Annotated in this window: 41 protein-coding genes and 3 tRNA genes (2 of these 44 only partly in view); 17 read left to right on the top strand and 27 right to left on the bottom strand. The window is 38.1% G+C overall.

Annotated features, from left to right (window positions below):
* Positions 1-1,871: the 5' portion of an EAL domain-containing protein gene (locus HRT55_RS07910; protein WP_291620196.1), read on the bottom strand. The gene continues 346 nt to the left of window position 1, outside the view; the window shows 1,871 of its 2,217 coding nt (coding positions 1-1,871); it begins with the start codon at positions 1,869-1,871; its stop codon lies off the left edge, out of view.
* A 77-nt stretch (positions 1,872-1,948) separates the two neighbouring features.
* On the bottom strand, positions 1,949-2,845 hold the full coding sequence (locus HRT55_RS07905; protein ID WP_291620194.1) for a LysR family transcriptional regulator ArgP: 897 nt from the start codon (positions 2,843-2,845) through the stop codon (positions 1,949-1,951).
* 137 nt (positions 2,846-2,982) lie between these two features.
* Here HRT55_RS07905 and HRT55_RS07900 point away from each other — a divergent pair, with 137 nt between their 5' ends.
* Entirely contained in the window at positions 2,983-3,603 is a 621-nt protein-coding gene (locus HRT55_RS07900; protein ID WP_291616462.1) for a LysE/ArgO family amino acid transporter, read from the top strand.
* A 450-nt stretch (positions 3,604-4,053) separates the two neighbouring features.
* On the opposite strand, the gene HRT55_RS07895 is transcribed toward HRT55_RS07900, so the two are convergent.
* Positions 4,054-5,631 (bottom strand): hypothetical protein, encoded by a 1,578-nt coding sequence (locus HRT55_RS07895; RefSeq protein ID WP_287204477.1) that lies wholly within the window; start codon positions 5,629-5,631, stop codon positions 4,054-4,056.
* A 165-nt stretch (positions 5,632-5,796) separates the two neighbouring features.
* On the opposite strand from HRT55_RS07895, the gene HRT55_RS20960 reads away from it, so the two are divergent.
* From HRT55_RS20960 to mobF, 5 genes are all read left to right on the top strand, one after another.
* On the top strand, positions 5,797-5,985 hold the full coding sequence (locus HRT55_RS20960) for a helix-turn-helix domain-containing protein (protein WP_353805749.1): 189 nt from the start codon (positions 5,797-5,799) through the stop codon (positions 5,983-5,985).
* 18 nt (positions 5,986-6,003) lie between these two features.
* Positions 6,004-6,501, top strand: coding sequence for a hypothetical protein (locus tag HRT55_RS07890; protein WP_287204476.1), 498 nt, complete (start codon positions 6,004-6,006; stop codon positions 6,499-6,501).
* A gap of 161 nt (positions 6,502-6,662) precedes the next feature.
* Positions 6,663-6,944, top strand: coding sequence for a hypothetical protein (locus HRT55_RS07885; protein ID WP_287204475.1), 282 nt, complete (start codon positions 6,663-6,665; stop codon positions 6,942-6,944).
* Positions 6,944-8,701: a type IV secretion system DNA-binding domain-containing protein gene (locus HRT55_RS07880; RefSeq protein WP_287204474.1), complete on the top strand. Its 1,758-nt coding sequence runs from the start codon at positions 6,944-6,946 to the stop codon at positions 8,699-8,701. Before HRT55_RS07885 ends, HRT55_RS07880 begins: the two co-directional genes overlap by 1 nt.
* Positions 8,676-11,228: a MobF family relaxase gene (gene mobF / locus HRT55_RS07875; RefSeq protein ID WP_287204473.1), complete on the top strand. Its 2,553-nt coding sequence runs from the start codon at positions 8,676-8,678 to the stop codon at positions 11,226-11,228. The genes HRT55_RS07880 and mobF overlap by 26 nt, the downstream gene beginning before the upstream one ends.
* Before the next feature lie 56 nt (positions 11,229-11,284).
* On the opposite strand, the gene HRT55_RS07870 is transcribed toward mobF, so the two are convergent.
* The 5 genes from HRT55_RS07870 to HRT55_RS07850 form a co-directional block, all read right to left on the bottom strand.
* Complete coding sequence (locus tag HRT55_RS07870) at positions 11,285-12,208, bottom strand: hypothetical protein (RefSeq protein WP_287204472.1); 924 nt, start codon at positions 12,206-12,208, stop codon at positions 11,285-11,287.
* 9 nt (positions 12,209-12,217) lie between these two features.
* Positions 12,218-14,056, bottom strand: a complete 1,839-nt coding sequence (locus HRT55_RS07865) for a hypothetical protein (protein WP_287204471.1) — start codon at positions 14,054-14,056, stop codon at positions 12,218-12,220.
* On the bottom strand, positions 14,040-15,083 hold the full coding sequence (locus HRT55_RS07860) for a hypothetical protein (RefSeq protein WP_287204470.1): 1,044 nt from the start codon (positions 15,081-15,083) through the stop codon (positions 14,040-14,042). The genes HRT55_RS07865 and HRT55_RS07860 overlap by 17 nt, the downstream gene beginning before the upstream one ends.
* Before the next feature lie 10 nt (positions 15,084-15,093).
* Entirely contained in the window at positions 15,094-16,143 is a 1,050-nt protein-coding gene (locus tag HRT55_RS07855) for a DNA cytosine methyltransferase (RefSeq protein WP_287204469.1), read from the bottom strand.
* A gap of 261 nt (positions 16,144-16,404) precedes the next feature.
* Entirely contained in the window at positions 16,405-17,673 is a 1,269-nt protein-coding gene (locus tag HRT55_RS07850; RefSeq protein ID WP_287204468.1) for a site-specific integrase, read from the bottom strand.
* A gap of 260 nt (positions 17,674-17,933) precedes the next feature.
* Between HRT55_RS07850 and mutS the strand changes: the two genes are divergently transcribed.
* Entirely contained in the window at positions 17,934-20,558 is a 2,625-nt protein-coding gene (gene mutS, locus HRT55_RS07845; RefSeq protein ID WP_291620186.1) for a DNA mismatch repair protein MutS, read from the top strand.
* A 254-nt stretch (positions 20,559-20,812) separates the two neighbouring features.
* Here the strand turns inward: mutS and HRT55_RS07840 are convergent.
* The 6 genes from HRT55_RS07840 to HRT55_RS07815 all read right to left on the bottom strand — a co-directional run bounded on the left by HRT55_RS07840 (position 20,813) and on the right by HRT55_RS07815 (position 25,477).
* Positions 20,813-20,888, bottom strand: a tRNA-Phe gene (locus tag HRT55_RS07840).
* Between the two features lie 251 nt (positions 20,889-21,139).
* Positions 21,140-21,319, bottom strand: a complete 180-nt coding sequence (locus HRT55_RS07835; protein ID WP_291620184.1) for a hypothetical protein — start codon at positions 21,317-21,319, stop codon at positions 21,140-21,142.
* Positions 21,303-21,623 (bottom strand): DUF1289 domain-containing protein, encoded by a 321-nt coding sequence (locus HRT55_RS07830; protein ID WP_291620182.1) that lies wholly within the window; start codon positions 21,621-21,623, stop codon positions 21,303-21,305. Before HRT55_RS07830 ends, HRT55_RS07835 begins: the two co-directional genes overlap by 17 nt.
* 134 nt (positions 21,624-21,757) lie before the next feature.
* Complete coding sequence (locus HRT55_RS07825; protein WP_291620180.1) at positions 21,758-23,329, bottom strand: SulP family inorganic anion transporter; 1,572 nt, start codon at positions 23,327-23,329, stop codon at positions 21,758-21,760.
* 269 nt (positions 23,330-23,598) lie between these two features.
* Entirely contained in the window at positions 23,599-24,267 is a 669-nt protein-coding gene (locus HRT55_RS07820; RefSeq protein WP_291620178.1) for a GntR family transcriptional regulator, read from the bottom strand.
* A 160-nt stretch (positions 24,268-24,427) separates the two neighbouring features.
* Positions 24,428-25,477: a trypsin-like peptidase domain-containing protein gene (locus tag HRT55_RS07815; RefSeq protein ID WP_291620176.1), complete on the bottom strand. Its 1,050-nt coding sequence runs from the start codon at positions 25,475-25,477 to the stop codon at positions 24,428-24,430.
* Positions 25,478-25,617: 140 nt separating this feature from the next.
* On the opposite strand from HRT55_RS07815, the gene HRT55_RS07810 reads away from it, so the two are divergent.
* Positions 25,618-25,995 (top strand): hypothetical protein, encoded by a 378-nt coding sequence (locus HRT55_RS07810; RefSeq protein ID WP_291620174.1) that lies wholly within the window; start codon positions 25,618-25,620, stop codon positions 25,993-25,995.
* Positions 25,996-26,018: 23 nt separating this feature from the next.
* On the opposite strand, the gene trmB is transcribed toward HRT55_RS07810, so the two are convergent.
* A complete protein-coding gene (trmB, locus tag HRT55_RS07805; protein WP_291620172.1) occupies positions 26,019-26,744 on the bottom strand; it encodes a tRNA (guanosine(46)-N7)-methyltransferase TrmB in 726 nt (241 codons plus the stop codon).
* A 206-nt stretch (positions 26,745-26,950) separates the two neighbouring features.
* A complete protein-coding gene (locus HRT55_RS07800; protein WP_291620170.1) occupies positions 26,951-27,289 on the bottom strand; it encodes a YggL family protein in 339 nt (112 codons plus the stop codon).
* 138 nt (positions 27,290-27,427) lie between these two features.
* Here HRT55_RS07800 and mutY point away from each other — a divergent pair, with 138 nt between their 5' ends.
* The 4 genes from mutY (at position 27,428) to HRT55_RS07780 (ending at position 29,342) form a co-directional block, all read left to right on the top strand.
* The gene (gene mutY / locus HRT55_RS07795; RefSeq protein ID WP_291620168.1) at positions 27,428-28,513 is read left to right on the top strand and encodes an A/G-specific adenine glycosylase; all 1,086 of its coding nucleotides are present in this window, start codon (positions 27,428-27,430) and stop codon (positions 28,511-28,513) included.
* Between the two features lie 80 nt (positions 28,514-28,593).
* On the top strand, positions 28,594-28,866 hold the full coding sequence (locus tag HRT55_RS07790; protein ID WP_291620166.1) for an oxidative damage protection protein: 273 nt from the start codon (positions 28,594-28,596) through the stop codon (positions 28,864-28,866).
* Positions 28,867-29,080: 214 nt separating this feature from the next.
* Positions 29,081-29,156, top strand: a tRNA-Phe gene (locus HRT55_RS07785).
* Positions 29,157-29,266: 110 nt separating this feature from the next.
* A tRNA-Thr gene (locus tag HRT55_RS07780) sits at positions 29,267-29,342 on the top strand.
* Positions 29,343-29,702: 360 nt separating this feature from the next.
* Here the strand turns inward: HRT55_RS07780 and HRT55_RS07775 are convergent.
* Together HRT55_RS07775 and prsT are read right to left on the bottom strand one after the other, a co-directional pair.
* Positions 29,703-30,374: a hypothetical protein gene (locus HRT55_RS07775; protein WP_291620165.1), complete on the bottom strand. Its 672-nt coding sequence runs from the start codon at positions 30,372-30,374 to the stop codon at positions 29,703-29,705.
* 126 nt (positions 30,375-30,500) lie between these two features.
* On the bottom strand, positions 30,501-33,326 hold the full coding sequence (gene prsT, locus HRT55_RS07770; protein ID WP_291620163.1) for an XrtA/PEP-CTERM system TPR-repeat protein PrsT: 2,826 nt from the start codon (positions 33,324-33,326) through the stop codon (positions 30,501-30,503).
* 646 nt (positions 33,327-33,972) lie between these two features.
* Between prsT and HRT55_RS07765 the strand changes: the two genes are divergently transcribed.
* A complete protein-coding gene (locus HRT55_RS07765) occupies positions 33,973-34,380 on the top strand; it encodes a PAS domain-containing protein (RefSeq protein WP_291620161.1) in 408 nt (135 codons plus the stop codon).
* A complete protein-coding gene (locus HRT55_RS07760) occupies positions 34,350-35,780 on the top strand; it encodes an ATP-binding protein (protein WP_291620158.1) in 1,431 nt (476 codons plus the stop codon). The genes HRT55_RS07765 and HRT55_RS07760 overlap by 31 nt, the downstream gene beginning before the upstream one ends.
* A gap of 121 nt (positions 35,781-35,901) precedes the next feature.
* Here HRT55_RS07760 and HRT55_RS07755 read toward each other — a convergent pair whose 3' ends face one another.
* Both HRT55_RS07755 and HRT55_RS07750 read right to left on the bottom strand, forming a co-directional pair.
* The gene (locus HRT55_RS07755) at positions 35,902-36,960 is read right to left on the bottom strand and encodes a DUF2955 domain-containing protein (protein WP_291620156.1); all 1,059 of its coding nucleotides are present in this window, start codon (positions 36,958-36,960) and stop codon (positions 35,902-35,904) included.
* Positions 36,950-38,068 (bottom strand): HlyD family secretion protein, encoded by a 1,119-nt coding sequence (locus HRT55_RS07750; protein ID WP_291620154.1) that lies wholly within the window; start codon positions 38,066-38,068, stop codon positions 36,950-36,952. The genes HRT55_RS07755 and HRT55_RS07750 overlap by 11 nt, the downstream gene beginning before the upstream one ends.
* A gap of 313 nt (positions 38,069-38,381) precedes the next feature.
* Here HRT55_RS07750 and HRT55_RS07745 point away from each other — a divergent pair, with 313 nt between their 5' ends.
* Positions 38,382-40,547, top strand: coding sequence for a cation:dicarboxylase symporter family transporter (locus HRT55_RS07745; RefSeq protein ID WP_291620152.1), 2,166 nt, complete (start codon positions 38,382-38,384; stop codon positions 40,545-40,547).
* Between the two features lie 508 nt (positions 40,548-41,055).
* Here the strand turns inward: HRT55_RS07745 and HRT55_RS07740 are convergent.
* A complete protein-coding gene (locus HRT55_RS07740; RefSeq protein WP_291620151.1) occupies positions 41,056-41,922 on the bottom strand; it encodes an N-formylglutamate amidohydrolase in 867 nt (288 codons plus the stop codon).
* 519 nt (positions 41,923-42,441) lie between these two features.
* Between HRT55_RS07740 and HRT55_RS07735 the strand changes: the two genes are divergently transcribed.
* Complete coding sequence (locus HRT55_RS07735; protein WP_291620149.1) at positions 42,442-43,167, top strand: YebC/PmpR family DNA-binding transcriptional regulator; 726 nt, start codon at positions 42,442-42,444, stop codon at positions 43,165-43,167.
* Between the two features lie 332 nt (positions 43,168-43,499).
* Here the strand turns inward: HRT55_RS07735 and HRT55_RS07730 are convergent, their stop codons facing one another.
* Positions 43,500-44,657: a metallophosphoesterase gene (locus HRT55_RS07730; RefSeq protein WP_291620147.1), complete on the bottom strand. Its 1,158-nt coding sequence runs from the start codon at positions 44,655-44,657 to the stop codon at positions 43,500-43,502.
* A gap of 147 nt (positions 44,658-44,804) precedes the next feature.
* Positions 44,805-47,855, bottom strand: coding sequence for a TonB-dependent siderophore receptor (locus tag HRT55_RS07725; RefSeq protein ID WP_291620463.1), 3,051 nt, complete (start codon positions 47,853-47,855; stop codon positions 44,805-44,807).
* A 571-nt stretch (positions 47,856-48,426) separates the two neighbouring features.
* Between HRT55_RS07725 and HRT55_RS07720 the strand changes: the two genes are divergently transcribed.
* On the top strand, positions 48,427-50,631 hold the full coding sequence (locus HRT55_RS07720) for a winged helix-turn-helix domain-containing protein (RefSeq protein ID WP_291620145.1): 2,205 nt from the start codon (positions 48,427-48,429) through the stop codon (positions 50,629-50,631).
* A 229-nt stretch (positions 50,632-50,860) separates the two neighbouring features.
* On the opposite strand, the gene parC is transcribed toward HRT55_RS07720, so the two are convergent.
* The 4 genes from parC to arsJ all read right to left on the bottom strand — a co-directional run.
* Positions 50,861-53,167, bottom strand: coding sequence for a DNA topoisomerase IV subunit A (gene parC, locus HRT55_RS07715; RefSeq protein ID WP_291620143.1), 2,307 nt, complete (start codon positions 53,165-53,167; stop codon positions 50,861-50,863).
* Positions 53,168-53,263: 96 nt separating this feature from the next.
* Positions 53,264-54,565, bottom strand: a complete 1,302-nt coding sequence (locus HRT55_RS07710) for a GGDEF domain-containing protein (RefSeq protein ID WP_291620142.1) — start codon at positions 54,563-54,565, stop codon at positions 53,264-53,266.
* The gene (locus tag HRT55_RS07705; RefSeq protein ID WP_291620140.1) at positions 54,565-56,472 is read right to left on the bottom strand and encodes a tetratricopeptide repeat-containing diguanylate cyclase; all 1,908 of its coding nucleotides are present in this window, start codon (positions 56,470-56,472) and stop codon (positions 54,565-54,567) included. The genes HRT55_RS07710 and HRT55_RS07705 overlap by 1 nt, the downstream gene beginning before the upstream one ends.
* Positions 56,473-56,567: 95 nt before the next feature.
* Positions 56,568-57,671: the 3' portion of an organoarsenical effux MFS transporter ArsJ gene (gene arsJ, locus HRT55_RS07700; protein WP_291620138.1), read on the bottom strand. It continues 135 nt past the right edge of the window; only the last 1,104 of its 1,239 coding nucleotides appear in the window; its start codon lies beyond the right edge, outside the window; the stop codon is at positions 56,568-56,570.

Genomic DNA, 57,671 nt, shown 5'->3' with positions numbered 1-57,671 from the left:
TGGCTTATTGCCGAGGTTTCAGTTATTTCAAAGCAAATTCGCTCTGCTGGAATCTGGTACTGTTCAAATAGGTTAATGACATGATCGTATATATCGCGATCGGCTATGGTCACACCCGATAAGTTAATGCTGTAACTGCTGGTGTCCTCAGGAGATGAAGCGAGCATTTTAAACGTATGCTCAATGACCCAGTGGTCTACTTGTCTAATTAAGCCATATTTCTCCGCAGCAGGAATGAAATGAATCGGCGGTACTAACGCTCCTTGCGAGTTTCTCATTCGTATTAGTACTTCATAATGAGAGTTCTGTTGTTGGCTAAGAGATTTAATGGCTTGACGATATAAAAGTAAGCGATTGTCTTTGAGTGCTTCAGCGACATCATGCACAGCTTCCATTTCTTTTGCGTGTAAAACCAATTGCTCATCATCACTTTGATAAACTTGTACCCTATTACCGCCTTTCTCTTTGGCTAAGTTAACCGCCTGCCCCAAGGATGAGTACACTTGTTGTGCATCAAAAATAGAATGATCTAAGGTGATGACACCAATACTCGCGGTAATACCGGTATCTTGTTGATAGTCGACAATACGTATCTTTTGTATGAGTAGGCGAATTTGATGGGCAAAGCTTTTTGCCTCACTAAATAATAACTCAGGTAACAGTATGGCAAACTCATCATTGCCTAAGCGGCTAATAATGGCATTCTCAGGAAGAAACTCTCTTAGACTTATCGATATTTGATGTAAGAATTTATCGCCAACGGCATAACTAACACTATTATTTATGACTTGAAATTTATCCAAGTCAATATGCATCACCACGCCGGATTTATTCATTGCTATGGTATTAGCATTAATTGAGTTATGGGTAAGTATACGATTAGCTTCAATATGCTCAAATAACTGCCGATCAAAGTTAACTCGATTGGCTAAGCCCGTTAATTGATCATAATTATCCACATAGGCAAGCGCTTGTTCAACTTGTAACTGCTTACGTAAACTGTGTTTTTGTTGGCGGAAAAAAGCATAAATAAATAAAGTTAGCAGCAACCAAATAAGTACGGCTTTAATCAAACCCTGCCGATATAAATTACTACTATATCGTGGCGATAAACGTATTGCTAATTGCCAGCGAGTATTTGGAATGGCTTTCACAAAGTTAAAAGACGTTAACTCACCACCAGAAATTAATTCGCTGTATTTACTATCATCCATTTCAGTGGTTAATTCTATCTCTCCAGGGGAGTCGGCGCGCATTAAAAAAAGTTGCTGATGGGGTAATTGATATTTTTTTAGGATATTAATTAAAATATTAGGATTAAAGGCAACGAAGAAAAAAGCCCCTTCACCCGAATTAGTCGCCAATGGCTGTAACAAGTCAAAATGAATGCTACTTTTACTGCGATGTAAAAAGAGCTTTTTTTGCACGCCATCGGCTATTGTTGTCGCTATTTCACTTTCACAGTCGGGTAAAAAGTTTCCTGTTATATGCTTCAAACTCCCTTGACCTTTATTGTCTATTAAAGCAAATAAACGTGTGTTATCAATATCATTTCGCAGCGAGTTTAAAACTTTCATATATTCTTGCTGTGAAGCTTGTCCAGATTTTTCCTCTAATTGCTCTATGGCATTAAGCTGCTTTTGCTGGAAGAGATCAATTTCTAAACGCAGTTGCGTGAAGTACTCTTGATAATCAGAAAGGATACGGTCTGTTACTGAGTCCATCAATGACTCTTGGTAGCTTTGATGGATCTTACTGGCAGAGAAGCTCTGTGATACCAACAAGAGTAAGATCAAAAAACTGGTTAAAATAACAACACGCTTAGACGTACTTAATGCTTTGTTCTCTTGCTGTGTGTATGACTTCTTCAATCAGTTCTCAAAATTAACACCTAGTACCAATTAATATAAACAGTCGCATTATTTTACGCAAGGACTATAAAGTACCGTTAGTATGCTAATTTTTCCCGAGCAATCTTAACTATTTGCTCGGAGATATTTTTATTAACACCTTTAACCAGCACCCAGCTATGCCAATATAAAGTCTCAACTAACTCTTTATCTGGGCATAAACTGATTAATTGCCCCGTACTTAACTCTTGTTCAATTTGTAATTTGGGTAACAAGCAATAAGCAACACCTTGCTTCACTAACGCAACAAAGGCCTCCGAAGAGCGCACGCTATGACAATAATACTCACTAGCAGCTAAATTAAAATGCTTAGCAATATAGCGAACATGCATATCATCCTTATGGTCATAACTTATCGCTGGCGCCATTTTTAACGATTTTTGGTTAACGCCATCAGGAAAGTACTCTTCGGCAAAGCCCTTACTGGCCACCAAGCAATACTCCATTTCACCAAGTTTGAAAGAGCGGTACCCTTTTAGCGGCTGCTCAATAACACTTACCGCACCAATGGCTTGCCCACTGCGTAACTTATCTAAAGTACGCTCTTCATGTTCAATAATTAAATTCAATTCAACTAAGTGATTTTTAAGTACTGGCGTAATGGCCTCAATAAACCAAGTAGCGATACTGTCAGCATTTACCGCTAAAGATACTTTCATCGGTTTTATCGGTTTATCAGGATACAATATCGGTACAAGTTCATCTTCAAGTTGCTTAACTTTTTTAAAGTGGCTTAGTATTTTTTCGCCAGCCAGTGTCGCAACAATGGGTTGATTACGAATAAGTACCGGCTGCCCTATGTGTTCTTCTAGCGCCTTTATCCGCTGAGAAATAGCCGATTGAGAAATAAACAGTTTTTGCGCTGCTAATTCAAAGCTTTGTTGCTCAATCACCTCAGCCAATGCCGCAAGGTGTTTATAATCAAAGTTTGCCATGAGATCCTCTTCTTAACCCACAACCCCAGTCATAAGTTTTACTAATGATAGTTGATTATTATTAATTATAATTAAACTGAAAATTAGTGCAAACTAGCGTTTATTAACTACCCCTGACTATTTTACTGAGTACCATTATGAGCTTATTAGTTTTAGCCAAAGGCTTTACCCTAACATTAAGTATGATCATGCCCATAGGCACACAAAATTCTATGCTGATTAACCAAGGCATTAGTCGAAACCATCACAAAATGACTGCGGCTCTTTTTGTACTTTACGATACGATATTAATTAGTTTAGGTGTGCTTGGCGGTAGTATTTTACTTTCACACAATGCGACTTTATTCAACATACTTACTTGGGGTGGCATCATATTCCTAACTGTTTATGGCTTAATGTCAATGAAATCTGCATTCAGCCAAAATAGTAGTTCTGCTGATACTGTTTTGAAAAAGAAATCAGCCAAAATTGTTTTCTTAACAACCTTGGCGGTTACTTTTTTAAACCCACACGCTTATATTGATACTGTTATGGTCATTGGTAGTGTTGGTGGTCAATACTCAGATGAAGTAAAAGTATATTTTCTTATTGGCTGCATATTGGGTTCATTAACGTGGTTTAGCTGTTTAGCACTTGGCGCAGCTAAACTTTCCAAACAGTTAAGCAGACCAAAAGTTAAAAAGACCATAGATATCATTATTGCCTTAGTTATGTGGTTAGTCGCTTGGTCACTGTTTAATAGCTGGATGGCGAGTTAATTACCTTAACTGAACATAATAGCTGACAATAATTGTTAAAAAGTTAAGCAATGCTAATAGCCCTTATGGCATAATCGAGCGGTAATACCAATCGGTATAAATACCCTGTAATAACATAAGAGTTTTAGCATTTCATGACCACTGCCATAAAAGATCTTTCATCACACACCCCTATGATGCGCCAGTGTTGATCTCAATTAAATAAACGCTTTTAAAGGCGAAGGGAAAAACACCTACACCAAAACCTACACTTATTTTTGCAATTGAACATTTAGTTAGTTAACTATCGCTATTTCAAAGCTAGCTAACGGTAGTTTTAGTAATGCTCATGAATACCTTAAACGGGCGAAAGCAGCCCTTGAAAGGGCTGTTTAGTACCTAGAGTTAACGTTCGTTATCCTTTTAAAAATGGCAACACCTGCATAATAAAGTTCCTAGAATAGTCAGTAGTTACTTGTTGTAGGCAGGATGATAGAATATTTTCCCCGAATATATGACGGGTATTTCTTCACCAAATTCTTTTACATTTTTTTCAGCAATCTTTTTATCTGCCTCTGTTTTATTTTTTGCTAAAACAGATACAAAAATAGGCTGTTCCCCTGATTCATTGCAGTACACATCAAATAGAAAAATATCTTCCTTCCTAACTTTAGGGGGAATACTTTCAAAATGAGTATCTAGTTCATTAAAATCATCAGGGAACGTTACTTTCCCTAACTCATATTCCAATACTATGAAGTCCGTGATCGAGTCAACAACAGTGATTTCACTTTGTTCTCTATAATGCTTTAAAAATGGGAGTATTATATCTTCTGAGCCGAAAAACACTTCCTCATCATCGTTATTTTTGATAATAAGTTTGTACCTAAAATCTACGGAAGTTAATAAGTGCTCATTTCGAGGCCTTAATTTTAGGTCCTTAACTTGTTGACTAACTCCCTGATCAGGAGGTAAATATGGAATATAATAAACCGTTGGCTCTTGGGGTTTTCCTAAACCTTCATACTTATCATTGATAAGCTCTTTCAGCTGAGGAGACATAAAAAAGCCAAGTGTTTTTGGTTTATCTTCCCTAATATCAAGATTCAAAAGTTGATGTTCATGCTTAAAGTTGATATCAATTATTGTGGAAACATGAAGAAAAGTATTAATAAATATAAAATATTTAAAATGCCCCTCATCGAAATTTTTTACCGATTTCTTGTGAAATTGTTCAGCTTCTTCTTGTGTTGTGTTTCCTGGGTTATTGGATATCAGAAGAGCTGCAGAGTTTGTATTAACAATACACAATAGGTATTCATTGACATGAACAGATGCTAATTTTAACGTATCGTGCTCAGGATTTTCTCCTGTAATAACGTAGCAAATGTCTTGTTGAAGGTTTACACCACTCTTATTTATATATAACCCTGTATATGCTCCTCCTACCCCATCAGCCATTGTATTAAAATGAGAGCTAAACCCCTGTAATGTTGCTAACACCTTTATAAAAAAAACTTCGTCGTTTTCTGGTAAACCTACATGTTCTAACCAAAAGTTTGTTGATGTAAAGTGAATATCATTTACAGCTTGGACTAGCACGGGCAATGGAGTTCCTATTATAGTTAAACCATTCTCCTCTTTTAGAAATTGCGTTCTTTTGTTCTTTAAAGTGAATAATTGAGGCTCTCCATCAAAGTACGATATAAGAATTTCGATGGAGGGTTTCGAGGAGAAATCTTGATAGTTATTCACAGCGTGAGTCAGAGCTGTTTGAATATCTAGACCTAGCTCTAGACGCATAGTAATTTCATTGATGAGTTGTATTCCAAAGACTGAGTTCCCTGCTAGTGCAAACCCGACCCCCTTATCTGAAAGAACTTTGTAAGCACCTTCAAATATATACTCACCTTGCTTTAAATTTCCCTGAGGTTCTTTAAAAGAACTTTCAGACCCTGCATGGTTAGCACTTACATCATAGGAAGTTACTGCACTATCACCAATGATAAAAGAAGATATTGGTGTTTTCCACCCTATACAAAAAGTCATTTTAACCTATTACCTCAATCCACTTAAAAAGTGTCACTATAAATTCATAACACCTTATAAACAACAACTTACGCTTAGAAAAACAATTAATTGAAAATAAACGAAATAAAAGAAAATAATGCACTAGTATATATAGCCTCAAATAACTAGCAGAAAGGATTTTGCATGTATTTCGAAGATGATTTCGTCACCCAAGACCAGCTTTCGAAGAAGCTGAACATCAGTAAAGTAACGATTTGGCGTATGTTGAAGCAAGGAAACTTGCCTAAAATGGTAACTATAAATTCGCGTTCAAAACGCTGGATCCGAGCGGATATAAACGATTATTTGCAATCATTAACAAACACTAACTAACCTACGAGGATTTTTATCATGGATGATAAAAGCTCAGCAACACCTGAATATCAGTCGGATGAATTTAACGCGATCAATGCCTTAGTTTTCAGAACTGTACGAGAAGCTCAACAGCTTCAAACCAACATCACATTTGACACATTGATGAAACAGCCTGCGATTTGCGAGCTAATGGATTACATTGAGCGACAAATAAAGAGCACTTTTGAGAGTCCTTCACAATTCATTAATCAGTTGATACAAATCGAATATCAAGATAAAGAATTTTGGACGCTACACGAAGCTACCTGTCTATCTTGTGGCTTTGATCCGTTTCTCTTTAAACACTTTGCAATAGAATTCCCTATCATCTATCACGAACGCTACGATGCTAAATTTCAAAGCATATTACGGTTTATGAAGCCTTTATCAGTCGAGTTTATGGTGCCCGAAGTGTTTTGCAAATGGGCACTAGACCATGATATTGCACACGAGAGTGTCACTGATTTCTTTCAAGATATTAAACACAGATATTGAACTCAAACGCTACTCACCGTTGGTGGAAGCGCTGCCTACTTGTCATCGCCCCAGATAAGCTGTAACTAAAGGCTATATCCATGTATCGGTTTACCGCATCGGTGCGCTTAGTTTAGCGCACCTAACCTACTTAATTCATTCATGTTTTCGGAGTATTCATCATGAGCAAACCACTAGACAAGGCTGTCACCGTTCGTTTTTCAAAGGAAGATCACTTGCTATTACTACAACAATCAGAGCTACGCGGTTGCTCTGTAGCGGACATGATCCGCAAATCATGGGCGCACTATCAACAGCAGCAACAAATACAACAATTGCTGTTAAGGCTCGAACAACGTCAACGTAAAAACACATTTGAGATGCTTAGTACTACCCTTGGTCTTAAAGCTGATGAACGTCAGCACGCAATGAAACAACTGCATGAATTAGGAGTGAAATGGTGATGAGCAACCTTCCTCCGTCAGTACGTCGTCAAAACTGGGTCGACATTGCCCTCATGGCAATTATCACGTTTATCATAACCTATGCTGTGCTGTTAAATTACACATGGCACCTTGGCTCAAATTGGGGGCGGTTTTCCTCTCACGTCCCTTATTTTATGGATGCGTTAATCGATTTGTCTTTATATCGAAGCACCTATGAGTGGCACCACTATTGGCAATCGATTGCTGAGTATCACATACACTTTGTTGCTCACCTCACATTGCCACTTATCACCGCACTGTATTTAGCTTTTATTGTTGGTCGTTCTTTTTATTATCCTGGAGGTCAAGATCGATTAAAGCACATCTCTGGTGCGCGTTTGTATTTTTACCAAACAGCACAAAAACACGCTAAGCAACAACTAAAAAAAGAGCTGTCAGAGCAGCATCGACAAGGGTTAAATATACATCCTGACATCGCCATAACACGTGCACGAGAAAGTGGTAATGTGGCGGTCGTTGGCGCACAAGGCACAGGCAAAACCATGTCCATTATTCCAATTATGCAACAAGTTATTGACCGCGGTGAACGTGTTTTCATTTATGATGAAAAGAGAGAGTTTACCTCACTTTTTTATTCATCAACAAACTGTATTTTGATTGCACCGTGGGATGCACGCAGTCAAGCATGGGACATCAGTGCAGATGCTAATACAGCTTCACGAGCACAACTTATCGCTGAGAACATAATTGTTGATTCTAACGACCCTTTATGGAGCAATGGCGCTCGTATGATTTTGGTTGGCATGATAGAAATATTAAATCGAACTACATCAACATGGGGATGGGCTGAACTTGCCCAAATATTGTCTCTTGATGAAGTCACACTCAATAAACAGCTAACACAACATTACCCGCGTGCCGCTCGATTTATTGTTGAGAATAGCAAAACGACCCAAAGTTTTTTCGCACAACTGCTTGGCTCGCTCGGGTGGATATTCACCCTCGCTAAAGCCTGGCCACGTGCTTATGAAAATGGCTTTTCAATTAACAAATGGGTAGAGCAAGTCGATACTGACAAACCCATCATTTTAGTGCAAGCAGACAAAAGATATAAGGACATTGGCGCACCTCTAGCTAATACGCTCATTGCTCTTATGACCGCAAACATCTTATCCCAGTGTAATGACAGCAAGCGCGAATTATGGTTATTTATTGATGAGTTGGGCAATTTACCACGCAACGATGCGTTGATGGAATGGATGAGCCTAGGACGCAGTAAAGGGTGTCGAATCGTCATGGGCACTCAGTCGATATCACAGCTAAAACAGCTTTACACCGAGCACGGTGCTGACACATTACTAAACATGTTTACTTTGTTTATTTCAATGCGTTTGGGAGCGTCTGGTGAGACCTCACATTATACCGCTAAAACGTTTGGTGAACGTGAAGTTGAACGCCCAAGTAATACAACCAATGGACAAGGAAATTGGCAGCATGATACACAAGCATTAGTGACACCTTCAGATTTAGTACAACTTCCTCAAGCAAGCAGTAAAGGCGTTGAAGGGTATTTATTGATACCAAGCTATCAAGCGGTTTACAGATTACGTTGGCCTATTGTTATGCTCCCTAATAAAGCCCAAGAGCATTGCCCAGCACCATGGCTAAGCGATACCGCTAAACCCGCAATGACATCAACAGATCAGACACTTACTCGACGTGAGCAACTACAAGCAAGGAGAGAGCATCATGCTATCAATGAATGCGATCAATAGCCTCGACTATTATAGTGATTTAGCCAAAGAAGATTATTACATTTCAGGAGGAGAGCCTAAAGGCAATTGGGCTGGCCTAGGTGCTCGTTGCTTAGGTTTAACTGATAATGTTGATACCAAAGACTACCGCAATGTCTTTAGGGGATATGCACCTGATGGTACACCTCTGTGCGAAAACCATGGTAATAAACATCGCGCAGGATGGGATCTAACCTTTTCAGCCCCAAAATCATTATCACTTGTCTGGGCACTGTCTGATGAAAAAAGCAGACAAGAAATTCAAGCAGGACAATTAAAAGCAGTTAAACACGCATTACGATTTATTGAGCAACATGCAGCTATCACGCGAAGAGGTCACGGAGGAAAACAGCAAGAATCCGTTGTAGGCCTTGTTGCTGCGTTATTTGATCACTGTACTTCTCGTGCTCGCGATCCACAATTACATACCCACTGCCTTATAGGGAACATTGCACCTCGCCATGATGGAACGTGGGGGACGTTAGAATCTCGCCATTTGTTTTTATGGCAAAAAGCCGCAGGAGCGGTTTACCGTGCGACATTAGCAAATCACTTGCGTGATATGGGCTTTCATATTGAGCAACCTGACGGCAAAGATCATTTTGAAGTTAAAGGCGTAAGCCGTAGCATTTGTCGGCATTTTTCCAAAAGAGCACAAGCGATTGAAGCGGTGATGGAAGCTCTTAATGTCAGTAATAGCTCTTCTAAAATAGGAGATGCCATTGCATTAAAAACGCGCGCTCATAAACAAAAAATTGATAGACCGGCATTGTTTAAAGAATGGCACAGCATGCTAAATACCTTAGGGTTTACTTCAAAACATTTAGCATCAATACAAGACAAAAATGTTGAAGTTATCCCTATGCCACTGCCTTTGTCATCGATTGTTGAGCGCGTTGTTGAAAAACAAGCAGTGTTTCGCCTACAAGATTTATATGCCGCAGTTGCCATTGAAGCCCAGTGGCAACATACCGATTTATGTGAAATTGAGTACACTGTACAAACAATGATTGAGCAACAAGAGGTTGTTTTTTTAGGGATCGATATGAACAACAATCAATTATTTTCAACTCCTGCGATGATAGCACTTGAAAAAACACTGATTGAATATGCCGACAAACTACAACAACAAAACCATTATCAATTGCCTGAGCACACCATTTTAAATGCAGTAAGCCAACAAGCAGCTAACCAAGATTTTTCTCTATCTGATGAGCAAATAGAAGGCGTTTTTTCAATGTGTCAAACCAGTTTAGACATATTACAAGGAGCCGCAGGAGCGGGTAAATCAACCTCAACACAAGCAGTAAAAATCGCTTATGAAAGTGCGGGGTTTAAGGTGATAGGCGCGACTATTGCCCGCCAAGCAGCTAAACAGCTCGAAGAGGAGACAGGCATTATCTCAAGTACTTTGGCGAAGTTATTAATTGAACTTGAAAGTGGTAAAACAAAATTGACGAATACCGTGGTGGTCGTCGATGAAGCGGGTCAACTATCAAGCCCCGATTTAAACACACTAATGACCGCGATATACAACGCAGGAGGTAAACTCATTTTAGTGGGTGAGCAGCAGCAACTCGATGCAATTACTCACACAGGAAGTTTACGGTATTTATCACAACGGCAAGGTTGTGCCAGAGTAAAAACCATACGGCGACAACGTGAGCCTTGGGCGTGTGAGGCTGTTGGCCAATTACGCACAGGGAATGCAATGGACGCGTTATTGGCTCATAAACAACGTGAACTACTCAGCTTCGCAGATGATGCTCAACAAGCACGAATGGAATTAGTCAAACGGTGGCAACAATATTGCCAAGATAATCCTGATAAAGACACGATGATATTGGCTCAGCGTTGGCGTGATGTAAAACCACTGAACGATTTAGTACGACAAGTCCATCAAGCACAAGGCAATCTCGGTAATGAAAACATCGAACTCGATTGTGTGGTAGGTAAGAACATTATGAGCTTTCAATTTTCAATGGGTGAGCGCATTCGCTTTACCCGCAACGACTATCGAAAAGATTTAACCAACGGCCAACTTGGCACTATTGAGTCTGTTGAGCAAAACGGCGAAGATATTCATTTTACTATTCGCTGTGATGATGGCCGCACAGTCTCATTTAACCGTTCGGATTATTGTGATGAGCATGGAAGTTTATTCATGGTTCAATCTTATGCGACAACGGTTTATGCGAGTCAAGGCAGCACGGTTGATGGAGATGTTTTTGTTTATTACAGCTCAGGCATGGACAGATCTGCAAGCTATGTCGCAGGTTCAAGGCATAAAGATAATTGTCATTGGTTTGTGAATTCACAGGAAATGGATACCTTAAGCGGTGCGTCTGATAAAGGTATTGCGGGCACAGAGCAAACGCGCTTAACGACATTAGCGCGTTGCATGAGTACCAACAAAGAAAAGTATCTTGCCGTAGAATATTTGGCTGAGCAACAAGTTCAACCCCAGCATCAAGCTGGATTTGATTTAGCCATGTCAATAGCATTATAAAGCCGAAGATATAGAGGGTGAACTTTTATGATTGAAAAGTCACCTTATAAAAGCCTTTAAACTAATTTATATATATAAACATCATCTAATTTTTTAGAGTAGTTTACGTTGTAATCAGCAGCTTGAGTATAGCAAAGCTGTACAGAGGGGTTTTTAATTGCCGCTAATCCAGCCCCCAGAGTTGATAGTTTGTTATTTAATGGTGCTATCACGCTATTACAGTCAGGCTTACTGTTTACCACTTCTAACAAAGTATCACGAGTTAACTCAGGTTCTTGTAAAGAATGTTCAAACAATGAAATGTTATCTTTAGGATAATAAGCGATTAATTTATTTGTAAATTCAACGTTTCGGTCATGCAGCTCGGTGTTAATTGAACCTGATTGACTACCACAGCCGATTGAAATGTAGTCTGGTTCAAATACATCAATAATGTATTTAGCTCGCTCAAATTCAAACCCATTCAAAACTATTAAGTGTAATGGTTTACTCATCTCTATGTCCCCCATATACCCTAGTACAGACCTTACATCTATGATGCCTTTACTAAGTATTTGATTAACTTCTGCGGCTCTATAAAATAAGTTTACAGATTTAAATCTTGCACGGTGTAAATCAAAAAACTTTACTAAAATCAACAATGATTCACGTGTAAATGTTGATATGTCAACAATAAGTGATTTATCTGTTATTTCTTCAAGTTTACTTAATAATAAATCTGCAAAGTCTGTTGGCCTATCATGTCCGTAAGGTAACTCTTGAACTTTGTCTTGATATAAAGATTTAATTTTATTGCGATTTTCTAAAGTGTATCTTTCAAATTGCTTAACGTAAAACATCAACACATTGCTTATTTTTCGGTGATCTATACCTTCAACTATTGTTAAACATCTATCCTCAAAACTAGCACATGTCAAAAAATAATCGACATCCATATTAATTGAATCATGTAAATCAGTGATATTTTTTTTGATAACCATTCTCAATCCTTAAAACAAGCTTTGTTGTGGTTGAGGTGCAATACTTCCTTTTCTATCCTTAAACCTTTCTCTTACAAAAGCTCTAGGAGAAGACATTGCTATTAACAACATATTAGGAGTAATTGATAAATGTGCTGCATAGCCAGATGCGTCTAATTTAAAATATGGCGCTAATCTTCTATTTAAAATATAAAGAATGTTTCGACCAATACCTTCTTTCCTCGCTATAGTGGATTTTTGTAAATACCCCCACTCTACGGCGGTATTCAAAATATCAGTCAGTTCTGCATCAGGAGTAGACGAAAGCATAAATGAAATGTAGCGTCGCTCAGAATCATCCGAGAGTAACTTTTGCTGAAAGCTTTCTCCAAGAGCGGTAATTAGATTTTTAATTTTTTCTATTTTTGTTGAGTCACTAAATATATTAATTGCTTCTTGCGAATCAACAGGTACTTGTTTGTATAATTCATCCTGCTCTAATTTATCAAACCCATTAAGCATATATTCCTGAGACCAGTTGTATAAAACAGAGTTCTGTACATCATGTGGTATCGTATCTATCTGACTAGTAGTGTCTAGAGCCCTCAGTTCCGAATACATTATTGCTGCAGGCTCAAGGAAGTTACGAATCATACCTGACGAAAGGTTCACTAAACTTTTAAAACCAGCATAACTGTAAGTGTTTTTTTTCTTACTTAGCGCTAACTCTTTCATATACTCTGACATTGCATATCTAACGACGTCATCAGATTTCCTACTGGATACACCTTCACCATTTTCCCATTTTAATTTTATTTTATTTTTAACTTTTTCAAGCTTTATATCTTGATCAGAGTTTGTAGGGAAAAATATATTGGGGTCTATATTAGTGAAACCACTTAACTCTAAACGTCGAGATACAATTTGTAAAACACGGTCATAATAATGGCCAGACTGTTTTGATGTATATACCTGTCTAATATCAATTTCTGAAAAGTCATGAGGAGACTCGATTAAAATCCCTTGGCTCGTACGCCATGTCTTGTATCTTTGCTGCGTAGATACTTTTAAACAAATATCATTGGTTGATCTATAAGAAACCCAACCATTTAAAATTTGTTGCATTCTTACTGTCAAATTATCAGCATCATCTACCATTAAATAAATAGGACCACTTGGAGTGCATGATAGATTTTTTATCAGCTTGATGAAAGGTAAGAAAAAATCATCATATCCAAATAGAGCCTCATTATATGGGCTTAACACTGCTTCAAAAGCTAAGTTACGAATATATACTTTAGCTAACATGGTTTCATGATTGAATAACTCTAAAACTTCCGCAATTACTTTATCTGGGCATGTAAAATCTAAAACATCAATTTCAAATGATGAACCACTACCTTTGGCAAGGCGATGTGTTTTTTTTGCAAAATCATTAATTTCATTTAAATCTTTAGTACAAGAACTCGATATGTCTAATAACGACTCTAAAATATGTTTAATCGCGTTAGTTATAAGAAAATGTTCTGCTAATAAATTGTAAGGTGAACCGCTTAATCTTTCCAATTCACTTAAGCTATAGCTAGCTTTTTTGATTGGCATATGAATTGCAAAATGCTTTAGTTCACTGGTTTTTTTCACTTTGTGAGCAGCAAGTTGCACTTTGGGTTCTAGATACCTAAGCATCATACTTTTACCACTTCCTCGTGGACCATTTAAAAAAGTATGTTCGGCTGCTAATAACCTAGGGAAATCAGTAAAAACATCTATAAATAGAGACGCAATATCTTCTGGTGTTAAAGTTTCTGGTGTTTTGACTTCAAATGGGTTTTTCAAATTAACATCCTTGTTATTATTTGTATTTCTCATACAGTACCTCACCACACCATTCTGAATGTTTTGTTTTTAAGCATGATAAACCACTAGGATAGCCTTGTTCTTCCAGTTCAATAGGTTTGTTTTCAATTTCATCCATATTTTCGTCGTAAATTATAATACTTGCTCTAATTTTATGGATGTTAATTGTGCCAATCATGAACCTTCTGCAATAATGAAGTTCGTAATACATTTTTTCTAATCGAGCAAAAATCTCATCGATTAAGTAAACCTGTTTTATATTATCTTTACTACCCTTCCCGTATGTTTCTACTAAGTTTTTCTTAGTAATTTCAAATTTCAAATTGACGCACCCTCCTCCTGAATCAACTATTACAGAGGAAATACTATCAGCATAACGGTGGTAAACTTGACTCCATTCAGGTAATGCATTTTGCTTTAATAAGAACCGAGCTGCTCGGTTTCTACTTTCGCATATCTCGTCTGCAAATCTGACTAATGCTGCAATCAACCGAGGTCTAAAAATAATACTATGATAAGTATCAGTATTATTCAGTTTGCTAATTGTATCTTTGGATACTGTGCCATCAGATAATGTTATCTCGCCGCCGTGTACTTCTGCTATAGATGCTATTGGTTTTGCTTCGAACTTATCGGAACAAATAGCATCCCCCATATCCATGAATATCTGAAATGTTTTCTTTTCATGCTCATCTCTGCCAAGGATATTGCCAGCGTCATGTAATAAAATAGAAACAAGAGTTATATAAATTTCATATGGAGATATTTCTAACTTATCAGCATACTCATCAACCTTGTTATTTTCCTCAATACCTAATAATTTACCGGCGAATAGAATAACTTCATTGAAATGGTCAATGGAATGATCAGTATAAACACCTTGATCTTCCGCTGAAGTACCAGCACCAATGTATTTATATACATTTTTACTTAAATAGGCTTTTATTTGCTCATATCTTTTGAAATATGAATCATCCCCGTTGGGAAATGAACCAGTTTCTTTGGACTTTATTTCAAGTATTCTTTCTAAAGGTAACATCTAAATATCTCTAACTTTTTATTATTTTTTCAAAAATAGCTTTCGCCAATAAAGGGGGCACAGCATTTCCAACTTGTTGCTGTTGGTATCCAATAGAACCTTTGAACACAAAGTCGTCAGGAAAAGATTGGAGTCTAGCAGCTTCCCTAACAGATAGTCCTCTATTCTCAACGGGATGAATAAGCATATTTTTTCTATAGTTCCCAATAACAATCGAAGGAGAATTTTCGCTTAAACGTTTGTATATTCCAGTGTGACAACGGGTTCTATCTTTATAGTTAGCCATTAACTGAGCAGGTATATTCTCCCAATTCCCACCTTGTGGAATATGTTTATATCGATTAACTATCAACTCACTATTCTTGGTTACTAAATGATTTTCACATCCACTTTCTTTGCTTTTCATGCTTTTCGCATAAGTGCTAACTTCACAATTTCTATATTTTTGAAAGCTAACATTATGCCCGTTTTTTAAACGCGGTAAGTCACCAATGGCATCATTGACAGTAACAGGTTGACAAGTAGTTGCTTTAGGGAAAGTAAAGCTTTTATCTTTTGATTTTGAGCAGACAATAAAATAACGAGCTCTTTTTTGAGGGATGCCAAACTGTTCTGAAAAAAGTAAGCTATCACTTACAGAGTAACCTAGGTCTGTAAAAGCTTTCTTGACGAAATTTACAAACTGTCCCTTTTCAGTTTCTAGTATACCTCTCACATTTTCAAAAACTATCCAATCTGGCTGATAAATTTTAGCAACCCGTATGAATTCTTTAAAAAGCCAGTTATTGGAGTTTTCGCTATTTCTTGTTCTTTGGTTTGAAGTTGAAAAACCTTGACAAGGAGGTCCTCCAAATACAATTACAGGTTGTTTGGATTTTATTGGCTCTGGATTGAAATCTCGTATATCACCATTAAACATTTCTACTTTTGGCGTATGATTAGCAAGATAAGTTTGAGCCGCATATTTATCTTGCTCAACAACGACTTGCACATCAATGCCCGCCATCCTTGCGCCTAAAGACATCCCACCTGCACCAGAAAAAAGGTCGATTCCTATCATTTAATTATATTATTCTTATTTTAAGCGTTTGATTTAAGCTTCGAGATATAATGACTCGCAATTATATCTCAAAAATCAAATCAATGCAGTTGCTTTATTTATAATGCATTGATGTTACTTTATTTGTTGCGAGGGGGTGAATAACACGGTCAAATACTACAAAACATATCGTCTATTCTAATTAACAAAAATTTAGTTATAGGCATCGGTTTACTCTTTTGTGTACAAATAGGACGTACCACTAATGTTAACAAGTTACCATCAAAGTAATAAATCCATATGATCAGCCCATATTTGCAACCACTCTTTACAACCACTTTCATATTTATGTAAATCATAGGTGCCCTCAATACCTGAACGAGCATGCCCCAATACAGCTTCAGCAACTTCACTTGGACACCTCAATCGAGATAAGCCAGTTCGTACTGTACGCCGTAAATCATGTGGAACCCAGTGCTCAATATCAATCATGCGTTCGTCACGCCGCATAAGCCAAGCTTGTTCCGTTATAGCCTTTTGCTGGATCGGTAAGCCTGTTTTAATTGAAGGAAATAAATACCTCCCGGTTTCGAGCTTTAATTGTTTAAGAAAATCTACAGCTTGTTGAGGCAATTGCACATAACGCTCAACATCAGTTTTTGTTGCCTTTAAATGCCAGACCCCCTTACTTAAGTCAATATCGTTCCATTCAGCACTACAAATCTCCCCTGTTCGACAACCTGTCCACAAGGTGAAGCGAAGAATTCTCTTTTGAGTTTGTGTAAAAGCCGAGCTTGGTAACCAGCTTAAAAGTTTAGCTAATTCTTTATCTGATAAAACACGAGTCCCCTTTTTTGAGGTAAGACGAACTTTAGCTTGGCGCAGGCTATTTTTTGCTAATAATGCAGGGTTAGCAAATTCATCAGAAAATTTCTCAAGCCCTATAGAGTATTCATAAGCTGCAGTAAATTCTCTCAGCACATTACCAGCTTGAACATTTGAGCCGCGCTCGACAATACTCATGACCATATTAACGATATCTTTGCGGGTAATTTCCTCTGCATAACGATCTCCTAATACTTTTACAGCATCACCGTATAATGTTCTCCTAGTTTCGTTTTGTCCTTTTTTTTTCCTTGCTCCTTGTATAAGCCGCCCATCCATTATGCGATCTTCGATGTATCGTGATAAATAAAGCTCAACAACATCTGTAACAGTCATTCTCGAAGAGAGCTTTTGTTCTGTTATAATTTTATCTTTTTTAGATTGTTTTTGTTCGCTAGCGGGGCAACGACCATCTTGACGAATAACTTTTAATGCTTGCAACTTAACTCTAGCATCAGCTAATGATGTTGAAGGAAAACGACCAATTTTAATCTGACACAGCTTAATTGTGATAGGACTTTTATAACGATAAAAAAATGTCTTAGCTCCCGAACTACCACAAGATACTCGTAAGCCTTCATTTTCTTCTATATCCGAAAGATCTCTATCTTCTGACTTCATGGCTTTTATTGTTGCAGCGTTTAAAGGTTTTCGCTCATTTATCATTTATTTTACCTTTCAATAGTAATAGCTATAGCACTCGCTTTTTAATATCAGTATTATTGCTGTTATATATTAAAACATTAGTGATCTGATGTAGGTTTTAATGAATAAAAAGTATACACGAAAAAAACCTACACTAAAACCTACACTTTTCGATGGAAATCCATAAGATTAATTGAAATTTCAGTTTATTTCACTAGGTTAAAACAAACACACAAATAGCCGCACAACTAGCTATACGAAACAAAAAGTGTAATAAAAACATGCAAGATCTATCCAAACACACACCTATGATGCGCCAGTACTTAACCATTAAGGCTGAGTTTCCTCATATATTGATCTTTTATCGCATGGGCGATTTCTATGAGTTATTTTTTGATGATGCTAAAAAAGCATCGGACTTGTTAGATATTTCCCTTACCGCTCGCGGTAAAACTGGTGGTAACGCTATTCCCATGGCTGGCGTGCCTTATCACGCGGTGGAGAATTACTTAGCAAAGTTAGTCGCTTTAGGTGAGTCAGTCGCTATTTGTGAACAAATAGGTGACCCTGCTACCAGTAAGGGTCCGGTTGAGCGTAAAGTAGTACGGGTTATCACTCCAGGTACGCTCAGTGATGAAGCCCTGTTAACGGATAGACAAGATAACCTCATTGTCGCCATCGTTGATAACCAATCACCACAAGCAAAACTAAAAACTAGCTCAGCTCCGGCTTTTGGTCTGGCCTATTTAGATATGGCCAGTGGCCGCTTTGTCTTAACTGAGCCGCAAACCAGTGAGCAACTACAAGCAGAATTGCAAAGATTATCTCCAGCGGAATTACTTTACAGTGAGTCAATACAAGACTTTAGTTTAATCGAGCAAAGAAAAGGTCTACGTCGTCGCCCCGAATGGGAGTTTGATCTCGATACCGCAATTAAGCTATTAAATACCCAGTTTGAGACTAAAGAATTAACCGGCTTTGGTGTTGATGATAAGCCATTAGGCTTAGCAGCAGCCGGTTGTTTATTTCAATATGTTAAAGATACCCAACGTACTGCCCTGCCTCATATACGCGCTATTATTTGTGAGTCAGCCAATAAAGGTGTCGTACTTGATGCAGCCACTAGGCGAAATTTAGAGCTGACCCAAAACTTGCAAGGTGGTTTTGAGAATACACTGGCATCAATTTTAGATAAATCCTCCACGCCAATGGGTTCGCGTTTACTTAAACGTTGGTTACACTTCCCATTACGTGACTTAACTGTGCTGCACAATCGCCAAAATACTGTCAGCGATATTATAGCGTTAGACCTAATCACGCCAGTACAGCCAATATTAAAAGGCTTAGGCGATATTGAACGTATTGTTTCGCGTATTGCTTTAGGCTCGGCACGACCACGAGACTTTGCTCGCTTACGTCATGCACTACAGCAGTTGCCAGAGCTGCAAAGTGAGTTACAGACTGGGTCACAGAATGAACAACCAAGTGAGTCAGCTCCTAATTACTTAAGCACCATTGCCCAACAAAGCCAACCAATGCCGGCGTTACAAGGCTTACTTGAGCATGCCATAATTGACAATCCACCGGTACTTATTCGTGATGGCGGCGTTATTGCCCCAGGTTATAATAGCGAACTCGATGTATTACGCGATTTAAGTGATGGCGCTACTGAATTTTTAGCACAGCTTGAACAACGAGAGAAAGAAAGTACTGGCATTCACTCACTAAAAGTTGGCTACAACAAGGTCCATGGCTTTTTCATTGAAATGAGCCGTACTGCGGCTGCTAATGTCCCTGATAATTATATCCGTCGTCAAACCTTAAAAAATAATGAACGCTTTATTACCGAAGAATTAAAAGAACATGAACATAAGGTACTGAGCGCGCAAAGCAAATTTTTAGCCCTAGAAAAAACACTTTATCAAGAATTATTCGCTAAAGTTATGCCAGATTTAGCGCAATTACAGCAATTAAGCCAGGCTATCGCCGAGCTTGATGTGTTAACCACCTTCGCCGAGCGTGCATTAGCGTTAAACTATGTTAAGCCAAACTTAGTCAAAGAGGCAGGTATAAGCATTGATGCTGGTCGTCACGTTGTCGTTGAACAAATGACCAACAATGCCTTTATCGCTAACCCGGTATTGTTAACCGAACAACGCAAGATGCTCATTATTACCGGGCCAAACATGGGCGGTAAATCAACCTATATGCGCCAAACAGCCTTAATTGTTTTGCTGGCTCATATCGGTTGTTATGTCCCTGCTGACAGTGCAACTATTGGCGTAGTTGATAGAATATTTACCCGCATTGGCGCCTCAGATGATCTAGCTAGTGGTCGTTCTACCTTTATGGTCGAAATGACGGAAACCGCCAATATCTTGCATAACGCTACTGACAGAAGTTTAGTATTACTTGATGAAATTGGTCGAGGAACGAGTACGTACGATGGCTTATCACTGGCCTGGGCCTGTGCAGAAATGCTGGCACTTAAAACTAAGGCCTTTACCCTCTTTGCCACGCATTATTTCGAATTAACCATGTTAGCTGAGCAAATTGAAACCCTTGCCAATGTCCACTTAGATGCCATGGAGCATGACGATAAAATAGTATTTATGCACGCAGTGCAAGAGGGAGCAGCAAGTAAAAGTTTTGGTTTACAAGTAGCGCAATTAGCGGGTGTACCTAAACTGGTGATAAAACGTGCTAAGCAAAGGTTAGCTGAATTAGAGCAGCAGCAAGCCCCCACAGTGTTGACTGCTACGCCGATACAAAGTGATGTTTTTGAGCAGCTGAGCTTAGCCCCAGATGAACATCCTATATTAACAACACTTGCCGATACCGATGTAAATGATTTAAGCCCGAGACAAGCATTAGAGTTACTCTTTTCTTTAAAGGAACAGCTTTAAAGGAACTACATTAAGAGCAACGTTAACTATTAACTAACAAATAACTAAAGCAGCAATTGAGTTAACATACTCAGCTAGCTGCTTTTTTTATCTTAGGCTATTGGATTGGGGACTGGCTATTAATGTTCCCTTGGCGCTTTGCCCAGATTTTATTAGGGACTTATAAAGTTTAAGCTGCAGAAACGAAAAAAGCCTCAGCATTACTATTTATAATTAGTAATGCTGAGGCTTCGTTACTTCATAGAGAAGTTATATGGTGCCCCGACCCGGATTTGAACCAGGGACACGAGGATTTTCAATCCTCTGCTCTACCAACTGAGCTATCGGGGCATTCTTTGAAGAGTGACACTCTCTAAAGAGCGCGTATAATATAGTTAAAAATTATCAGTAGCAACCGTTTTATAATAAAAATCAGCTTAAAGTTTCATTTAGTACTTTATTCATACTTAACCGTGTATTAAGTGTGCAATTATTATCCTAAAGCTTACTAATCCTCGTGTTTTAACACCCTTTGTCAACTAGCACCTAACTAACACTCACCTATACTTAACTAGACACAGGCATTAGTTAAGCTATGGGGTTTATTGCTGATAAGTTACCGGCGTTATTTCTTTGAGGATAAACATACCGTGCCAATAAGTGGACCACTCATTTGCTGTCAGTGTCTGTTGATAATCATTAGCAAAAGCTTCCAGATCACTGCCCTGTAGTGTTAGGCCTTTATTTTCAATGTAATTAATAACATTACAGTTCAAACTCACTAAAGTCTAAGTCGGTATTTGGTGATGACTGAGTATTACTTGGCGGGTCAAGCAAAGAGGGTTGTCGGTCTTCTTCAAGTAAAAGCTCAACAACTTGTTCCACGGGTTTTGCCTTTAACTGATTCAATTTACGTTTTTTGCGTTGCAGACAACGTTTAATTACTTTCTGTTTCTCATCGTTTGTAAAGTTAATCCATTCTTGTCGTTCATCACGCGAGCGCATGCAACCTCGGCAAAGGCCTTTCTCATCAGACTCACAAATGCTGACACAGGGGCTAGGAACGTCAAAGAACTCTAATTGCACTTAACCTCACTTACTAAACAAAAAGTAGAAAAACAAATAAAAAAAATGCGCGATAAGTTAAGTATAACTTATCAACGCATTTTTATAACAGCAAGCATTAATAGCGAAATTAGCGCTATTAACAGTAAACCAGCTTAGGCTAGTTTATCACTAGCAATATGATATTCAGGGTCTTCAATTAAGTTAAGCTCAACCAACTTATCCGCTTTCTCTAGCAATTGTTTACACTCTTTATTTAAGTGTTTTAAATGCATGGTTTTACCACGTGACATATAACGTTCAGCTAAAGTATCAATAGCCTCTATTGCCGAGTGATCAACAACACGCGCATTTTTAAACTCAACAATCACATCAGCACTGTCTTTTTCTGGGCTAAATTGCTCAAGGAAATTAGCAATAGAACCAAAAAATATTGGACCATTGACTTCATATACCGTTGAGCCACTTTCATCGACACTACGAGTAACTGCGATATGTTTGGCATGTTCCCAAGCAAATACTAGCGCCGAAACAATAACACCCACTATAACGGCTACCGCTAGGTCTGAATAAACTGTTACGCCAGAAACTAAGATGATAACGAAAGCATCGGCTTTAGGCACCTTGCCTAATATACGTAGACTTGACCATTCAAAAGTACCGATAACAACAATGAACATGACGCCAACAAGTGCCGCCAATGGAATTTGCTCAATTAAACCTGAGGCAAATAAGATAAAGCCTAACAGTGCTAACGCTGCGGTAATACCTGATGCACGACCACGACCACCAGAGTTAACATTAATCATCGACTGCCCTATCATGGCACAACCACCCATACCGCCGAAGAAGCCAGTAGCCGTATTTGCCGCGCCTTGAGCAATACACTCTTTATTGCTGCGACCACGTGTACCGGTTAATTCATCAATTAAGGTCAGTGTTAATAACGATTCAATTAAGCCGATTGCCGCAAGTACTAAGGCAAAAGGAAAAATGAATTTTAAGGTTTCAAGTGAAAATGGCACATCGGGAATGCCAAAGGTAGGTAAACCACCCGCAATAGAGGCAACATCACCAACGAGCTTAGTATCGAGACCAAGGCCAAACACTAAGAAAGAAACGCCGACAATAGCCACTAAGGTTGAAGGCACAGCTTTAGTTACTTTAGGGAAGAAGTGTATAATTGCCATGGTTAAAATAATTAAACCGGCCATGGAGTACAGCGGAGAACCCTGCATCCACTCAAGCTCACCAGCAGCATTGGTTACTTTAAATTGGCCAAGTTGTGCTAAGAAAATAACAATAGCCAAACCATTTACAAAACCAAGCATTACCGGGTGTGGCACTAGGCGAATAAACTTACCTAACTTAAATATACCAGCCAGCATTTGCAGTATCCCAGTGAGTACAACCGTTGCAAATAGATATTGCAGTCCCATATTATCAACCGGTACATCCATGGCCTTTCCCATCGCATTACCTGTTGACACAAGAGCAACCATAACTACTGCCATAGCGCCTGTAGCACCAGAGATCATTCCTGGACGCCCACCAAACACTGCGGTAATTAAACCAACCATAAAGGCGGCATATAAACCAACTAATGGGCCAACACCGGCAACAAAGGCAAAAGCTATCGCTTCAGGGACTAATGCTAAAGCAACGGTTAGGCCCGATAGCACATCATTTTTCAGGTTGGACACTTTACTGGCGTGTAATTCAAACATTATTATCTCATTGGGTTTAGCGCAATAGCTAACACCTCAGGTGAATAACATTGCGAATTCGAATTGGCGAGCAGGTTTTATCTGTCTAATAAAGATTAAGCATAGACAAAAACAAGCAAGTTTTCTGTGATTTTAAGGCGCGGGAATACTATAGATTTAGAGGGGAAAAGTCAATATTGGCTTACTTTTAGGACATATACCCATGACACTTTAATATACGAGTTTCATGGGTATAAGCAAGCAAATCAATTTTGCAAGGTAGCGCTAAATTAGCTACCTGCTGCTTCGCGTTGCTCTAAAAAGGCTACAATTTCATCTCTAGAACTTAAAATATGGTGTTTTAATACGGCTACAGCTTTATCTATATCACCTGTTTTACAAAAGGCGAGTAATTGATTGTGCTCTGGGCCCGCTTTAGAAATACCACCAGCCCATAATAAATGCATACGAATGTATCTATCAGCATTTTTATTCAGGGTATTAACTAGATCTTGTGTTTGCGGACGGTTAGCCGCTGAATATAAGCAGTTGTGATAACGTGAATTAAGCGCACTCCAGGTATTAGCAGCATTTTCTTTGCCAAGTGCTTTGTCTAATTGCGCTAAGATATCACCAGCTTCAGCTAATTTCTCACTGGTTAATAGTGGTAATGATGCCGCTAACAAATGCCCTTCAAGCATTGCTCGCAACTCAAAAAGCTCATCCGCATGCTTAGCATTAAGTTCTGTTACTGTCGCGCCTTTATGTGGTTCGAAGACAACTAGGCCTTCACCTTCAAGTTGCAGTAAAGCTTCTCTTATCGGGATACGACTGACGTTTAATTCGGTCGCTAACGCAGCTTGACGAAGTGACTCACCCGCCTTAAATTCACCGCTAAGGATTTTCTCTCTAAGAGTTTCAACTACTAGCTGTGTTCTTGTCTTATATACTATATTCATAAAATGCTTCCGAACAATATTAGCGACCATTATAGAGAGTCATTAATAGAACACCATTAAAAAATGTATTTTACCGTTCAATAATGCTAAAAAGCGGCAGATAAATTATCTGCCGCTTTATTTTAGTTATTTTTAATAAAATATCATAATTCGCTAATAACTATTCAACAATCCAATAAGTTTCTTTCTTTTGGCCATTACGCAGATATTTAAAGGTTACTCTATCGCCCTTTTCATAACTAGCAAGATGTTTCTTAATTTGCACCGCCGAGGCCAAGTCAGTTATCGCACGACCGCCAACCTCAAGCAGTATATCACCACCCAATAAAATTGGACTGCGACCCATAACCACACTCAGGTTACCACCTTTAAAACCCAATTTATCCGCTAAAGTACCCGGAATAACATGTTGTATTAACATGCCATGGCCAGCTGAATTGTTAATGGCATAAGATTGCTCTTTATTAAGCAACATAGGAATAAAGCCAGAAAAGGTACCTGGGTCGCTATCAATAATATGTTGAATAGTATCTACCGAAATAACAAAACCTAAACCATTGCTGCCGCCACTGCGTGATAAAATATGGCTAACAATACCAATAATTTCACCATTTAGATTAAACATTGGGCCGCCTGAGTTACCTTGGTTAATTGAGGCATCTGTTTGCAATAAACGTGGCACTAACTTTCTACCAGGTATGGCATTACCATCACGAATACCACTTAAATAACCAACAGATAAACTATGGCTAACACCAAAAGGAGCGCCAATAACGATAACTTGCTCACCTATTTGATAGTCGTTAGCTTTAGCTAATTTTAGCGGCTTTGCTGTACTAGGAACTTTACCGGCTTGAATCATGGCTAAATCAATTAGCGGTTCAACCCAAACAACATGACCGGTAGTTTTAGTACCATCAGCAAATACAACCTCAATTTCCGTTGCTTTATCAACAACGTGGGCTGCAGTTAAAATACGACCTTCACTACTCACTAAGGCACCTGAGCCCAATGAACCCATAGTATGTTCTTTATAGGTAACCTGCCCAGCTTTTGGATCTGCTAATGACTTTACATGTAATTCAACTACTGAAGGGTTAACTTTTTTATATAAAGTTTGAATTGAGTTCTCTTTTACTTGATATGCTTGTGATGATGTTGCACAGCCACTTAAGAAGAAAACACTAAGAATTAGAAAAACTCTACTCATTGATAAAAATCCGTATGTTATTAAATTAATAACAGTGTAACTAACTGTAATCTTTTTATCATTCTTTTTATGCACTTGGCTAGGTAATTAACTTGGCATAGATGATATGATAGCCGAGGTTATTTTATGAGGAAAAGTACATGGAAATTATCGCCACACTGGCGTTACTGTCTTTGGTTTGGTTGTCATGGCAATTAGTTAAAGCAAAAAAATTCACACGCTTTAAGCAACATATTAATAGTGAGTTAAAAGAGCAAGTGATAGCTCATATTATTGAAGAATTAACACTTACGCGCAGTGAGCAGCTTCCTAATAATGACTGCCATCAAGCAGCAACATTACTTTATTGGACCCAATATAAAAGCCGCATATTGCATGCGGCCTTACAGCGTGAAATTATTGACCAACAATGGTTAATAGAAAGTGGGAATATGCGTAACGCTCAACATTTATTTTTCATTGAACGCCAATGTTTACCTTTACCGAGTCAAAGCGACCCTTGCATTAGTTCAAGCTAAATCGACAAGGTTTAATGATAAAATTAAGCCTTTTTTGCAAATTGTAAATCCCAAACACCATGTCCAAGTCGTTGACCACGGTTTTCAAACTTAGTTAACGGGCGAGAATCAGGACGTGGAACATAATCATTAGTTTCTGACACGTTATTATAACCTTGAGCACTTTGCATATCTTCTAACATGCATTCAGCATAATTTTCCCAATCCGTCGCCATATGAAAGACACCATCAACTTTCAATTTTTGTCTGATAGTTTCAACAAATACAGTAGAAACTATACGACGCTTATGGTGCTTTTTCTTATGCCATGGATCAGGAAAGAATAATTGTACCGTTGTTAACATACCGTCCGGAATACAATCAGCTAAAATCTCAATCGCATCATGTTCATAAACTTTTAAATTCTTTACACCCGCGTCAATTGCCGATGAAATACAAGCGCCAACACCTGGTTTATGCACTTCAATACCAATAAAGTTTAACTCCGGTGACGCTTCAGCCATTTCAACTAAAGACTTACCCATGCCAAAGCCAATCTCTAAAACCACAGGATTGTCATTAGCAAATAATACTTGGCTATCAATAACACCATCACTATGGTTTAAGCCCATCTCTTGCCAATGATCATTAATCGCACGCTCTTGATTTTTTGTTAAGCGACCTTCGCGTTTAACAAAACTGCGAACTTTACGAATGTACTTACCTTCTTGCTCGGCTTGCTCTATAGTTTTATGTGTTTTTTCAGTCATATTAAGTCTTTACTAATTTTCAATAATTTATTTTCAGCAAGCATAATAGATAATGCTTCATAATTAGTGCTTCGAATTTGTTATTCTAAATAAATGGCTTTTAGACAAAGCCGTCAAATTATTCAGTGCCTGCGCTTATGGGACATAAGTAATGGTAATGAATAACGCCGACAATGCCGAATAAAAGCCATTTATGACGAATAAAACTATTCAGCCCACCAAACATCGTACAAGTCGCTAACTGCTACTGAAGTGGCACCATTATCAGTTAACCACTTCTCAACTGCTGAGCGATGTTCTTCAGTACAAGAGCCTAGTTTCTGGGTACAAATAAGGCCGTGCCATAAAGTATCACCTTCACCGCCAAAACCTAAGCCATTTGGCTGGATAGACTCAGCAAAAAACTTGTCGATAAAAGCATCAAGCTCATCACCACTTATGCCATCTTTTAATTTCCAAGCAACATCAAAGCCTAATTCTTGAAATTCATCAACACGCATTTTTTTACGGATGCGACGACTACGATTTTTTGCAGTTACTTTCATTATAAAGCCTTATTTTTGCCTAGCGCTGTGCTAGATGTTAGCAGAGCGAATTTTAAAGGCGACATTATATACCCGTTAACATTAAGATGCTAATTTGCCTATTTGAGCTCAACACGTTATTTAGTTACACTGCGCGCTATGAATAATCCTATAGCAATATCAGCCAAATCGGCTGAAAAATTTGGCCAGCAAGTCGTTAGCTGGTATCACCAACAGGGTAGAAAGCACTTCCCTTGGCAGCAAGATAAAACCCCATATCGCGTATGGATTTCTGAGATCATGTTACAACAAACCCAAGTTGCAACAGTTATCCCATACTATCAACGTTTTATGGCAAGTTTTCCGACCATCACTGACCTAGCTAATGCCGATGACGATGTAGTTTTACATCATTGGACCGGCTTAGGCTATTACGCTAGAGCGCGTAATTTACATAAAGCCGCCAAAATAATGGTTAGTGACTTTGCTGGACAGTTTCCTATAGAAATTGAGCAAGTTATCGCTTTACCTGGTATTGGCCGCTCAACCGCTGGCGCCATTTTAAGTTTATCCCTAAAGCAACATCACCCTATTTTAGACGGTAATGTTAAGCGAGTACTTGCTCGAAGCTATTTAGTGGAAGGCTACAACGGTTTAAGTAAATTCGACAAAGCCTTGTGGCACTTAAGCGAACGATTAACCCCCGCCATAGAAACAGACAGCTTTAACCAAGCAATGATGGATCTTGGCGCAACCGTATGTTCACGCAGCAAACCCAGTTGTGATCTTTGCCCTGTTGAACAAAGCTGCTTGGCTAAGGCTGGCGATCAACAAATGAACTTTCCTCAGAAAAAACCTAAGAAAAAAATTCCTGAGAAGAGCACCATTATGGTCATTCCTAGAATACAAAACGAACGCTGTGATAAGGTTTTAATGGAAAAGCGTCCACCGGTAGGTATTTGGGGTGGTTTATGGTGTTTTCATGAAGTTGATGAGCTAACTGAAATTGATGACTTAATGGCTAGTTTGTCACTTAAAGCACTTTCATCACAAACCCTAACAGAATTTAGGCATACTTTTAGTCACTTTCATTTAGATATTACCCCTGTGGTAGTAGACTGCCAGCAACTTGATGTAGCAGAAATAAACGAACCTAATAAGCAAAAGTGGTATGATTTACACCAAGAATTAAGTGTCGGCTTAGCCGCCTCTACACAAAAACTACTTACTTTGCTTAGCAATTAATTAATAATTAATCACCAGAATAAGTATTACTTACTTAATATTTACCTAATACTTACCTAATAAAGAGAAGAGAATCCATTATGAGTCGCACAGTATTTTGTCAAAGCCTAAAAAAAGACGCCGAAGGTTTAGGTTTTCAACTTTACCCAGGTGAAATAGGTAAACGCATTTTTAATAATATTTCTCAAGAAGCTTGGAAAATCTGGCAAAAGAAACAAACCATGATTATTAATGAGAAAAAAATGAACATGATGAATGCTGATGATCGTGCTTTTTTAGAATCTGCCATGGTTGCTTATCTATTTGAAGGTAAAGAACCAGAAATTGAAGGTTATGTGCCACCAAGTAAATAGCTAGACACTTTACTTGTACATTCACTGGGCTGGCTGTTTTATCACTCATTAATGCCTACAAAAACTACATAAAAAACAGATGTGCTGTAATAAACAGCAAACAAACACTTTTTATAAAAAAGTTGGTAAAAAACAGTTGACGGGGTCAATGAAAAACAGTCTAATACGTCCCGTCTTAACGAGGAAGCAAACGCAGCCAAGTTAAGCATGTTAAGCCCCGATAGCTCAGTTGGTAGAGCAGAGGATTGAAAATCCTCGTGTCCCTGGTTCAAATCCGGGTCGGGGCACCATTTTACAGAAGTGGTGCTCAGCTATTATTAATAATAATATTAAGCATTATTTCGGTGCCAGAGTGTTTAGACTATTTTAATAGTTTTAAATACTGCACACAGCTTTGTGTGCCGACTTAGCTCAGTTGGTAGAGCAACTGACTTGTAATCAGTAGGTCGCCAGTTCGATTCCGGCAGTCGGCACCATTCCTTCGTAGGAAGCAATAAGCCCTAACATTGTTAGGGCTTTTTTGTGCCTGTCGTTTGGGTAAATTATTTAATAACTTTTAATAGCACCAATAAACTCCTCGACCCCACCAACTCTGCCCCTATACGTGATTTAATCCTGTACTACCAAGATGATAATAGGCACGAAATACACACCATTTTGAATGCCCCTCACTAGGCTACAGATTTAACCTTGGCTTGACTATCACAACAGCCAAAGCTAATGGCTTGCTGGTTGACAGTTATTTACAAGCCTACATAGAGGAGCTGGCTAAAAATAGACAGAGTCTAGAGCACTCTTGCTATCTTGGAACGTAGAGCAAGGCTAGACGCACGAGCCTATACGCTTACGTTCTTTAAACGATTAATCACTAAAGCAATCATTGCTATTATCAACATAATAACTGTTGGCGGCTCAGAAATTTCTAACTTTTCGCCAATTGTATCTTGAACAGATGGGTTTTGAAAAACAGCATATTGACTTAAATCTGCACTTGGATCGTACGAAGTTAAAAACGAAGTTGTAATAGCTGAAAATTCCGCAGTAAAATCAGTAAAAGTCAAATAAAAGGAATCAGGAAGAACTTTAAAACTTCCAGAATATAGATCAAAAACACCACTTGATTCATGAATAACCTCCCATATTGCTACCTGTAACGCTCCAGAACTAAATGTATTTGTATAAAATGAAAATGTATCTATTAACCAAGCCGCTTTATGGTATTTATTATGGAGCTCCGTTAAATCAGTTTGAGTAAATTCATAAACGTCATTGGAAATATACTGCAAAAGGTCAGCACAATACAAATGAGATATTGTTCCATCTTCTTCATGAGTACCTATGAAACTGAACGGAAATGCTGCATCAGCTATACCATTTAATTCAAACGCAACGAAACTTTGGATACTTGTGTCAGACGTTATTTCGACGTAAAAGGTACTTGCTTGTATTGTTGTAGAATACATACAAATTAAAAAACAAAGACTTCTTACTAAATTTAAATAATACATAATATTCCCTTTATAGTTTTACCTTACTTTAACGAACTAATGTTCGCAAAATTCAATTTCTAAAAATAGTAATCATGCGTCTACTATTTTCGCGTTGTTTACTGTTAACATTATTTAATAACTCTATTAGATTCCTGTTGACTCCCAAATTTTTAACATTGATTCTGCATTTTTTTTGTCGGTGAAATCCTTACTTGCTAGTGCCGCAGCTTGCAGGTATGTGTATGCTTCCTCCCTCCGGCCTAACTTGTCTAGTGCAATAGCAAGGTGATAATTAATGTAACCATTGTTGTGATCCAGGCTATACCCTTGCCTTAATACCGCTAATGCTTCTTGATAATTTTTCCGGTTGATTTCTACCCACGCTTTAGTGTCTAGTACAGTGACATTATCAGGTATAATTTCGTAAGCCATTGCGGCCATTTCGGCAGCTTTTTCAGTATTTTGAACGGATAAGTACACTAAAGCAGTATTATTTAATAGTATTGGATGTTTTGGAAATTTAACGAGTAAATTCAAATAGTAATCTAAAGAAACTTGATACATCTCCATATCACTATAAGTTTCAGCTAATGCAATTGAAGATATTAAATCATTGGGATGCTTTTCTATCCAGTTGGCAAGTAAAGCGACAATTTTTTCGTTATTGCCTCTGCTTTTATATACATGATATAGCCCGAGAACAGCCTGTTGTGATGGGAATTTTTCTAGAGATAATTGATAATAAAGCGAAGCCTCTTTATAGTTTCCAAGCATTACGTTTAAATTACCATATAACAAATCAATTTTTGCAACATTACCAATGATGAGTTTTAATTGATTAATCAGCTCCAACGCATAAGTTTTATCTTTTTGAGTTATAGCAATAGCAATTAATTTATCAAAAGCGGGAACAAAACTATCATTCCACGCTAATGCTTTGACAAGGCTTTTTTTAGCGGCTTCTAACAAACCTATACGCATTTGAAAACTAGCTAGTTCAAGTAAACTATTTCCTTTATCAGCGCTATATTTACTGGCACTTACAAACGCATTCATAGCTTTTTTATATTGCTTATTTTTATAATATAACTTTCCCAAAAGGCCATGAACATTTGATTGTTTTTGATTTTTTCTTAAGTGCTTTTCAGTTAACTCTATAGCTTTCTTAACATTATCCTGTTGTTGATACAAAGACACTAATCGTGTAACAGCCATAAAACTCATGGTGTTATTAGACAATACTTTTAGGTACATTTTTTCTGCATCGTCGATGTTTCGAATACGTACATAAATGTCGCCCAACTCTATTAATACGGCACTATTTTTCTCCACTAATTTGCTTTGTTTATCTAACTTTCCAATTGCCTCCTCAATATTATTTTCAAATACATCAATTCTTGCTAAATGAATTAATGCTTGACTATTTTCTGGTGATAATAATAAGGCTTGTTTAAAGTTAATTTTTGCGTTGTCAACATCGCCTGATAACCCAAGTGCACTACCCTTTAATTGATATATGTATGAGTCATCAGGCATAAGACTTAATAATGTATTAATGTATAACAATGCTGTCTTAGGTTCATCTAGCTCCATATAAGCCTTAGAAAGCAGCAAGAGTGCTTCTGTACTATTATTTAACTCATCATGCTGACTTAAATCGGAAGCAACCTGCTTATATTGACCTTTTAACATGTACAATGTAGCTAGATTAACTGTTGATTGAATCGCATTAGGTTGCATTTTCAGCACCTTTTGAAAGTAAGACTCTGCTTTTTCATACCTGCCTAAAACCATTAACACCTTACCAAGCAAAGAATACGTTTCCATGTCCGCTGATTGGTAAATAATCAATTGTGATAATATTAATTCTGCTGAATGAAAGTTTTTTTGAGCAATAGCTATTGCTGCATGGAGTTTTTTCGCTTTATAATCTAAGCGATTATGTTTCAGGTACTTCACTATAGATTTTTCTGATTTAAAATAATTTCCTTGCTGAAAATCAATTACACTCGATAAATAATAAAAAATAGGAAAGTCTTCCTTAACTTCTACAGAAATAGAACCTAAGATATTAGTTAATTGAAAATTTTCTTTTTTCGACTCACTTGTTTTTCCTAAAGAAATGCTAGTTAAATAGTTTAAAAAATTGGCTCCAGGTTCGTTTGGCACAACAGCCAAAACTTGTTCAAGCTCATGCTTAGCCGCTAATAACTGCCCAGCCTCTAAAAGAAGAACTGAATTTATTACTCGTGCAGGTAAATTAGTTGGATTTATACGAAGAACATTTTGGACATGCTCTTTGGCAATAGAGACTTCTCCAGCCGTTTGATGAACTACAGCACTCATCAATAACGCATTAATATGACTTCCATCTAATTTCACCGCTTCATTAACAAAATCTATAGCTTCTATAAACTTACCTTTTTTCAGTGCTACTTGTGCTCTCCCTAAAATAGCTTTTATATTGTTAGGCGAGTTTTCTAGTATCTGAATAAACACCCGGTCGGCCTTGTTGTAGAAATGTTTACCTACGAGAGCTGTTGCCTGATGTAAATAAACCGTGTTATTAACTCTCGGCCCATATAAATTTACATAATCATCAAAAATATCCAATACCTTATCAAACTTTCTTTGTAGAAGAAGTGCTTCCATTTTATAAGGCAATATATATTCAACATCAGCTCCGGAAACTTCTGCTTTACCCAACTCTACTTCTGCTTCATGTCCTTTACCTAAACGAAGTAACAATTTTGCATTTAAGATTCTGGATGGTAAATGTTGAGGGGCTTCAGCCAAAGAGTTTTTCAGATGTATGACTGTGGAATTTAATTCCTGAGCATTAAAGCTAATTACCGCCTTTTCGTAATTAGAGCTTGCCTCTTTTCCCAAAACAGAAAAACAATTTAGACAAGCTGATAATAAAAATATATTAACAAATAAAAAAATTATCTTTTTTTGATAATCCATCATATTAACTTTCCCCTACCTTTAAACAGTATTTAATTAACAGACCGACAAGACATACAAGTTAAAGTAAAGATGCTAAACAATGATTTTAATATTTCAATGTTCATTTTGAATTCCCTCTTATTTATCTTAATAATCTTATAATTACTGTTATGAAGCCCTTCAAGACTTTAGACATTTACAAACTCAATAAAAAATCTATCTATTGAATGTAATATCAAAAAACGTACCAATAAATAAAAAGACTAAAGTTCAGTATCTTAAGTTATTATTTTGGTGAGAGAACAGATCGGGAGGAATAGATTGAGTGCAATATGAGAATAAATTCTTATTTTGAAAATATACTTTACAACTACGATGTAGATATTTTTAGAACTATTAATAAAGAGAATTAATAGGGGATACTAAATTCATTAGGGTTAACACCTAGCGACTTTTTAACCTGGCTTAAGTTGAGCTGCCTATAATAAAGCCTCAAAGAAAGTGGCTAATAAAACTTTGCTTTTAGCTAAACTTTCTTCAAAAGTAATATCGCGAACCACATATTATCTAAAAAAATAATTTAGACTATACTTTCGCGTTATTACCGCACATTGACTGTCAGTAATTTTCATGTCGTAGCTAACCTCTGATAAAAGGACGTTAAATTATGCTCACTGAATTTAACTTGCTTGAAGAAGCAGAAGAATTATGGAGTTTCCTCGACCAAGCTGCTGTTTGCATTCACTTGGTCGGCGCTGATGGCACCATTCACTTTGCTAACCTGAAAGAGCTCGATACTCTGGGGTATAGCGCAGCAGAGTACATAGGTCACAACATAACAGAGTTTCATGTTGATCAAGAGGTGATTCAAGATCTTTTAACCCGCTTAACAAATGGTGAAACCCTACTCAGTTATGTAGCGAGATTGAGGAAGAAAGATAATTCGATTCTTTATGTCAGTATTAATTCTAATGTTTATAAAAAGGAAAATAACTTTATTCATACCCGCTGTTTTACCACTGAAATAAATGAGCTCGCCTGGCAATGCTTAAAAAACACCATCGGCAATGGCTAAAAATAATGACAACGGCGATGAATTTATTAATAGTTGGCTGGTTATTAACAAGTATAGTGATTGTATTGCTATTAAAACGCCAATCACAAAAGCATCAAGAAACCCTACAACTCCAACAGCAGTTGAAAAGCTACCAGTGTAAGCTCAATGCCAAAGACCAAGAAATTGTACTCGCCTATGAGTCCTTTGCCTTATCAACAAAAGAGTTAACCTCTGCTCGATTAAAGGCTATAGAGTCAGTACAGGTTAAAGCTGAATTTTTGGCTAATATGAGTCATGAAATTCGCACGCCAATGGCTGGGGTTTTAGGCATGGCAGAGTTATTACAACAAACTAATCTTCGGCCTCAGCAACAAGAGGTTACCAACAACATTATCACTTCGGCTAAAAACCTGTTAAAAATCCTCAATGAAATCCTAGATCAATCCAAACTCGACGCTGGCAAGCTAGAACTGGATCCCAAGGATTTTCACTTACTGTCGTTTATTGAAGATACCGTTGATTTATTCTTACCGCAAATCAACTCAAAAGCATTAGAGTTAAAAATTGAGTTAGCGAAAAATTTACCTGAGGGTATACATGCTGACTCTTTACGGATTAACCAAATTTTGTCTAATCTACTCAGTAATGCTCTTAAATTTACCGCTACGGGCTTCATATGTGTAAGCGTTGACCATACACCTACAGACAATGGAAAAATATCATTACAGTTTTCAGTCTCTGATACTGGTATTGGTTTAACTCCTAATGAGCAGAACAAACTATTTTCGCCCTTTTCTCAGGCAGATAGCTCCACCACTAGAAAATACGGTGGTACCGGTTTAGGGCTTTCTATTTCGAAAAAACTGGTCGAATTAATGGGCGGTAAAATAGGCATCGAAAGTATTAAGGGTCAAGGCAGCCGCTTTTGGTTTACCATTTTATGTCAACCCGCCTGCACACAAGTGAGTTCAAGTAAAAGTAAAGAGACTAATAATGAATGGGTATCTAATCGAAGTTTAAAATTACTGCTCGTTGAAGATACACGAATGTTACAACAACTTATGTTGGCTGTACTAGGCAACCTTAGCCATGAAGTTGCCGTGGCAAGTAATGGCGAGGAAGCACTCAGCCAACTTAAGCATGGTGATTTTGATCTTGTTTTAATGGATATTAGAATGCCGATAATGGATGGTTTAGAAGCGACTAAGGTCATTAGAAGCTGGGGCTGCAATAAGTCGACCATTCCTATAATTGCCCTAACTGCCGATATAGATAGCCAAAACATTAAACAGTATCTAGCCAATGGCATGGATGCAGTCTGTGCAAAGCCGCTAGACCTTTCTGTGCTACTGACAGTGATGAATGAACTCCTGGTTGAAGAAGTTCACAGCCAAAAGTATTTAATAGAACAAGCCTGATTAACATAACTATATTTCTTGATAAGTAACTATGTTAATCAGCGTTCATAGGCCATTAAAAGAAAAACCAACCTTCAGCCTCTTTAGAGTTAACAACTATTCCCCCGGCACTAAATAGTCCTTATTTAGTGGTAAAGAAAAAACGTTCAAGTACTTTTAATGCACAAACAATGTAAATAATAGCGCCTGATATTAAAAAAATACGCTGGGCTAAAATTGCATTAAAATTTGAGTCTGCCGCCATAGCACTATTTATAATCACTAATAAGGCAATAAACCCTGAGCTGTAGTACTTCGACATATTAGTACCGGAAAATATGTGGCGACCAAAAAATAAGGTCGTAGCGAGTAACAGTAGCAAGTAAAAGTAAAATTGTGGTACCGCAACAATTAGCCAATAGAAAAACCAAGCAAACACACCACCAAGCAAGGTCGACAACAATGAGTTTCGACCGGCTTCTTTACCTTGAGTTAAATCAGGTTTTAAGATGAATATCGCTGAAAAAATCATTACCAACAAATAATCACTCAAGCCAAAAGTAATAAATACAGCGGCAATTGGAAAAGTAACTAAGGTACTTTTAAGGGCAAGCTGAGCGGCGACTTTGCTATAGCGATTAGTGTATTTTGGTTTTACTGGAAACTGGGTGAAACTTGGATCAGGAAAAACAAAATGCGCCAGCCAAAGCATAGCAATGGTTAACCAGCTTGAATAAACAAAACCTGCCGAAAAGCCTATGGCTAAACCTTCATTACTATTAGCAATCATAGGTAACACTAAAATGGCAATCATCGACATTAAAGTAAACCAAAACGAGCCACCACGGTTTAAATAATAATATAAATGAAATAACACTAAGGCCAGGGTAATTAAATAGGCGATAGGATATTGTAAAAAAAACAGTGAGAAAGCCAACCCTAGAGCAAATGCTTGTAAGGTACTCATCATGTTGTTGAGGCTAGCTTTCACCGAAGGTTTTGGCAATGGCATTGCTAAAAGCAACGCCGTAAAAACAGGCATTAAAAAAGCCAGAGGCCAATTAATGCCATAAGCTAAAGCGCAAGCAACAGTAACACCAAAAGCAAAGCGCAAGATCCGCATAGCATTAACATCTGCATATAGTGTCGAGATAAAACTAGCTGGCCTGGCACTTACCTTAGCTTTTATGCTAGTAGACATAAGAAAGTATGCTTAGTACTCGAATCCACAACCAACCTAAACTGTTCACAAACCAGTTATCGCCGGTATAAATTTGCACATCGGCTTGCCCGCCTAAACGGCGCTTACCTTTGGTACTGTCATCATCAAAAGTGATCATTACCGGGAAACGTTGAGCATCTCTAAGCCAGCCAGTTTTTGACTCAACATTTGCTAACCCACCAACGGCACTGGTAGAAGAAGTATCAACGGCGAAACCAATACTACTTATTTTTCCGTGATAAATAGTACCAGGATCAACATCTAGCGCTATTTCAACTGGGTTACCTATGGCTAAATTGGCTAAATTATTCTCGCGTAAATTCACTTGAATCCAAGCTGTATTACCCTCAATAAAAGTCATAGCTGCCGCGCCAGCTTTAGCATAAAAACCGGTATCAATTTGCAAGTTAGTAATGCCACCTAAAGATGGTGAAAGTACTACTGTTCGGCTTAAATCAAGTTGTGTTTTTTTCAATTTTGCCATGGCAGAGCGAATACGAGGGTTATCATTGCCTTCAACACCTAATGCTTGCTTGGCTTTATCTAAGTTCGCTGCCGCACTAATTACCTGAGCTTTACTCGCCTTGATTGCCGCACGTGCTTTGTCACCGTCTGAATGTGAAAGCACGTTTTTACGCTCCATTTCAAAAACACGAGCACTTTGTGCGTTAACATGTTCAACATTGGTTTCTGCCACCACAAGTTGAGCTTGTGCTGTAACCACAGAGGCCATGCCAGCACCAATTTCTTGTCCAGCTAACTCCAATGCAGCTTCAGCATCTTCAACGGCCAACTCATAATCACTTGGGTCAATACGAAATAAGACCTCACCCGCTGTTACTATTTGATCTTGTTTAACCAGTACTTCCGTTACCCGACCTGACACTTGCGGCACAATAGGGATAACATAAGTTTGTACTCTGGCCTGATCTGACCAAGGCGCATGTCTGTCAGCTATGATGTACCAGATAAAGATTAAAGCGGTAATAGCCAAAACATATTTAGTGATCTTGCGTACCGGATCATGGCTAACTTCTGTTACCTCTGCTACTTCGGTCGTTTTTTGTTTTTGCTCTTGTTCTGACATGCTATTTATCTTTCCCTAATTAAATTTACATTTGAGTATTTTATTAAATACAACAAGGTATTAAGCGACACTCATCTTAACTTTATTCGATATTATCATCGATAAGTCATCTTCTATAGGAAAATAACACCCGAAAATCTTGTCGATATATTGCCTATTTTCTCGCTTAGATTGCTGTAAATGGCCACTAAGCATGACTTTTACCTAACAAGCTAATTATTTAACTTATCTAACTACTTGAATAAGCGAATAGAAAAGCGATAATAACAACACGAAAAATCAAGCCTATGCGCTATTTCAGTACGGAGACAAAATGCCACTAGTTAGACTATATAAAAAACTGAGCCCCTTTCAACGGGTTATCATTGCCTTAATACTCGGTATATCAACCGGTATTTTTGTTGGTGAGCCTGCGGGCAATATTGCAGTCATTGGCGATGTATATATTCGTTTACTACAAATGACCGTTTTACCTTATGTTCTGGTCTCAATTATTGGTGGCCTGGGTAGGTTAGACAGTAATATGGCCAGCCGAATAGGCCTAAGAGCTGTGAAAGTAATAGTGATTATGTGGTTGTCGGTTATGGCAACCTTATTATTATTACCACTAGCTTACCCTGACTGGCAAACAGCAGGTTTCTTCAGTACTAGTATGATTGCTGAACCCGCCACCTTTAATTTTGTAAAGCTGTATATCCCTAGCAATATTTTTGCATCGTTATCAGAAACCATTGTGCCTGCCGTCGTATTATTCTCATTATTAATGGGCGTAGCACTTATTCAAGTTAAAAATAAAGAAACGTTACTAACCTTAACCACCAATATTGGTGACAGCTTAATGAAAGTCGCTTCTTATATAGCTAAGTTAGCGCCTTTAGGTATTTTTGCTATTTCAGCCTCTGCCGCAGGTACGCTTGAGGTTGAAGAACTAGGTCGCTTACAAGTATTTTTGTGGGTCTATATTACCGCAGCGGCCTTACTAGCTTTCGTGTTTTTACCACTGGTAATTCATTGGGCAACGCCATTCTCTTATCGTGAAATAATATCAACCGCAGGTGAAGCCGTAGTCACGGCGTTAGCTACCGGTACGGTATTAGTGGTACTGCCGATGATAATTGAGCGCAGTAAAGCGCTGTTAGCTAAGCACGGTATGGAATGTGAAGAGACTGATTCAACTGTTGATGTACTTGTACCTACTGCCTACAGTTTTCCTAGCACAGGGACTCTGCTCGGCTTAGGTTTTATATTATTCTCTGCTTGGTATGTGGGCTCGCCTCTTGGCTTTGATGACTATATATCTTTTGTAGTGATGGGCGCATTAACTGCTTTTGGTAGCATGGCTGTCGCTATTCCATTTTTACTCGACTTCTTTGACTTACCAGCTGATCAATTCCAGTTATATTTATTAGGCAGCGTGGTAACAGCACGTTTTGCTACTGGTTTAGCTGCATTGCATGGCTTTGTGGTGACTTTACTGGTTGCTTCCGCGGTACTGAAAAAGCTTAAGTGGCATAGAATGATGCAAGCCATTGGCCTGCATTTAGCCATCACTTTCGGCGTTATGATTGCCGCTGGTTTTACTTTAAAATCATTAATCCCCTATGAATATGAAGGTGTGCAAACCTTTGAATCAATGAAGTCGATGAATGTCAGCGCCAAAACAGACCGATATAAAGAGCTTACTCCCATAGGCTACTTTGAGCAGCAACAGCCACGTCTTGAGGTAATACTTGCCCGTAAAAGTATTCGTGTGGGTTATCATTATGACAGCTTACCTTATGCTTTTAGAAACAAAGGTGGTCGTATGATCGGTTTTGATGTTGAGCTTCTTAATCAATTTGCTAAAGATCTTGATATCAATATTTCACTGATCCTTATTGAAGATAAAGCTGATGGCGCCGAGCTGTTAGCTGACGGTAGTGTCGACATCATTATTGGTGGCCTCACTATTACCCCTAAACGTGCACTAGAAGTGACCTTTTCAGATCCTTACTCTTTTCATACGCTCGGCTTATTAGTAAATGATGCTAAGCGTGATGAGTTTTCCGATCTCTATAAGATTCAAGCAATGGATATGTTAAATTTAGGCATGGGTAAAAATAAATATTACCAAGACATTGTTAAAGAATATTTCCCCAATGCACAGTTAACAGAGGTCACTAAAGTTAGAAAGTTTCTTAAAGGGGGGTATGAAGGTGTAGACGCCTTAATTTTCTCAACTGAGGCTGCCTCAGCTTGGGCTATGTTATACCCTAATTATTCAGCAGTGATCCCTAAAGGCCTGAGATTCAGAGCACCTGTAGCCTTTGTCATGCCAAAAGCTCAATTAGATTATGTGCAATATATGAATACTTGGCTAAAACTGAAAAAAGAGAATGGCTTCCAAGAAAAGGTCTATGACTATTGGATTTTAGGTAAAAACCCGAAAGCGAAAAAGCCGCGCTGGTCGGTAATGAAAGATGTATTAGGTTGGATTTAGCTGCCACAAGCGTTAGCTAACTAATTAGATATTAAAAAGCACCTTACTTATATTATCAGTAAGGTGCTTTTTTATTGGCTGTAACTATTAGGGATAAATTTATACCAATTCCACTAAGTTATTGCCCACTTGTGCTGGTTAACATAGCCCACGACTACGTTGCTCTCAATCCCAATAGCCAGCTATTAGTCAATCGAGCGCCTTGTCCTGAGATATTTTCCCTAAGCACAACAAGGTCACATACTTAATGAAAATGGTATTACTTCAAGCTAAGTCCCTTTAGCTGCTATTACCTAAGCTTTTATGGTAGTTATTGATATACCACTGGCTATGTTGATCATGCTTGAGCAATAGTCTCATTATAAAATTGCGCTAGGCTAAATCCTCTTTAGTTACTATTAACCTGAGTTTTTATGGTAGTTATTGATATACCACTGGCTATGTTGATCATGCTTGAGCAATAGTCTTATTATAAAATTTCGCTAGGCTAAATCCTCTTTAGTTACTATTAACCTGAGTTTTTATGGTAGTTGTTGATATACCACTGAGTATGTTGAGCAACAGTCTCGTTATAAACACGCTGTAGTGAGGGTAATACCACATCATCAGCTTGGCCGGTGAGTTCATCCATAAAGACTTTTTTCGCTTCCGTCGCCAGCACTAAAACATTGTCATAGCGACTATGGCAAAAACCCGCTAAACGGCCTTTACCATAAAAAATATCATTTTCTGCGGCAGTAATGTCAGTACCGTCAACTTTCATGCCTTGTAGCGCACTTAGCCAGCTATCAATAATCGGTCGCCATTGCTCACCTTTAACAGAAGTTGTGCCGACGTTAATTACAGGTAGATCTGTTCTCTCATGGCGCTTGAAGTTATAAGAGTGATTATCATAAACAACACATTGAGCAAAATCTTCCACTAAGGCTTCAACTACAGCCGCAACAATACGATAAAACTGCGCATGTTTTGCCTTATTTTTGCTAATCATCTCTTCACTGAGTGGTGTTTTCCATATTTCTTTGCCCCAAGCAGTTTCATAGACACATTCATCAGTATTACGATTTAAGTCATATTCATAACGCGAGTCGTGGGCGATTAAAGTGATGGCTTGCTTACTAATAAAACTACCGGTATAAGGATCTTCTTCATAATAACGATCTGCTTTTTCCAACAAACAGTTATCTGCTAATTCTGCGCGGAAATTTCCGCCATCATGAATTGCTGCTGACATTGCAGGAGTATAGCGCTCAATTTTCAATGTAAATGCGCCACCGTCAATAGTCGCTTTAAAACATTGTCGCTGGCTAATCTTATTAATAATTTCTTGTTCTGTTAAATGCTCTGCTAATTGTTCTGTTAGTTGCTCAGTCACAATCGAACTCCCTAAGCTAGATGGTAAATACGGTTATATCATAAGCTTAATAATACTTCAAAGTCAGGTAACTTAATGCTATTAACTGTAATTCCAGCTCACTGCTAATACCAATGTCACTAAATTATTGCTCACTTGTGCTGGTTAAAATACGCCATATCTGCATTGCTCTCAATCCCAATAGCCAGCTATTACTCAATCGAGCGCCTTGCCCTGATATATTTTCCCTATGCACAACAAGATCACAAACTTAATGAAACTGGTATAACTTACTGGCAGATATAATTGTTAGTTACGGACTTGTTTAAGTAAGCACTGCATTAGCTGATTATTGTAGCTATGAATAATATTTTGATTATTAAACATCTGCGGTAACTTAATAATAAAGACCAGCTAGATCATAGCCCCACGAGTAAAGGCTGTATTTTGCTATTTTCCGTAAGAACACTAGTCAAGCTACCATTGAGGCTGGTAGAATCTAACGCATTATATTTTTCGAACATAAAAGAAGACATTGAGATGGGCAGAGCTTACCAAAACCGCAAATTATCTATGGCCAAAACCGCTGGGGCCAAAACTAAAGTTTACTCTAAGTACGGTAAAGCAATTTACGTTTGTGCTAAAAATGGTGGTATTGATCCCGATGGTAACCTTACTTTACGTGGCTTAATTGACCGCGCCAAGAAAGACCAAGTTCCTACTCACGTAATTGAAAATGCGATTAAGAAAGCTTCTGGTGCTGGCGGTGAAGATTTCGTTGAAGCACGTTACGAAGGCTTTGGCCCAGGTAACTGCATGGTAATTATTGACTGTTTAACCGATAACGGTAACCGTACCATCAAAGATGTTCGCCAATGTTTTTCTAAAAGTAATGCAAAAATTGGTTCATCAGGTACTGTTTCTCATATGTTTGATCATCAAGCTGTTTTTGCTTTTAAAGGTGAAGATGATGAAACTGTATTAGAAAACCTAATGATGGCCGATATTGATATAAGTGACGTTGAATTAGAAGACGGCATTATTACCGTATATGCCCCTCATACTGAGTTTTTCAAAATCAAAACTGAATTTGCTAACTCTATGCCAGAGTTTGAGCTAGAAGTTGAAGAAATCACTTGGGTTCCACAAAACTACATTGATGTAGAAGGTGAAGAAGACTTAGCAAACTTTGAGAAGTTTATTGCCATGTTAGATGATTGTGATGACGTGCAAAACGTTTATCATAATGCTGAACTTAAAGCTTAAACTCTATAGCTACGACTAACTGCTTTAGCTACTGTTACCTTAGCTAAAGCCAAAAAGCCAATATCATCAATGATATTGGCTTTTTAGTTTGTATGACATAGGTAACACCTAATCAAGGCGTATTTACTAATACCTTATTGATGCCTTATTGATGATAAAGCGGCAGCACTTTACCACTTAAACTACCACGCCATTTTTTACCGTTTTCAATAAATACATATCACCGTACTTTACTACCATAATCATCATGTTTAATACTTGAATCTATAGCGTTCATACGACCTTTATCGTATAGGCTTACGGTTTCAATTTGTCCACAGTCATTGACTACATTATTGATGGTAAAGTGGTAATACTTTACCACTTAAGCTGCCACGCCATTTTTTACCGTTTTCTATAAATAATATCTCACCATAGTTACCACGTTTGATACTTGAATCTATAGCAATTACGCGACCTTGATAGCGTGTCTCTATTTGTTTTTGTGAGGTGTGACCGACAATGAGATGTTCGACATCAAAATGCTTAAGTAACAAGTCAATTTCAGTAGATGTTGCGCCACCATCTTTACCGCGATCAGCAGAAAAGTAACCACGATACCAAATAGGGCCATTGGTTTTGTGCAAGTACTTTGCCCAGCCTTCACGTGGTTTATCAAGCTCAGCCTTAATCATACTATCTTTAAAGACAGTATTAATTTCCACTAAAGTGCGTTTTTCTGTGGCTAAACTTGGATGAAAGCCACCATGGGCAAATAGCATATTATTTACTTTTACTAATACCGGCTTGCTACGTAACCAGCTACCGATAATGCTATCTTTGGTAAATAGTTTTTCAAATGGCTTATTTAACTGTTTAGCTGTTTCAATATATTTAGGGTGTAAGTAACGTAAGTCACCATTAAGTACCATAACCTCATGATTGCCTAAAGTAAGGTGAATATCACCACCGGCTTTTTGTGCCTGCTGCTCTAAATCATATAAAAACCATAATATTTCGGTGACCTTATCACCGCGGTCAAAAATATCACCGGTAATGACAAAGTGACCTTCGCCAAAAGCCCAGTTTTTATCTTCATCGATAATATTGTTATTGGTTAATAGCTCAATCATTAAGTCATATTTACCGTGAAAATCACTTAAGGCGGCGACAGGATAATCACCAGAAAATTCAAGCACTTTATTTTCAATACTGCTTAAAGCATGTATCGCTGCTGGCATATTACAAGCAGATACCGACAGAGGAAAATTAACCATTTTAGTGGTTTGTGTTAGCACTCCCCCTTGGCACAGCCAGTAAGATTCAAGTTGTTGCTGTTCATTAACAAAAACATAGGGACCATCATTTACTGGCGCTAATGCGTCAGCTTTTGCTTTCTCATCGGATACATTAGTAGAAGGAGGCAAAGCAAAAGTTGAAGCACTCGTTGCTAAAAGTAATATGGATGAAATAGCGGTTAAACGCTTAGCAATGCAAGTGAGAATAAACATAGAAACTCCGGAAAATGAGGTAAACAAGGTAAAGGATAAGGTACTGCAGGAAACGTCTTACTAGAGAAGAAAACCACTTCCGTGTGAGAATTAAAAATGGAGGCTAGCTTAGCTAGCCTCCATAACAGTTAGCTTAATATATTAAGTTTAAAAGCTGATTTCAGCACCCGCATAGATGAAACGGCCTTTACCACCACCGTATTGACTATCATAGTTACCTTTACCACCTAGGATGAACGGACCATTATTATCGAAGATGTTATTAACACCACCAAATAAGCGTAGGTCACCTTCACTTGCAATATCCATAGTGTAAGATACTGAGACATCATTTCTTACGTATGAAGGTAAAGCTAATTGGTAAGGTGCTTCAGGATTATCTACACATGCACTTGCATCGGCGGCACAGTTAGCTTCGTAGGTAGCAAAGATACCATCGGTGCCATAGAAGTCTTCATTACGAGACTGGCTAGAATTTACACCACTTTTATACTTCATGCTCCAACGTACGCGCCAGCCATCTTTATACCAAGTAGTTGATGCGGTTACTTTGTCTTCGAAAATACCTTCAGACAATGAACCAGTATAATCAATGGTATATTGGCCATCAGGTGCAGTCTTGGTTTCTTCATGACTAAGTACGTGTACCCAGTCTAGTTTAAACTTAAAACGACCATAAGTATCTAAATCTAAGCTGTATGCCGCGGCCACATCAACACCACTAGTACGGATTTCATCTTGGTTATAAACACGTTGCATTACACCGGTAATTTGTCCATCCGGGTCACGACTTACATCATTACAGAAAGAGTTATCATCGCCGTATTCTAAAGATGAGTCATAACAAAACTCTAGAATATCTTCATTACCAAATGAAGTTATTGCATCTTCAATTGAAATATCATAGTAATCAATAGCTAACCTAAAGTCTTCTAAAAAGGCTGGTGCCATAGTAAGACCTAGAGTAAAGGTTTCAGCCGTTTCTTCAAATAAGTCAGGGTTACCTACGTTTGGTGAATAACCATTGTTGTCATCTTCAAATACACCGTCGGCATTAATAGTAGCCATTACACCGGCATCTTTACGACAGTTATCGTCTGCTCTACCTGCAGACGTTGCAGTAACGCCATCACAAATGTCATCAAACGAGTCATAATCACCACGTGGTGGCGACATAGCCTCAGTAATGGTTGGTGCACGCTGTGCAGTTGACCAGTTAGCACGGAAGGCGTAACCTTCAATAGCTTCCCATACTAAACCAATTTTATAACTTTGGACTACATCAACATTATCAAGGTCATATTGGCCAATACGTCCCGATACTTCAGCGGTTAAGCTTTTAGCACCAACAACATCTCTTAATAGTGGGAAAGCAGCTTCAGCAAAAACTTCAGAAACACTGATAGCACCTTTAAAATCTGGTACATAGTTAAAAGTCACACCACCCTCTGGCACGTTAGTACTTACATCTTGTGAATCTTTACGGTATTCAAAACCAAATACTGATGATACCTTGCCAGCAGGCATTTCAAATAAATCACCAGCAATGTAACCAAGCACATTAACTTGTTCAATCTCGGTATTAATTTCAGGGTTAGCGCGGATATAATCAGCCGCTTCAGGAGAAATAGAGCCTTCGCCAAACATATTTAGCGGTACACAACCAGCAGCCATGGCATCAGCATCAGCACATTGATAACCACCGTTACCATCACTAACCACATCTAAGGCATTACGAACATTAGCAACATAAAGTTCATTCGAGCGAACTTGCTCTTGATTAAACTTACCGTAACCTGCAGATAAATCCCAATCCCAATCGCCATCAAACATAGTGCCTTGTAAGCCAGCCCATGAACGAATCGTAGTACGGGTATTATCATTGATAATATTACCTACTTCAGCAAAGTTACGATCCCACTTTACCCCTTTAGAACTAGCTTGATCAGCTATTTCAGGATGCATATACGGATTATTTGCTGGAATACGACCAATACAATCTTCACCAAACTCACCAGTATCAAGATCACGAGTTACGATTTTGTCACACTCATCTTCACTCTCTGGCGCTTTATGGTTGATTGAACGGTTATAACTGTATTGTAGCTGCCCATAGAACATCACATCATCAGTTAAATCATAATCAACCTTAATTGCTGCTGAAGCTTTTTCATCTGGCACTTTAAGCATGACAAATTGATTGGTATTGATACCGTCACGTTCTTCTTTCCAGGTATCACCTTGATAACCATCGCTATTGTACCAATAACCTGCATTATCCTTAGTGCTACTTGACTCATCAAAAACACCACCGGGGATTGAGTCACTAAGACTACGCCAGTCAGCTTTGGTGATATCACGCATACACTGATCGCCATCTTCAGTCTGCATTAAGTTACACATTAGCTCTTCATCATAATCCCATGAGTCTTGTTGTTGAGCGCGGTCTCTATCATCAAAAGTTAGCCCCCAATCTTTATCATAAGAAGTACTGAAAAACATATAACCGCGGTCATCATTAAATGAAGAACCGAAGTCTAAATCAAGACCTAACTCTTTAGCGCCACCTTCTGTACTTTCACCGCCACGAGCTTTGAAAGAGAAACCTTCTTTATCTTTCTGGGTGATAATGTTAACTACACCGGCAATTGCATCTGAGCCATAAGCAGCTGATGCACCACCTGTGATAACTTCAACGCTTTGAACCATACCTGAAGGAATGGTTGATAAACTGATATAATTACCTGAATAGCTATTTGAAACAGTACGTCGACCATCAATAAGCGTTAAGGTACGATTTGTGCCTAAGTTTCGTAAGTCAACCGTTGAAAGTCCAGTGCCTGAGACACTTGATTGTGAATTTGAGTTACTAAAACCTTCAGCAAGTTGTGGCAATTCATCAATTAATATATCGGCTAATGAACCAATACCTGCATCTTCAATGGCTTCTCTATCCATTGTTGCTAAAGGCGTGGCCACACTAAAACTGTCACGACGTAAACGTGAACCAGTCACGATTATTTTCTCATCAGCTTCGACTTTTTTTGTTTCTTCAGCCGATGCTGTTTTGGCAACAGGTTTAGCAACTGCATTTTCAGCGTCAGCAGCAAAGGTTGCTGGTGCAAATGCTAATGCTGAACCAGCAATGGCAGTATATATAGCAGTTTGAATTGCGATGGTGATTGGACTTTTATTCATCATTCATCTCTCTTAATGTTTTTGTTTAAGTTTTGTTATTTATATTTTTAATATTATTTTTATATTTTTTATATTTAGGTTTACCGCTAATAGCAGAGAATTTTACTGCTGTTAGTAATAGTTGAGCTACTTACAAACGTGTATTGACAGATCAGGTCATAAGCAAAACTCACAAAAGCAAACATCTTGGTTTCAAGTAACTTTGTGTTAATAAAACGTAGAACAAATTAAGCTTTTCTCTGTTTTAAGTAACTACGTCTACATATACAATCTATAGAAAATCATTTGTACATCGATTTAATATCTATTACCAAAAAACACGAAAATAAAACCATGAAAACATAAGGTTACAAAAGTCACACTTAAAAACCACATCACTCAACTTTTAGATAATCAAAAACATAATGACTACAAATTAGATAATATTTGGATAAACAAGTTACTTAGCTTTGATAATTTTGTTAGCATTAAATTAGCCTAAGGAGGGGTTGTTAAGGTAACTACAAGGACAAGTAGCAGCGACGATAAAGTCAAAAAATTAGACTACTTAAAGCAATACATAATCCAAATCATGCGTAATAAACCATTTAAGATTAATCAATATCAGGTAACACCTGCAGAATTCTCCATTCAAGCCGATGGCTTTGATAAGCAGTCATTACAGCCAAAATTTATTGAAGTATTATTTTATTTAGCAGAGCACCATGGTCGGGTTGTGCCAAGAGATGAACTTATTGATCACATCTGGGGCCAAGATAGTTATGTTGGTGAAAAAAGCTTAACTAATGCTATCTGGCATTTACGTAAAAAACTCAGCTGCGCTGACGACGAAGAAATAATTAAGACCATTCGAAAAGCTGGCTATCAGTTAATGCCAGAGCCGCAATGGCAAGTTAGCCCTGAACTACTAGCAAGTTCAATAAATTACTCCGTTGATAGCGCCATTGAAAATTCAGCTGATATTCCGGTATACCAAACACAAAGTATAGTAAGTAATCCGCAAGCAGTGAATTCCGCTGAGCATACTGCTAATAAGAGTAAAGTGTTTAATATAAGCAGTACCCATGTACTGGTGACTTTAATCCTCAGCTTGTTAGTGCTGCTTTATATTCAGCAATTTTCCGATGACGACGATATTAAAATTACCGCCATCACTAAACATCCCGGCAGTGAGCTGTTTCCTTCTCCGTCACCGGATGGTCGTTTTTTGGTCTACAGCCAAGTATCAACTAATAAACCAACCAATTTGTTTATGAAAGATACCCATCAAGTTGAATTGCCGCCTAAGCAATTAACCTTTGATAATGCTATTGAGATGCATAGTGTTTGGAGTAACAATGGCCAATATTTGTATTTTGCTCGTAAAGATAAAGCGAACAACAGCTGTTATTACATTCAATTAAAAGTCTCTAGCCAGCAAGAAACGCAACTAGCCACTTGCCCAATGCAAGGGGTTTATTATTACCTTGATATATCCCCTGATGACCAGACTCTCGCTGTCTATAACAAGGGCGTGTTTGCTAAAAGAACTGGAATCTACTTTATTGATTTATCGTCAAAAAACTTTGCCATGACACGTTTCTCTTGTGATAGTGATTGTACTTATAAAGATAGGGATATGTCTTTTTCTTCCAACGGTAAATACATGGCTGTTTCTAGAAGAATAAACCGCTTAAGTGAAAATATCTATCTCATTAATCTAGCAACTAAAGAGACAGAACAACTTACTTATGATGAAGAAGATATTGTTGGTATGTCTTGGTTAGGCGATAGCCAAAAGTTAGTCTTTGCAGCGCAACGCGCTGATAATCGCTTTGGCTTTGTTATCGATATTCAAAGTAGAGTAAAGCAAGCATTAAACCTAACTGGCTTTAGCTACCCCAGTATTGCCAAAGAATCACAGCAGCTGTATTACCAAGAACGCATAGAGAGTTCTTCACTTTCTAGCTTGCAGCTTAATGATGCCATAGCCAGTAGCCCATTCCCTGTTCTACAATCGAACTTCACTTATGAATCACCTGATTACAGTGCAATCAATGATTTAGTGGTATTTTCTTCAAATGAATCTGGCTTTGATGAGCTTTGGTCAGCCAAACCCGATGGTAGCGCGCGTAAACAGTTAACCAATTTAAAACAAACACTGCGTTATCCTAAATGGTCACATAACGGTGAAATGGTGGCCTTTTTAGCGCCATTATCTGAAGATAGAGGCGATGGTATATATATATACTCTATGAAAAATGAGCGGGTTACATTACTCAAAAGTCCCTTTAACCAGCATAATCGTCCAAATTGGTCCATGGATGACAATCAAATTATCTCGGCCATTTATGGTAATCATCATACCGATATTTATAGCATTAGTATTAGTGATGCCAGTACTAAGCGCCTAACTGTCGATGGTGGCCGATATGGAGTAATGATATCAGCTGACACTTTACTTTATACCAAACTGAAGAAAGGTTTATGGCAAAAAAACATCAATGATGTGCAAGCTGGTCATAGAGTTATTAAAGGGAGTATATTTAATACCTTATACGCTTGGACTTATGAAAAAGGTCATGTTTATTATCAAAAAACCTTTGATGATCACTATCAATTGATATCCTACGATATTGAAGAAAAAATCAAAACGCCGCTAGTGAGGTTACCGTTAAACTCCATATCTAAAAATGATAGTCTTACCTATGTTGCTACAAAAGATCGCTTGCTCTACACCAGCAGCAGTTTTCCTCAAGCTAATATCAACATGGTTGCTAGCAAAAAACTGTTTTAGTTGTGCGGGATAAAATACTCCAAGGCGGTGTTGCTCTCAATCCCAATAGCCCGCTATTGGTCAATCGAGCGCCTTGCTTTGATTTATTTTTTCTGTGCACAACAAGATCAAAAACTTAATGAAACTGGTATTAGCTCAACATAAAAAAGGCCAACAAATTTCACATTTGTTGGCCTTTTTTATTTCATCATTACAATGAGACATTAATTGTTATTAACAAGTAAAAACTTTATTCACTTGCTTGGGGTGTTTCAGCAACATCTTCACCGACATTATTGACGCCAGCAGGCTCAATATCTATTTGTGAAACACGCTGTAAACCTCGAGGCAACTTATTACCACGACGACCACGCTCACCCATATAGTGCTCAATATCGCTAGCCTTAAGGGTAAGTTTCCGTTTACCCGCATGCAAGGTAATCGCAGCCCCTTGTGGAATAATACTCAGTAAACTAACAAACTCTTCTCTCGTTTTTGCACGGGCAGAAGGTATATTAATAATCTTGTTACCTTTACCTTTACTGAGTATCGGTAAGTTTTGTACTGGAAAAACCAGCATGCGCCCTTCGCTAGTAATTGTTAGACAGTAATCACTATCAATATTACTAATTAATTGCGGCACCATTACTTTAGCGGCTTCAGGTAAGCTAATCAGTGCCTTACCATTTTTATTGCGACTAACCATATCGGCAAAGCTAGTAACAAAGCCATAACCAGCATCACTGACTAATAAGTACTTTGCCTCGTCATCTGACATTATGCTATGCACAAATGTTCGCCCTGTGGTCAAATTAAAACGACCGGTAAGCGGTTCGCCTTGAGAGCGAGCCGTCGGTAAAGTATGGGCGTCAGTGGTGAATGCCCGGCCATCAGAGCCGATAAATACCACAGGACGATTACTGCGCCCTTTTGAGGAGCATAAATAACCATCACCCGCTTTATAACTTAAGCTGGTTGGATCAATATCATGGCCTTTAGCGCAGCGTGCCCAACCTTTATCAGATACCACAACAGTAACCGACTCACTTGGCACTAAATCTTTTTCAGTAAGTGCTTTTGATTCAGTACGCTCGACTATTCTAGAGCGACGATCATCGCCGTATTCAATAGCTGCAGCAAGAATTTCTTTTTTCATTAGTGTGCTCATGCGCGCTTTTGAATTAAGGATTTTCTCTAAGTATTCTTGCTCAATATGTAATTCATCTTGCTCGGCGCGAATTTTGAATTCTTCAAGCTTGGCAAGTTGACGCAGTTTAATTTCTAAAATAGAGTGCGCTTGAGTTTCTGATAAAGAAAAACGCGACATTAATTCTGCTTTAGGATCATCAAAACCACGGATGATCTCAATTACTTCATCAATATTTAAATAAGCAACCAGTAAACCATCAAGAATATGTAAACGTGCTAATACTTTATCTAAACGATACTGCAAGCGTCGACGCACGGTTTCACGACGAAACTCCAACCATTCAGATAAAATGACTAATAAGTTTTTAACTGCTGGACGGTTATCTAGGCCTATCATGTTGATATTGACGCGATAGCTTTTTTCTAAATCGGTACTGGCAAATAAATGCTGCATTAACTGTTCTATATCGACACGATTTGAACGTGGCATTATTACCAAGCGAACTGGGTTTTCATGATCAGACTCATCACGAAGATCAGCTACCATAGGCAGTTTTTTCGCCGTCATTTGCCCAGCAATTTGTTCTAATATTTTACCGCCAGAGGCTTGATGTGGCAGTGCGGTAATAATAATATCACCGTGTTCAACATCATAGACAGCGCGCATTCTAATACTGCCGCGACCGGTTTGATAAATTTTTTCAATATCAGCTTTTGGCGTGATAATCTCAGCATCTGTTGGATAATCAGGTCCTTTCACAAACTCAAGTAAGTCACTGACTTCTGCTTTAGGGTTTTCAATTAAGTGCACACAAGCATCAGCCACTTCACGGACATTGTGTGGCGGAATATCCGTTGCCATACCCACGGCAATACCGGTAATGCCGTTCAGTAGAATATGTGGTAAACGAGCTGGTAGGGTAATTGGCTCTTTCATGGTGCCATCAAAGTTTGGCTGCCAATCAACAGTGCCTTGCCCTAATTCCGCCAGTAATACTTCACTAAACTTTGATAAGCGCGACTCGGTATAACGCATGGCGGCAAAAGATTTAGGATCATCGGGTGCGCCCCAGTTACCTTGACCATCAACTAAAGGATAGCGATACGAGAAAGGTTGCGCCATTAATACCATGGCTTCATAACAGGCGCTATCACCGTGTGGGTGAAATTTACCTAGTACATCACCAACGGTACGTGCTGATTTTTTATATTTAGCCGTCGCAGATAAACCAAGCTCAGACATTGCATAAACTATGCGTCTTTGTACGGGCTTTAAGCCATCACCAATATGTGGCAAGGCGCGATCCATAATAACGTACATGGAATAGTTTAAATAAGCTTCTTCAGTAAACCGCCTTAATGGAACTTGTTCTACTCCATCAAGGCTATATTCGAGCGCATCTGACATGAAATGATTTTCCTGATCGTACAAATTTAGTTATTTTATAAAGTTATAGCTTATCTGATTATGACCTTATAAAAAATAGCTAAGGTAACAAAACAGTTAATTATCCCGTCTTTCTTGTGCTTGGGCGATGTTCTGATAACAAACAACACTATTTCGACCTAGCTCTTTCGCTTGATACATTGCCAAGTCAGCACAGTGTAATACTTGCTCAAAGGTCAATTGATTAGGCGCCATGGTTGCCACACCAATACTGACAGTCACCTTGCTCTGCAGAATTAACGATGAGAAGTCATGCTGTGCTATTTTTTCATTAATACGCATAGCTATCGCTTTCGCTTTGTTACAATCAGCAAATGGTAATATCGCGACGAATTCCTCACCACCTAAACGATAAAATACATCTCTTGAACGCATGGTTTCTTTTACCAGTTGTGAGATGACCTTAAGTGTTTTATCGCCAGCATGATGACCAAAGTTATCATTAATTTTTTTGAAATGATCTAGGTCCAACAATAACACCGATAACTCTTCTGGTTGCGAAGCAAAACTAGCTACCATATGTTCACCATGTTCAAATAAGGCACTGCGATTCCCTAAGCCAGTTAAGGCATCTGTTCGGGTCAATCGAATTAACTTGTTACGTATTCTTAACTGCCTAAAAAAAAGCAGCATAAAAACGATAGCGGTACTGATAATTAAGGTGAAATTATACTGCTGGGTGGCTTTTTGATCTTGTACTTCAGCAACACGACGAACTTTTAATTGATTTTGACTTGCCAACAAGCTGTTGCTGGCCTTTTTATCGTTCACTTCAAACGATTGCTCTAAAGACGCTATCATTGCTAAGCGCTTCTCTTTACGATAGCTATGGTATTTTTTTAAATAGGCTTTTTTCTCGAGGTAAGCTAAATCAAATTGACCTTGTTGTGCATAATTCTCGGCTAATATTAAATGTAATTGTAAAAAGTTTGGCTGGTGCAATTGCGGCTCAAAAATTTGTGCCGATAACTTAGTAGCCTGCTCTAAAAGTACAATAATATCGCGGCTATTTTCACGGTCGTTCCCCTTATCCGTGGCCTTGTTTTTTAATAATGCCTGTGTAACTAACAGTAAGTATTGCTCTGCAACATTAAGTGTTGCTTTAGCAAAGCTTAGTCGAGTAAGTGCTAGTTCAATTTTCTCACTATCGATACTCGTTTGCCTAAGCTGTGTCATTAAAGCCAGTAGTTCGGCATTTATTGGCAATACACTTACTGCAGCTAAATGTAATAATTTATTTTTATTATCTTGGGGCTCTGCAACGACCAAGGCACTAGGGGACTCTTTTGCTAGACTAAAAGATGGCAAAAGTAGCGGCATTAGTAAGATAATTAGCAAACTTGGATTGATCATTTTCATTAGCCACAAACCTTATTTCTTCCTGATGCCTTGGCTTGATAAAGCTGTTCATCGGCTCGCTTTATCAAACTAATTAAGTCATCATCACCTGAAAAAGTTGCAACACCAATACTTACCGTGACTTTTTCAAGTTTATTAAACGCCCAAACGTGTTGATTAACCCCTAAGCGAATACGCTCACTTACCTCTAATGCTGATTTCAGCGTTGTTTTTGGTAAGCAGACCATAAACTCCTCACCTCCAAAGCGACCAAACATATCACTTTTCCGCATCATTTTCGCGCCAAGATTAGCAACTTTCGCTAACACTTTATCGCCTGAGCTATGACCTAAAGAGTCATTAATGTCTTTAAAGTGGTCGACATCTATCATCATAATACTTAAATGGCTCGGCTTTGCTTGAGCCAACTTAAAAGCCTGTTGAGCTTGCTTCATTAAACTTCGTCTATTAGCCACTCCCGTAAGGGCATCGATATTAGCGGCTACTTTAAGCTTATGTTGACTTTGCAGCAGTTTAACCAGTATCCAAGCAAATGCTAAAGTAATCAGGGCACTGACAATAAGGTACAAGCGCTGCTCTTCATTTTCTAACTTAGCTTCGCGTAAGTTTTCGTCATAAAGATCTTGTTCATTATGTAAAATTTTATTTTGTTTATCAGCCTGCTCTCCTTCAAGCCTTAGACGTACTTGAGCAATAGAAAGAACATCTTCATTTTCATACAATTTATCGGTTAAAGCGATCACTTGAGATTGGCTTTTATAGGCCTGTTTGAATTTTTTTTGCTTATTATATACACGAGCTTTTAGGTCAATAATATTGACATAGTTTCGTTGTTTAATTTGTGACAACTGCTGATGATTAGCGACTACTTTCTCTACTTTAGCTATGCTGAGCAAAACATCATCAAAACGGTCCAATTTAAATAAAACATAAGCCTGATCATAATAAAACTGTAACTGATAATCGAACCGCTCGGTTAATTGCAAATACTGCTTAGCCATCATTAAGTATTGATAGGCAGCATCAGGATTACTGTCTGCTTTTTTTAAGTGTGCCCAAGCCATGCCCGAATAAACGATAAACATCCTTTCGCTTGGGCTATCTTTATTTGATTCGGCAATTATAGTATTGAAAACAGTTATCGCTTGCTGATAATCTTTTTTATAGGTATGCATAATGGCAATATTATACAAGCTGTTTTGTGCAGCTAAGAGTAAGCCCGCTTTTTTAAAGTGAGAATATGACTGCTGGTAATAGGCCATTGACTGCTTTTCTTGCCGTAAATAAGAATAGACAATACCAAGCTCACTATTTACCGTACCTTTCAGATCTTCATCATCGGTTTGTCCGGCAATATTATAGGCGTCGTTAAGCAAGACTAAAGAGCGCTTATAGTCATTAGTGAGATAAGCTATAGCACCTAAATTAATAAGACCTAGAGCAACTTGTACTTTGTCATGTAAAGACTCTGCAACTTCTAAACCTTTTTTATATTCTTTAGCTGCTTGAGTAATCTTGCCTAAGTTCTCAAAAGCAAAGCCCTTTAAATACAAAAGTTCGCTAATTAAAATACTGGGGCTCGACAGCCTTTTCGCTATGGTTAAGCCCTGATTGGCCGTTTTCATAGCCCTAGTATATTTGTTCTGCTCTATTTGTATTTCACTAAGCAGTTTAAAATATAATAAATTTTGCTCTATGGTCAGTGCACTCAGTGAGTCTTCATAAATCATGAGTTGTTTGAGGGAGAGTGACAAGTCAGTTTTTTTCAACTCTTCAACTTGCTCAGCTACTTGGTTAAATTGCTTAAGATCCACTCTTGTTTGACTGACACTAACCACGGGGAATAACAGGCAGCTAATACTGATAACAATTTGTATTGCTTGAGCAATTTTTTTAGCAAAACACAACAAACTGTAGTTCCTTAAATAAAGCAAAACGACTTGATCGGATAAGGCAGTATAAAACGATTTACTCTAAGAGTTAAACCGTAATCTTTGACTTTTTACGCTACTTTTCGCACAAAGTAACTGGCGAGTAACATGAATATAAAGGCAATAAACATACAGGCTGTTAAGCCAAACTGCTGAAATATAACACCTGAGAGAACGGTTCCTAGCAGCCGGCCCATGGCATTAGCCATATAATAGAAACCGACATCCATAGACACACCTTCATCTCTAGCAAGGCTGATAATAAGATAACTATGTAAGGATGAATTTATAGCAAAGGCTGCAGCAAATATAAATAAGCCTGAAATGAGTACGTTATTACTCTGCGGAAAAAGGTAAATAGCGACAGATAAAAGTAAGGTTACCAGTGCCAGTAATACCGACCAAAACCCTGTTTGTTGATAACTGTTTCTTTCCCTCTTACTAGATAACAAGCAAAGCAACTTGGGCGCGTTCGCTTGAATGATGCCATAAAATATAATCCAACTGGCAAGAAAAGTGCCGACGCCTTGGTGTTGCCATTGCAATTGGCTTACCAAATAAACAGGTAATGCAATAACAAACCAAACATCACGACCAGCAAACAGACATAAACGCGCTGCAGATAAATAATTTAACGGTGCATTGTTTGAGAATAACTGACTGAATTTAGCTTTATAACGGGTTTTACCTATATCACCACGCAGCAAAGGATAAGTACTTAAAGCAACAATTGCTAAGGTAACAGCCATCAGTAATAGTGAGTTTTGAAAGCCCAAAAGAGCCAACAATAAACCGCCAAGAAAATAACCGACACCTTTTAAGGTGTTTTTGGAGCCTGTCAGTAAAGCCACCCACTTAAAAAGCTTACTTTGCCCTTGCTCGCTATCTAGACCTGTGACTAATAACTTAATACTCGACTTAGCACTCATTTTATTGAGATCTTTAGCAATGCCCGACAATGCTTGCGCAAACATGACGTAGGCAATACTTAAGTACTCACTTGGCACTGCCAACATTGATAAAGCGAATACCTGTATCACTAAACCAATGAACATGGTTTTATTTAAGCCAATACGAGCCCCCAACCAGCCACCAACAAGGTTAGTAATAACGCCAAAAACTTCATAAAGAATAAATAAGCTAGCTAGCGCTAATGGGCTATAACCTAATTGATA

Source organism: Colwellia sp. (assembly GCF_013214175.1).
Lineage (GTDB): Bacteria > Pseudomonadota > Gammaproteobacteria > Enterobacterales > Alteromonadaceae > Colwellia.
Note: the sequence above shows the minus strand (reverse complement) of the source record. Positions and strands in the feature narration are given on the sequence as shown.

Coding starts and splice junctions, on each gene's coding strand:
- HRT55_RS07905 (WP_291620194.1), bottom strand. CDS start 2,845: ATGGCAAACTTTGATTATAAACACCTTGCGGCATTGGCTGAGGTGATT.
- HRT55_RS07900 (WP_291616462.1), top strand. CDS start 2,983: ATGAGCTTATTAGTTTTAGCCAAAGGCTTTACCCTAACATTAAGTATG.
- HRT55_RS07895 (WP_287204477.1), bottom strand. CDS start 5,631: ATGACTTTTTGTATAGGGTGGAAAACACCAATATCTTCTTTTATCATT.
- HRT55_RS20960 (WP_353805749.1), top strand. CDS start 5,797: ATGTATTTCGAAGATGATTTCGTCACCCAAGACCAGCTTTCGAAGAAG.
- HRT55_RS07890 (WP_287204476.1), top strand. CDS start 6,004: ATGGATGATAAAAGCTCAGCAACACCTGAATATCAGTCGGATGAATTT.
- HRT55_RS07885 (WP_287204475.1), top strand. CDS start 6,663: ATGAGCAAACCACTAGACAAGGCTGTCACCGTTCGTTTTTCAAAGGAA.
- HRT55_RS07880 (WP_287204474.1), top strand. CDS start 6,944: ATGAGCAACCTTCCTCCGTCAGTACGTCGTCAAAACTGGGTCGACATT.
- mobF (WP_287204473.1), top strand. CDS start 8,676: ATGCTATCAATGAATGCGATCAATAGCCTCGACTATTATAGTGATTTA.
- HRT55_RS07870 (WP_287204472.1), bottom strand. CDS start 12,208: ATGGTTATCAAAAAAAATATCACTGATTTACATGATTCAATTAATATG.
- HRT55_RS07865 (WP_287204471.1), bottom strand. CDS start 14,056: ATGAGAAATACAAATAATAACAAGGATGTTAATTTGAAAAACCCATTT.
- HRT55_RS07860 (WP_287204470.1), bottom strand. CDS start 15,083: ATGTTACCTTTAGAAAGAATACTTGAAATAAAGTCCAAAGAAACTGGT.
- HRT55_RS07855 (WP_287204469.1), bottom strand. CDS start 16,143: ATGATAGGAATCGACCTTTTTTCTGGTGCAGGTGGGATGTCTTTAGGC.
- HRT55_RS07850 (WP_287204468.1), bottom strand. CDS start 17,673: ATGATAAATGAGCGAAAACCTTTAAACGCTGCAACAATAAAAGCCATG.
- mutS (WP_291620186.1), top strand. CDS start 17,934: ATGCAAGATCTATCCAAACACACACCTATGATGCGCCAGTACTTAACC.
- HRT55_RS07825 (WP_291620180.1), bottom strand. CDS start 23,329: ATGTTTGAATTACACGCCAGTAAAGTGTCCAACCTGAAAAATGATGTG.
- HRT55_RS07820 (WP_291620178.1), bottom strand. CDS start 24,267: ATGAATATAGTATATAAGACAAGAACACAGCTAGTAGTTGAAACTCTT.
- HRT55_RS07815 (WP_291620176.1), bottom strand. CDS start 25,477: ATGAGTAGAGTTTTTCTAATTCTTAGTGTTTTCTTCTTAAGTGGCTGT.
- HRT55_RS07810 (WP_291620174.1), top strand. CDS start 25,618: ATGGAAATTATCGCCACACTGGCGTTACTGTCTTTGGTTTGGTTGTCA.
- trmB (WP_291620172.1), bottom strand. CDS start 26,744: ATGACTGAAAAAACACATAAAACTATAGAGCAAGCCGAGCAAGAAGGT.
- HRT55_RS07800 (WP_291620170.1), bottom strand. CDS start 27,289: ATGAAAGTAACTGCAAAAAATCGTAGTCGTCGCATCCGTAAAAAAATG.
- mutY (WP_291620168.1), top strand. CDS start 27,428: ATGAATAATCCTATAGCAATATCAGCCAAATCGGCTGAAAAATTTGGC.
- HRT55_RS07790 (WP_291620166.1), top strand. CDS start 28,594: ATGAGTCGCACAGTATTTTGTCAAAGCCTAAAAAAAGACGCCGAAGGT.
- HRT55_RS07775 (WP_291620165.1), bottom strand. CDS start 30,374: ATGTATTATTTAAATTTAGTAAGAAGTCTTTGTTTTTTAATTTGTATG.
- prsT (WP_291620163.1), bottom strand. CDS start 33,326: ATGATGGATTATCAAAAAAAGATAATTTTTTTATTTGTTAATATATTT.
- HRT55_RS07765 (WP_291620161.1), top strand. CDS start 33,973: ATGCTCACTGAATTTAACTTGCTTGAAGAAGCAGAAGAATTATGGAGT.
- HRT55_RS07760 (WP_291620158.1), top strand. CDS start 34,350: ATGCTTAAAAAACACCATCGGCAATGGCTAAAAATAATGACAACGGCG.
- HRT55_RS07755 (WP_291620156.1), bottom strand. CDS start 36,960: ATGTCTACTAGCATAAAAGCTAAGGTAAGTGCCAGGCCAGCTAGTTTT.
- HRT55_RS07750 (WP_291620154.1), bottom strand. CDS start 38,068: ATGTCAGAACAAGAGCAAAAACAAAAAACGACCGAAGTAGCAGAGGTA.
- HRT55_RS07745 (WP_291620152.1), top strand. CDS start 38,382: ATGCCACTAGTTAGACTATATAAAAAACTGAGCCCCTTTCAACGGGTT.
- HRT55_RS07735 (WP_291620149.1), top strand. CDS start 42,442: ATGGGCAGAGCTTACCAAAACCGCAAATTATCTATGGCCAAAACCGCT.
- HRT55_RS07730 (WP_291620147.1), bottom strand. CDS start 44,657: ATGTTTATTCTCACTTGCATTGCTAAGCGTTTAACCGCTATTTCATCC.
- HRT55_RS07725 (WP_291620463.1), bottom strand. CDS start 47,855: ATGAATAAAAGTCCAATCACCATCGCAATTCAAACTGCTATATATACT.
- HRT55_RS07720 (WP_291620145.1), top strand. CDS start 48,427: ATGCGTAATAAACCATTTAAGATTAATCAATATCAGGTAACACCTGCA.
- parC (WP_291620143.1), bottom strand. CDS start 53,167: ATGTCAGATGCGCTCGAATATAGCCTTGATGGAGTAGAACAAGTTCCA.
- HRT55_RS07710 (WP_291620142.1), bottom strand. CDS start 54,565: ATGAAAATGATCAATCCAAGTTTGCTAATTATCTTACTAATGCCGCTA.